The following is a 50,078-nucleotide window of genomic DNA, read 5'->3' on the forward strand; positions in this document are numbered from 1 at the left end:
GGGGAGGGGGCGGTGCGGGCAGGCTCGTTCTGCTGCGTCATCGCAGTGCTCCTGTTCGTCGTCTCGAGGCGCCGTTCGGCGTCCCCGGATCCCTTCCATGGTCGCACCGCACGGCCGTGGCCGAGAAGACCCGGGCGTCATGCCGAAGGAGATGTCGATCACGGAACCCCGGAGGCCCTGCGTGACGTCTCGGACTCCGAGAGCGATGGTGCGACCCCGCTGCCACCGGCCCGACGGGGCACGCGGGAGGGCCCGCCCCGGTGCCCGGGAGCGACACGGAGCGGACACCGCCGATGTGAGTCGGGGGCCCGTACTCGCCTATCGTTCCTGGGGCAATGACGTCACGGCCAGCGAGGGGGACAGATGGCACGCACCGAAACCTCCGCCGGAACGCCGGCGCCCGGTGCCGACGACCCGGAGCCGGCTGAGAGCAGAACACCCAAGTGGAGTGATTCCACGGGCCGCTGGCGGCGCGGTCTGATCCTCGCCGGGATCGCCCTGACGGCCGCCGCGGCCATGCTGCTGCACTCCAAGGTGCCCAACGCCATCGGCAACTTCGGGAGTCTGCTCCAGACCTTCCTGCCGTGGCTGGGTCTGGTGATCCCGGTGGTGGTCGGCTGCGCGCTGCTGCGCCGCTCGGTCTCCGCGCTCGCCGCGGCCCTGGTGACGGCGCTGGTCTGGCTGAACCTCTTCGGGGGGCTGCTGGTCGACAAGACCGGCGACGGCGGCTCGTTGATGGTCGTCAGCCACAACGTCGACGCGGAGAACTCCGACCCGGAGGCCACCGCCCGCAACCTGGCGGGCTCCGGAGCCGACCTGCTGGCGCTCCAGGAGATCCCGGAGGGTCAGGAGGAGGTCTACGACGGCCAGTTGGCACAGGAGTTCCCGTACCACAGCGTGCAGGGCACGGTGGGGCTGTGGAGCCGCTACCCGATGAGCCGGACCCAGGACATCGACATCGGCATGGGCTGGCCGCGCGCCATGCGCTCCACGGTCGCCACCCCGCAGGGTGAGGTCGCCGCCTATGTGGCGCACCTGCCCTCGGTCCGGGTGGAGTTCCGGTCCGGCTTCACCGCCGGCAAGCGGGACCGCGCCGCCGACACCCTGGCGGAGGCCATCGCGGCGGACAGCCAGGACCGGGTGGTCCTCCTGGGCGACCTCAACGGCACCATGAACGACCGGGCGCTGGCACCGCTCACCTCCCAGCTGCGCTCCACCCAGGGCGCGGCCGGGGCCGGGTTCGGCTTCAGCTTCCCGGCGGACTTCCCGGTGACCCGGATCGACCAGATCCTCGTGCGCGGCCTCGAACCGGTCTCGTCCTGGACGCTGCCCGCCACCGGCAGCGACCACCTGCCCGTCGCCGCCCGCCTGGACCTCTGAGGGGGCGCGGGGCTCCGCAATCCGTCACCCGTCACCCGCCATCCGCCATCCGTCATCCGTCACCCGGTCGTCCACGCGTCGCCGGAGCCCCGCGTCTCGGGGCGGCGGCCGGCGGCGCGGGGCCGCGTCACCCCCGGTCGCGCAGGGTGTGCGACAGTGGACACAGAGCCCCGACCGGCTCCCGGACGAGTGCGTCGTACCCGGACAGGACAAGACGACGCCCGGAGGGATCGTCGTGGCCTGGTTCTTTCTTGTCGTGTCCGGTGCGCTGGAGGCGGTCTGGGCGACCGCGCTGGGGAAGTCCGAGGGCTTCAGCCGGCTGGTGCCCAGCATCGTCTTCGGTGTCGCGCTGGTCCTCAGCATGGGCGGTCTGGCACTGGCCCTGCGCACCCTGCCCGTCGGTACGGCGTACGCGATCTGGGTGGGTATCGGCGCCGTCGGCACAGCCGGCTACGCGATGGCGTTCGGCGGCGAGCCCGCGACGCTGCTGAAGCTGCTGTTCCTCGCCGGCATCGTGGGCTGTGTGATCGGCCTCAAGCTGGTGCACTGACCGCGTCGGCGTCCGCGCTCCGGCGTGGCGGGCTGGCGGGCCCCCACCCCCGTGCGGGGCCCGCCACCGGCCGGTCGTTCGTGCGTCGGCCTGTCGCTCGTGCGCCGGGCGGTCGGCCGTACGCCGGGCGCCCGTTCGCGCGCCGGGCGCGTCAGCCCAGGCCCGCGCCCCCGGCCGCGCCTTCCGCGCCGGTCTCCCGCCAGCGGTTGGTGATCGGCAGACGCCGGTCCTTGCCGAATCCCTTGGGCGAGATCTTGGTGCCCGGCGGGTACTGGCGGCGCTTGTACTCGGCGGTGTCCACCAGCCGCAGCACCCGCGTCACCAGCTCGGCGTCGAAGCCCGCCGCGACGATCTCGGCGTGGCCCCGGTCGCGGTCGACGTACCGCTCCAGGATGGCGTCCAGCACCGGGTAGTCCGGCAGTGAGTCGGTGTCGACCTGGCCGGGGCGCAGCTCGGCGCTCGGCGGCTTGGTGATCGAGTTCTCGGGGATCGGCGGCGTCCCGCCCTGCCGGGCGGCGTCGTCGTTGCGCCAGCGGGCGAGCCGGAAGACGGTCGTCTTGTAGACGTCCTTGATCGGGCCGTAGGCGCCCACCGAGTCGCCGTACAGGGTCGAGTAGCCGCAGGCCAGCTCCGACTTGTTGCCCGGCGCCAGGACGATGTGGCCCTCCTGGTTGGAGAGCGCCATCAGCAGGGTGCCGCGCAGCCGGGACTGGAGGTTCTCCTCCGCGAGCCCGGTCAGCTCCGTCTGGCCCATGTAGGCGGCGAACATCGGCTCGATCTCCACCGTGCGGAACCGCAGCCCGGTGCGGCGTGCCAGCTCGGCGGCGTCGTCGCGGGAGTGGCCGGAGGAGTAGCGGGAGGGCATCGACACGCCGTGGACGTTCTCGGGGCCGAGCGCGTCGCAGGCGATCGCCGCGACGAGCGCCGAGTCGATCCCGCCGGACAGCCCGATCAGCACGGAGCGGAAGCCGTTCTTGTGCGCGTAGGCGCGCAGCCCCATCACCAGCGCGCCGTAGATCTCCTCCTCGTCGCAGGTGGACGGTGCCACCCGGCCGCCGTACACCGGCTCGTACCGGGGCAGCGGCTCGGCGGACAGTACCCGGTGGTCGATCCGCAGGCCGTCGTCCACCACCCCGGAGGGCGCCTCCCCGGCGGCGGGCAGCTCCAGGTCGAGCAGCAGCAGCTCCTCCGCGAACTGCGGCGCGCGGGCGATCACCTCGCCGTCCGCGCCGACCACGATCGAGTCGCCGTCGAAGACCAGCTCGTCCTGGCCACCGGTCATCGCCAGGTAGGCGGTGGTGCAGCCGGCCTCCTGAGCGCGCTTGCGCACCAGGTCCAGCCGGGTGTCGTCCTTGTCGCGCTCGTAGGGGGAGGCGTTGACGGACAGCAGCAGCCCGGCTCCCGCCGCGCGTGCCGCCGGTACCCGGCCGCCGTCCTGCCACAGGTCCTCGCAGATCGCGAGCGCCACGTCGACGCCCCGCACCCGCACCACCGGCAGCGTCTCGCCGGGCACGAAGTAGCGGAACTCGTCGAAGACGCCGTAGTTCGGGAGGTGGTGCTTGGCGAAGCTGAGCGCGACCTCGCCGCCGTACAGCACGGCGGCGGCGTTCTGCGGCGCGCCGGCGGGCTGGCCCAGCCGGGGGCGGGCGCCGGCCCGGTCGAGGTACCCGACCACGACGGGTGTCCCGCCCAGGGCCTCGCCCTCCAGCCGGGCGGCCAGGGCGCGCAGCGCGTCACGGCTGGCCTCCACGAAGGAGCCGCGCAGCGCGAGGTCCTCCACCGGGTAGCCGGTGAGCATCATCTCGGGGAAGGCGACCAGGTGGGCGCCGTCCGCCGCGGCCTGCCGGGTCCGGTGGACCACGGCGTCCGCGTTGCCGGAGAGGTCCCCGACGCAGGAGTCGATCTGGGCGAGAGCAAGACGTAGCTGAGGCACGAGGGCGAGTCTACGTGATTAATCGTCTAACTGACGAGATCTCTCGGGTGCGGCGCCGGTCACTCCGGCGGGCGCGAAGCGAAGGCGGGGACGGAACGGCGCATGACTGCCCGTGAACACCCCCGTGCCCGGCGTTCACGCCCTCTGCGAGCCCTGGGGCGCACGCCCCCACACGCCGCTGGCGCCGGGCCGTGACGCGGGTACGCAACGCCCGCGAAACGGTGTGGTGGAATGCTCATGTGCCCCCGGGCGGCCCGGGGTCTTCCCAGGGTCCGGTGCCCGGCGGCGTGACCAGCGAGGATGGGTGGAGATGGACAAGCAGCAGGAATTTGTGCTCCGTACGCTGGAGGAGCGCGACATCCGGTTCGTCCGACTGTGGTTCACCGACGTTCTCGGCTTCCTCAAGTCCGTCGCGGTGGCGCCCGCCGAACTGGAGCAGGCCTTCGACGAGGGCATCGGCTTCGACGGCTCCGCCATCGAGGGCTTCGCGCGCGTCCACGAGTCCGACATGATCGCCAAGCCCGCGCCCAGCACCTTCCAGATCCTGCCCTGGCGCGCCGAGTCCCCGGGCACCGCACGGATGTTCTGCGACATCCTGATGCCCGACGGCTCCCCGTCGTACGCCGACCCGCGCTACGTCCTCAAGCGCATCCTCTCCAAGACCTCCGACCTCGGGTTCACCTTCTACACCCACCCCGAGATCGAGTTCTTCCTGCTCAAGGACAAGCCCGTCGACGGCACCCGGCCCACCCCGGCCGACTCCTCCGGCTACTTCGACCACACCCCGCAGAACGTCGGCATGGACTTCCGCCGCCAGGCGATCTCCATGCTGGAGTCCATGGGCATCTCCGTGGAGTTCTCCCACCACGAGGGCGCGCCGGGCCAGCAGGAGATCGACCTCCGCTACGCCGACGCGCTGACCACCGCCGACAACATCATGACCTTCCGGCTAGTCATGAAGCAGGTGGCGCTCGAACAGGGAGTCCAGGCCACCTTCATGCCCAAGCCGTTCTCCGAGTACCCCGGCTCCGGGATGCACACCCACCTCTCGCTGTTCGAGGGCGACCGCAACGCCTTCCACGAGACCGGCGCCGAGTACCAGCTCTCCAAGGTCGGCCGCTCCTTCATCGCCGGACTGCTGCGCCACTCCGCGGAGATCTCCGCCATCACCAACCAGTGGGTCAACTCCTACAAGCGGATCTGGGGCGGCACCAACCGCCCGGCCGGCGCCGGCGGCGAGGCGCCCTCCTACATCTGCTGGGGCCACAACAACCGCTCGGCGCTGATCCGGGTCCCGATGTACAAGCCCGGCAAGACCGGTTCCACCCGCGTCGAGGTCCGCTCCCTGGACTCCGGCGCCAACCCCTACCTCGCCTACTCCGTGCTGCTCGCCGCTGGCCTCAAGGGCGTCGAGGAGGGGTACGAACTCCCCGCCGGGGCCGAGGACGACGTCTGGGCCCTCACCGACGCCGAACGCCGCGCCCTGGGCATCGACCCCCTCCCGCAGAACCTCGGCGAGGCGATCGATCTCATGCAGCGCAGCGAACTGGTCGCCGAGACCCTGGGCGAGCACGTCTTCGACTTCTTTCTCCGCAACAAGAAGCAGGAGTGGGAGGAGTACCGCTCCGAGGTCACCGCCTTCGAACTCCGCAAGAACCTCCCTGTGTTGTAGCGCCGTAGCGCCGGTCCGGCGGCGGGTGCGGTGCCCGTACGCCCGCTGTGCCGTGTCGGGGCCGGTCGGTAGTCTTTTGGCTGGTGGTGCCGCAACTCCGGTGGGTGCGGGGTCGCTTGGGCGCCGCGCTACGGGGCTGGCCGCGCCGGTCCGGCCCGGCACCAGGGGAGGGGCGTGCTCGGATGAGGCCGTTGGAGTCAGGGGACCCGGGCCGGGTGGGGCCGTACCGGCTGCTGGCGCGGCTGGGCGACGGCGGTATGGGCACGGTCTTCCTCGCGGAGAGCCTGGCCGGGGCGCGGGTCGCCCTGAAGTCGATCCGGAGCGGCGCCGCGCACGACGCCGGGTTCCGGGCCCGGTTCGCGCGGGAGATCCAGGCGGCCGGGATGGTGCGCTCGCCGTGGGTCGCCGCCGTTCTCGACGCCGAGCCCGGTGACGACGGCGGTGCGCCGTGGATCGCCACGGAGTACGTGCCCGGGCCGACACTCCACGAACTCATCACCCGCCACGGCCCGTTGCCGGGCCGCAGCGCGGGCGCGCTGGGGCTCGGGCTCGCCCGCGCCCTGGAGGCGGTACACGGCGCGGGGCTGGTGCACCGTGACGTCAAGCCGTCGAACGTCCTGGTCACCGTCGACGGCCCACGTCTGATCGACTTCGGGGTCGCCCGTCTGGTCGACGTGGCCGCCACCGGCGGTCTCACCCACACCGGGGCCTCCGTCGGCTCTCCCGGGTACATGTCCCCGGAGCAGGTGCTCGGCCGCCGGGTCACGCCCGCGGGCGACATCTTCTGTCTGGGTGGCGTGCTCGTCCACGCCACCACCGGACGGCTTCCTTTCCCCGTCGAGGAGGCGAGCAGTCCGCACGCGCTGATGTTCGCGGTCGTCCAGAACGAGCCGCGCCTCGACGACGTTCCGGAGGAACTGCGGGACCTGGTGGCCTCGTGCCTGGCCAAGACCCCGGAGGACCGGCCCGACGGCACCGCGCTGCTGGGAGCGCTGGACCGCTACCGCGCCGGGCTGGACGAGGACGCCACCGCTGACGGGGGCGACCCCTGGCTCCCCGGCCGTGCGCTCGCGGCGGTCGCGCGCATCTCCGTGCGGGGCATGGCCCGCGTCGACCTGCGGATCTCCGGCGGAGGCGGGGGCGAGAACCCGCTCCCGGGTGAGCCGCCCCCGGGCGAACCGCCACTTGACGGTGCGGCGTCCGCCGACGAGCCGGTATCCGCCGACGATCCGGGGCACGCGGGAGCACCGGAGGTCCCGGCGCCGGCCCCGGTCCCGGCCTCCGAGACCGTGCCGGTCCCCGCCTCGGCGGAAGAGGGCGGCACCGCGCCGCCGGTGCCGTGGGGCCCGCCGGAGACCTCGCCCGGCGTGGCCGCCGATCCGGCGACGGGCTCGGGCACCCCGGGCGGCGACTTCGCGCTGGACGACGACGATGACACCGGAGCCACCGCCAGTACCTCGGAGACCACGGACACCTCGGACACCACGGACTCAGCCGCCCCCGCCGCGCAGGACCCGGCCGCTGCCGACCTGCGCTGGTCGGTCCGGGGCAACGCCTCGGTCAGTGGCTCCGCCACGGCCGGAGCCACGGCCGGGCCCGGGGGCGGCACGGCGCGCGGTGGCCCGAGCGGACCGCCGCGCCCGTCCGGTCCACCGGCCGTCGCCCACTGGGATCGTTACCCGGGCCCCGCCCGGCTGGTTTCCCTGCGCAGCGTGGAGACCGCGCTCTACTGGCTGCTCGCCGTCTACGTCGGGTTCAAGCTGATCGCCGTCGTCTCCTACGCCGGCTTCATGGGCACCATCGACGAGTGGGAGGCGGCCAACTGGGCCGCGTGGGCCGACATCGACGTGATGACGGAGGACGTGAGCCTGCTCCTCGGTATCGAGGTGGTGCTGGGGGTGGCGCTCTTCGTCGTGGGGCTGATCTGGTTCTGGCGGGTCCGCAACAACGCCGAGGTGTTCTTCCCCGGTGAGGCGCGGTACACGACGGGCATGGCCGTGGGCGGCTGGTTCATCCCGCTCGCCTGGTGGGTGATCCCGGCTCAGGTCGCGCGCGACAGCTGGTACGCCTCGTTGCCCGACCACTCGCGGGGCCGTTCGGCCGGCGCGGAGGCCCGGCGCGCGCTCGACTGGCCGGGCCGGCACTTCCTCTCCTGGTGGTGGGTGGCGAACGTCGTCGCGTCGCTGGCCTACCTGGCTCTGTCGTTCACCATCCCGGCGATGACCGAGGTGCCCGACCGCCTCGCCGGGGTCGTGGACTTCGGGCAGATGTCGTCGCTCGCCGGCTGGACCATCGTCCTCCACCTGCTCTGCGTGCCCATGGCCCTGACCTGCGTCTTCCTGGTGCGGCTCCTCTCCGGGCACCAGCGCAGCCGCGCCTGGTACCACCTCGGCGGCCACTCCCGGCGCGCGCCGTTCCGCTTCTGAGCAGTCGGCCGCGGGGTGGTGGCGCCCGCCACGGCGGTGGGCGCCACCACGGCCGCCCGCTAGCCGACCAGGGCCCGCCAGGTCACCGGCCCGGCGAGGCCGTCGACCACCAGACGGTTGCCGCTCTGGTACGTGCGCAACGCCGACTCGGTGACGCCGCCGAAGTCACCGTCCACCGCGAGCCCCGCGCTCCGCTTGTTCAGCGCGGTCTGCAGCGCCCGGACATGGGAGCCTCCCGCGCCGCGCCGCAGCGAGTACACCAGCACCGGCCAGGTCTGCGGGCCCACCTGGCCGTCGGCCGCCAGCCCGTTGGCGGACTGGAAGGCCCGCATCGCCCCGCTGGAGACGGAACCGTAGACGCCGTCGACGAGCAGTCCGGCGCCGCGCCGCTGGTTGAGCAGATGCTGGATCGCCCGCACCCGCTGGCCCGACGCCCCGGGGTTGACCCGGGACCATCCGCCTCGCAGGTCGACACCGCGCGCGGCCATGAACGGCACCGGGTCGACCGGATTGCCGAGGCTGCCCGAGTGGGTCTCGAAGTGGACGTGGGGACCGGTGACGTTGCCGGTGGTGCCCATGTCGCCGATCCGCGCCCCGGCGGCGACCCGGGCGTTCAGTGCCACCCGGAAGGCGTCCAGATGCCCGTAGTAGGTGAACATGCCGCCCGCGTGCTGGATGACGATGCCGTTGCCGGTCCGGCCGCCGATCACCGCGACTCCGCGGCGGATCACCGTCCCGGCCGCCGCCGCGTACAGCGGAGTGCCGGAAGGGTTGGAGATGTCCTGTCCCAGATGCAGCCCGCCGCCGCGCGGGGCGTGGAAGCCGCCGCCGGAAGGGAAGCTGCCCTGCGCCGGGTTGCACCAGGCGCCGTTCATCGCGGTCGTGGCCGGTGCCGCCTGCGCGGTCCCGGGAAGGCCGGTCAGTGCCAGGCCGAAGCCGGTCCCGACACCGGCCAGCAGCCCGCGGCGGGAGATCCCGCCACGGGCGTCGTCATTGCCGGCGTCGTCACGGGTGTCCGGCCGTGCGTGGTCGTCGCACATGTCGTCGATCACTCTTCCTCGAAGTCATGGCACGGCCGGCGGTTCCGGCCGCGCCGCGGTGGGGGAACGGCGCTGTGACGACGCCGGCGGCGGTCCGGCGCTGCGAGGGCGTTACCCGCACCCACGCCGCCCCATGCGGCGGCCACCCCGGGACAGGGGTTCCGGAAACGGCGGACGGACGGCGAGGACGCCCGCGACGCGACGGCTCCCGGGGGCGCGACGGCCGGCCGGCGGCCGAAGCACGTCGCGTCGGACGCCGTCCGCGCGGGGAGTCGTTAGGCTCGACCCGCGGCCGCGTGCCGCGGACGTCACCGGCGTGACCTGCCCGGACCGGGCCGTACACGCCGGAGCGCGGCCCGGCGCGCCGGGGCGCGCACCCGGGCAGCAATGCAGGAAGGACACCACGTGTCGGTCGGCGGGCGGCGGGACAGCCGGTTCGGGCAGTTGATCAGGCGGGGGTTCAGCGACCCCGCCGCAGCGGTGAAACTGCTGGACTCCGCGCCGCTGCGGCCCCCCGGATCGGACGGCACCCTGCTCGACGGGCTCGGGGCGACCGCCGACCCCGACCTGGCGCTGCGCTCCCTGGTCCGCCTCGCCGAGAACCAGCCCGAGGAGGCCGACCGGACGCTGCTGCTGGAGACGCTCAACGCCAGCAAGCCGCTGCGCGACCGGCTGCTCGCCGTCCTCGGCGCCTCCGAGGCGCTGGGCGACCACCTGGCCGCCCACCCCGACGAGTGGCGCGTCCTCGCCGCCTTCGACACCGCCGACCTCTACCCCGGGCTGCCCGACTTCGAAGCAGCCCTCGCCGGAGCGGACGACCGCGACCGGCTGCGACTGGGCTACCGCCGCGCGCTGCTGATGATCGCCGCCCGTGACCTCAGCGGAAGCAGCGGATTCACCGAGACCGCCGCCGAACTCGCCGACCTCGCCACCGCCACGCTCCGCGCCGCCCTGCGCATCGCGTCCGCCGAGGAACCCGCCGACGCCGAACGCTGCCGCCTCGCCGTCATCGCCATGGGCAAGACCGGCGGCGGCGAACTCAACTACGTCTCCGACGTGGACGTCATCTTCGTGGCCGAACCGCCGGAGGGGGCCGAACCGGAGGCCGAGGGCCCCGCCCTCCAGGCGGCGACCCGCCTCGCCGCCCGGATGATGCGCATCTGCTCGGACACCACGGCCGAGGGCACCATCTGGCCGGTCGACGCCAACCTCCGCCCCGAGGGTCGCAACGGCCCGCTGGTCCGTACCCTCTCCAGCCACCTCGCCTACTACCACCGCTGGGCCAAGACCTGGGAGTTCCAGGCGCTCCTGAAGGCCCGGCCCGTCGCCGGGGACCGCGCGCTGGGGGAGGAGTACCACGCGGCCGTGTCCCCGCTGGTGTGGCAGGCGGCCGACCGCGACAACTTCGTGGTCGACGTGCAGCAGATGCGCCGCCGCGTCGAGGAGTCGATCCCCGCCGCGCACGCCGAACGCGAACTCAAGCTGGGCCCCGGCGGACTGCGCGACGTCGAGTTCGCGGTGCAGCTGCTGCAGCTCGTGCACGGCCGCAGCGACGCCGAACTCCGCAGCCCCACCACGCTCGCCGCCCTCGCCGCCCTGGCCGACGGCGGCTACGTCGGCCGGGCCGACGCCGCCCACTTCGACGCCTCTTACCGTTTCCTGCGCACCGTCGAACACCGCATCCAGCTCTACCGGTTGCGGCGCACCCACCTGATGCCCGACACCGAGGACGAACTGCGCCGCATCGGCCGCTCACTGGGCTTCCTCAAGGAACCGGTGCCCGAACTGACGCGGGCCTGGAAACGCCACACCTCGGTGGTGCGACGGCTCCACGAGAAGCTCTTCTACCGTCCGCTGCTGGAGTCCGTCGCCCAACTCGACGCGGGCGAGGCCCGGTTGTCGCTGGCCGCCGCGCAACAGCGGCTCGTCGCCCTCGGGTACGACGACCCCACCGCCGCGCTCCGCCACCTCAAGGCCCTCGCCTCCGGCGTCAGCCGCAAAGCCGCGATCCAGCGGACGCTGCTGCCGGTTCTCCTCGACAGGTTCGCCGACTCCGCCGACCCCGACGCCGGACTGCTCGGCTTCCGCAAGGTCTCCGACGCCCTCGGCGACACCCCCTGGTACCTGCGGCTGCTGCGCGACGAGGGGGCCGCCGCCGAGAACCTCGCCCGGGTCGTCGCCTCCGGCCGGTTCGCCACCGACCTGCTGCTGCGCGCACCCGAGGCCGTCTCCCTGCTCGGCGGCGAGGAAGGGCTGCGCCCGCGCGGCCGGGCCGCGCTGGAACAGGAGATCCTGGCCGCCGTCGGCAGGCACCCCGACTCCGAAGGCGCCATCGCCGCCGTCCGGGGCGTGCGGCGCCGCGAGCTGTTCCGCACGGCGGCGGCCGACGTCATCGAGGCGTACGCGGAACCCGGCGTCAACGCCGCGACCGTCGACCGCGTCGGGGACGCCGTCACCGCGCTCAACGCCGCCGCGCTCGCCGGCGCCCTGCGCACCGCCGCCCGCGCCCACAGCGGTGACACCCTCCCCGCCCGGTTCGCCATCATCGGCATGGGCCGGTTCGGCGGCCACGAACTCAACTACGGCTCCGACGCGGACGTCATGTTCGTCTACGAGCCGCGCGAGGGCGTCGAGGACGCCGAAGCCTCGCGGGCGGCCCACGCCGTCGCCAACGAACTGCGCCGCCTTCTCCAGATCCCGGCACCCGACCCGCCGCTGCTCATCGACGCCGACCTGCGCCCCGAGGGGAAGAGCGGCCCGCTGGTCCGCAGCCTCGTCTCCTACGAGGCGTACTACCGGCGGTGGAGCGTCGTCTGGGAGAGCCAGGCCCTGCTGCGCGCCCAGCCGATGGCCGGTGACCCCGGCCTCGGCGAGCGGTTCGTCGCCCTGATCGACCCCATCCGCTACCCCGAGGGCGGACCGGGCGAGGACGCCGAACGGGAGATCCGCCGCCTCAAGGCCAGGATGGAATCCGAGCGCCTCCCGCGCGGCGCCGACCCCACCCTCCACGCCAAGCTCGGCCGCGGCGGCCTCTCCGACGTGGAGTGGACCGTGCAGCTCCTCCAACTGCGCCACGGCTGGGACCACCCCGAACTGCGCACCCCCAGTACCCGCCCGGCGCTGGCCGCCGCCCGGGAGGCCGGACTGATCAGCGAGGACGACGCCCAGACCCTCGACGAGGCGTGGCTCCTCGCCAGCCGTGTGCGCAACGCGGTGCTGCTCGTACGCGGACGGCCGGGCGACACCTTCCCCAACGCCACCCGCGAACTGTCCGGCGTCTCCCGCTACCTCGGCTACGAGCCCGGCCACGCGGGAGAGATGCTGGAGGACTACCGCCGCACCACCCGTCGCGCCCGCGCCGTGGTGGACCGGATCTTCTACGAGTACGAGAGCTGATCCCCACCGATCGCGCCGGTGTTTTCACGGAAGGTTCACCCAGGTCACTCTTGAGCGGCGATGTCGCTCATCGTGTTCGTCTCGGTACCACTCGTCAGTGACATCGGCTACGTTCTCCGGTAGTAGACGACCGGGGGCGTCCGAACAGCCGTGCCCTCGGCCTGTATTGACGGACCGACAGGGGACGGACCTGATGACAGCCCGACGCCGTAACCCCGCCGCGCTCGGCGCGGCAGCCCTCACCGCGGCCCTGCTGCTGACCGCCTGCGGCAGCGACGGGGACGATGCCGCCGACGATGTGCCCGGGATGGGCCAGGGTGGCGACGCCGCACCGAGCCAGGAGCCGGAGAACGGCGAGGAGCCGGAGACGGACGAGGAGGACGCCGGCGACCCTGGCGAACCGACGTTCGACTTCCCGGACAACTTCGAGATCGTCATCGACGACGACACCACCGGCGACCCGGAGAAGGACGAACTCCTCCGCGACCACGGCTACGCGCTGATGGCGATGATGGAGAGCTACGTCCAGCAGAAGGGCACGGAGAACTTCTCCCGATACTGGACTGCGCCTGTGGACTCGGACTACCTCTACGACTTCGACTGGTACGCGGATGAGGGGTGGACCCTGGCGGGAGTGCACCGCGTCTACGACCGCGTCGTCTCAGACATCAGCGAGGCCGGTGCGAGCATCGCCTTCTGCGAGGACGTGGCCGAAGTCCGCACCGAGGACGTGGAGACGGGGGAGCGTGTTCCGGACGAGGCGGAGGGTGAGTACCACCACTTCCTCGAACACCGGATGCGGCTGGAACGGGCAGAGGGTGACAACTGGCAGGTGAGCGTTTCCTCGTGGGACAGGGGGTCGGAGAAGTGCGCCGATTCGGCCTGAGTATCGCTACGTGCGGGATGGTGGGGGTTGCCGCGTTCACCTTGGCATCGGTCGTTCCAGCGATGGCGATGCAACGGGGCGCCGGCCGTGAGGACGCCTCCGCCGGAAATGAGAGCGACGTCATCTGGTCCCAGGTCACCGTTTCCGGAACCGGGACGGGCGGCGCCGGCGGCGGCGCGCCGCTGACTTCCCGGGACACGACCTGGGTGCCGCCCGTGTGCTGGTTGCAGCCCCTCCACACGCCGGAGGAGTTCGCGGAGTTGATGGCGGACGAACGGGCGCACTCGGGGAGTGCGCAGTCGGACTGGCTGGCGGACATCCGGGCAGTCGACTACCACCAGGGTGAGGACGGCCACTGGTGGGGCACGGTCTTCAACCAGCACCTGCCCGAGGAGGAGGCACGCGGTGAGTGCGCGATCCTGCGGGGGAACGAGGTGTGGGTCGAAACCGGCGCGGACCCGCCCGCGGGCGAGGCCGTGGGGCCCGAGATGCTGGCCGAGGTGGCGTACGCCGCGACGCGGCTGCCGCCGCCGCAGGCGACTCTGAGGCCGCCGCCGGACGCGCAGCGCGTCAACCTCGACGTGCATGTGGCGCTGGCGGCCGACGCGCTGCCGGGCCGGGTCACCACCACGGCGAGCATGGATCATCTCGGTGTCCGGTTCGCCGCCACGGTGGTGGCGGTGCCGCGTGAGCTGCGGGTGGAGGCGGGGACGGAGTACGCCGATCCGGCCGTCTGTGAGTACCGGCTCGACGGCTCGGAGGTGGACACCGCGGGCGCCGACTGCAACGTCACCTACCGCAGGGCTTCGGACGAGGCCGGCTATCCGCTGCGGGTGGAGCTGACCTGGGACGTCCACTGGACGGCGTCCGCCGACCCCGACGGGGCGGTGGCGGAGGTGCTGCCCGACGGCTTCACCGCCAGCGAGCAGCTGGTGACCGTCCGGGAGATCCAGACCGTCGTCCGCTGACCGGCCGCCGGTGTCGTACCCGCGTGAGCGCCCCGAGTTCTCGGCTCAGCGGTGTGCCGAGGGTGCGTGGGCCTTCTCGGGCCGGTCCTGCTTCGGCAGGCGGCCCGGGTCGCCGACGGTGGTGCTGCCGCCGGGCGCGTCGTCCCCGACGTGGTCCTTCGTGCCGGTCCGCGCCTCGCCGTCGTCCGGCGTTCCGTCCGGCGTTCCCTCCGGCACGCCGGGCGGGGTTCCGGCCCCGCCGCCGCCGTCGTGGACGGGGCCGTCCGTCCCGTCGTGACGCGTGCGGGCGCCGTCGGGGCCGCCGTGTCCCGGCGCGCCGTCCGGCCGGTCCGGCTCCGGGCCGCCGCCTCCCGGGCCGCCGCCTCCCGGGCCGTCGGGGCCGCCGTCGGCCTCGCCCGGTCCCCGGCGGTCGCCGGAGGCCGGCCGGCGCGCGGGGACCGGAACCGGCACGGTCTCGGGCGGGACGACCTCACGCGGCAGGCGGTAGCACGGCCGCCCGTACCAGGCCCAGGAGACCGCGAAGCCGAAGGCCAGGCAGATCAGGCCGCCGACGGCGTCCAGCCAGAAGTGGTTGGCGGTGGCGACGATCACGAAGAGGGTCGCGACCGGGTACAGCGCGCCCAGCACCCGCAGCCACCTGGCGCGCGCCAGGACGGCGATGGTCAGTCCGCACCACACCGACCAGCCGATGTGCATTGATGGCATGGCCGCGTACTGGTTGGACACCGACTGCATCGACTCCGACGACAGCGAGCCCCAGGTCTGGTGGATCAGCCCGGTGTCGATGAAGTCCATGCCCTCCATCAGCCGCGGCGGGGCCAGGGGGTAGAGGTAGTAGCCGAGCAGGGCGACGCCGGTGGTGGCGAAGAGCACCAGGCGGGTCGCGCCGTAGCGTCCCGGGTGGCTGCGGAAGAGCCAGACGAGGACGGCGATGGTCACCACGAAGTGCAGGGTGGCGTAGAAGTAGTTCAGGGAGACGATCAGCCAGGTGATGTCGTTCACGGCGTGGTTGATCGCCAGTTCGACGGCGAGCCCCATGTCCTCCTGGAGCTCCCAGATCTGCTGTGCGTGCCGCTGGGCGACCTGGGCCTGCTCGGGGACCGCGTTGCGGATGTAGGAGTACACCGAGTAGCTGACCGCGATCAGCAGCAGCTCGAACCAGATGCGGGGGCGCCGCTGGCGGCGGAGCCGGCCGAAGGGTCTGCTCGGCGCGGACCGGTCGGTGGTCTCCTGTTCCACGGGTCCGTGTCCTGTGTTCACCCGGTGATCATCTTTCGGCCCGACGCTGCTGATTACCCCCATGGGCGGACAGTCTGCCAGAGACGAAAGTCGCGTCGATCATCCCTGGGTCGGGTCCTGGACGGGGCGGCTCCCCCGTATGGGGGAGGCGATCCCCGAGGCCGCGGCGGTCGATCCGCGCACGACGAGTTCGGGCAGGAAGACGAACTCGCTGTGGGGCGCGGGCGTCCCGCCGATCTCCTCCAGCAGGGCCCGCACGGCGGCCTGCCCCATGGCGGGGACCGGCTGCCGGATGGTGGTCAGCGGCGGGTCGGTGAAGGCGATCAGCGGCGAGTCGTCGAAGCCGATGACGGAGAACTCGCCGGGGACCGACAGCCCGCGCTGCCGGGCGGCGCGGATGGCGCCGAGCGCCATCATGTCGCTCGCGCAGATCGCGGCGGTGCAGCCCCGTCCGATGAGCGCGGTGGCCGCGGCCTGCCCGCCTTCGAGTGTGTAGAGGGAGTGCTCGACGAGTTCGGCCGCCTCCGCCTCGCCGGTGCCCAGCTCGTCCCGCAGGGCCCGCAGGAAGCCGGCGGTCTTGCGCTGCACGGGGACGAACCGCGCCGGGCCGAGTGCGAGGCCGATCCGCCGGTGGCCGAGCGAGACGAGGTGGGTGACGGCCAGCCGCATCGCGGCGCCGTCGTCGGGCGAGACGAACGGGGCGCGCACCTGGTCGGAGAAGCCGTTGATGAGGACGAACGGGACGCCGTGTCCGCGCAGCCGCTCGTACCGCTCCATGTCGGCGGTGGTGTCGGCGTGCAGGCCGGAGACGAAGATGATGCCGGAGACGCCGCGGTCGACCAGCATCCCGGTCAGTTCGTCCTCGGTGGAGCCGCCCGGGGTCTGGGTGGCCAGCACCGGGGTGTAGCCCTGGCGGGTCAGGGCCTGTCCGATGACCTGGGCGAACGCCGGGAAGATCGGGTTCTCCAGCTCGGGGGTGATCAGGCCGACCAGGCCGGCGCTGCGCCGGCGCAGCCGGGCGGGGCGTTCGTAGCCGAGGATGTCGAGCGCGGTCAGCACGGCTTCGCGGGTGGTCGCGGCGACACCGGGTTTGCCGTTGAGGACCCGGCTGACCGTCGCTTCGCTGACCCCCGCCTGGGCTGCGATGTCTGCTAGCCGCGCGGTCACAGAACCGGACTGTACCGGGCGCCCGGTGAGGTCGCACACACTCCGGGTGTTCTGTCCCGGATATCCCGTTCGGTGGACCGGAGGCCGTGTCGTCACCGGGCTGTGCGCGGGTCGTGGGCGGGCTGTGCGCGGGCGGCGCGCGGGCCGCGGTGCGCTCGTCGGCGGTCGCGTCGGGGCGCGTTGTCACGGCCGGGCATCGTCTTGCAGAAACTTGCCGCAAGGTCTTTCCAAAGTATTGCGCCGCTGTTACGTTCCTGCTCAGCCCGGCGCCGCAGTGGAGCGGTGCCCCCGGGTGCGGCCCCCCGCGCCCCCTACGGGCCACACCTGTTGAAGGAGTTCACATGCGGCGCAGCATAGGGACGACGGCTGCCATCGCTGCTCTGGCGCTTGCGGCAACGGCTTGCGGAAGTGACGACTCGGGCGGCGGCTCCGGCGAGGGCGGCAAGATCACCGTCACCTTCTGGGACACCTCGAACGAGACCGAGGCGAAGGTCTTCAAGGCGGTCGCCGAGGAGTTCTCCACCGTCCGTTCCGATGTCGAGGTCGACTACGTCAACATCGGCTGGGACGGCGCCCAGGACCGCTTCAAGAACGCCGCGCCCACCGGGGACGCGCCGCAGGTGATGCGTACCGAGGTGGCCTGGGTCTCCGACTTCGCCAGCCTGGACTACCTGGCGCCGCTCGACGGCACCCCGGCCGTCGAGAACCAGGACGACTACCTGGAGCAGGCCTGGGCCTCGACCCAGTACGACGGCACGACCTACGCCGTCCCGCAGGTGATCGACACCCTGGCGCTCTTCTACAACAAGGCGCTTCTCGACGAGGCGGACGTGGAGGTGCCGGAGTCGCTGGAGGACATCAAGGCGTCCGCCGACGCCTTCGAGGGCCTGGAGGCCCCGTTCTACCTGCGTGGTGACGATCCCTACTGGTTCTTCCCCTACATCTATGGTGAGGGCGGCGACCTGGTCGACGCCGACGCCGAGACCGTCACCATCGACGACGAGTCCGGTGTCGCCGCGTTCGAGGCGGTGCGGGACCTGCTGGACTCCGGCGCGGCGATCACCGACACCACCGACGGGTGGGAGTCGATGATGGGCGCCTTCGGCAACGGCGACGTGGCCATGATGATCAACGGCCCGTGGGCCATCAACGACGCGGCCGAGGCGATCGGCGCGGAGAACCTCGGTGTCGCCCCGGTCCCGGCCGGCTCCGTCACCCAGGGCTCGCCGCAGGGCGGCTGGAACTACGGCGTCTACGCCGGGCTGCCCGAGGACGAGATGGAGGCCGCGCAGGAGTTCGTCGCCTACATGAGCTCGGCCGACGTCCAGCAGCGCATCACCGAGGAGCTGAGCCTGCTCCCGACCCGCGCCTCCGTGTACGAGGTGGAGTCCGTCGCCACCAACGAGATGGTCGAGTTCTTCGCCCCGGCCGTCGAGGTCGCCAAGGAGCGCGCCTGGATCCCGGAGGGCAACTCGCTCTTCGACCCGCTGAAGGAGGAGGTCGAGGGGATGCTGCTCGGCCAGTCCACCCCCGAGGAGACCGCGTCGAAGACCGCCGACCGCTACCGGGACCTGCTCGGCTGGCAGTGAGACCCGCGGCCGGGCGGCGCGCACGCGCCGCCCGCCGCACAGCCGGGACAGGGCAGGACGCAGGAGAACGAGGAGCTGACCGGGCAGATGGCTGACGCGAGCGGCCCGCCGGCGGCCGTGGCCGGGGGCGGCGTGACCGCCCCCGGCCCGGACCGGGCGACGGACCGGAAGGACACGGCGCCGCGCGGCGCCGGGAACGGGACCCCCGGCGGGCCGGGCGTGGGGACGCGGCTGCGACGCGGCCTGTCCACCCACTGGTACGCCTGGGTGATGATCGCCCCGGTGGTCACGGTGATCGGTGTGATCGTCGGCTGGCCCCTGGTGCGGGGTCTGTACCTGACGTTCACCGACGCCAACGAGGGCAACGTCGAGCGGCGCATCGGTGTCAACACCATCGACGCCACCTACGACTTCGTCGGCCTCCAGAACTACGTGGACGTCCTCGCCGGCGGCCAGTTCTGGTCCAAGCTGACCTGGACCGTCATCTGGACGGTCTCGTGTGTGGCCATCACCTTCCTCGTCGGCCTGACCCTGGCCAACATGCTCAACCGGAAGGTCCGCGGCCGGGCGCTGTACCGGATGGCGCTGATCCTGCCGTGGGCCATCCCGGCCTTCGTCTCGATCTTCGCCTGGCGGATGCTGTTCAACGAGCGCAGCGGCATCCTCAACGCGGCGCTGGAGGGCGGCGGGCTCAGTGCGATGAGCTGGCTGACCGACCCGTTCTGGGCGAAGGTCTCCGTCATCGCGGTGAACGTCTGGCTCGGTGTCCCCTTCATGCTGATCGCGATGCTGGGCGCGCTCCAGTCGATCCCCTCCGAGCAGTACGAGGCGGCGGAGATGGACGGCGCCGGGCCGTGGCAGCGGTTCGTGAACATCACGCTGCCCGGGGTGCGTTCGGTCAGCGCCACGGTGGTGCTGCTGAGCTGCATCTGGACCTTCAACATGTTCCCGGTGATCTTCCTGCTCACCGGAGGCGGTCCCGTCGGGTCCACCGACATCCTGGTGACCGAGGCGTACAAGCTGGCGTTCCAGCGCAGTCCGCGTGACTTCGCCGGGTCCGCGACCTGGGGTGTGCTGATCCTGCTGCTCCTGGTCCTGTTCGCCCTGGCCTACCGCCGGGCGCTCCGCAAGCAAGGCGACAAAGAGGGGGTGTGGTGACGATGGCCACCCAGTCCACCCAGCCGGCCCAGCCGCTCCGGTCCGGCGCCGCCACCGAACCGGCCGCCACCGAACCGGCCGTCACCGGCACCGCCCCCGGCGGTCCGCCGCCCGGCCGGGCCGGGCGTGGGGAACGCCCGCCGCGGCGGCGTGGGGAACGCGGCCCGCTGGCCTCCTTCGGGCTGCACGCGGGACTGCTGGTCGGCGCGTTCATCGCGCTCTTCCCGCCGTTCTGGCTGCTGGTCACCTCGTTCAAGCCGCGCAGCGAGTCGTTCTCGCTGTCGCTGGTCTCGGAGTTCAGCCTCGACAACTACGACCACGTCATCAACAACACGGCGTTCCTGACCTGGTTCGGCAACTCGGTGCTGATCGTGGTCGTGACGACGTTCCTCGCCGTCTTCATCTCCTCCACCACCGGGTACGCGCTCAGCCGCTTCAGGTTCCCCGGCATGCGCTCGCTGATGTGGACCCTGCTGATCACGCAGATGTTCCCGATGGCGGTGCTGATCGTCCCGCTGTACAACCTGATGTCGCGCTACGGCCTGCTCAACCAGCCGGTCGGCCTGATCGTCACCTACCTCACCATCGCGGTGCCGTTCTGCGCCTGGATGATGAAGGGCTTCTTCGACACCATCCCGGTCGCGATCGACGAGTCCGGCCGGGTGGACGGGCTGACCCCGTTCGGCACCTACTGGCGGCTGGTGCTGCCCCTGGCCAAGCCCGGCCTCGCGGTCACGGCGTTCTACAGCTTCGTCACCGCCTGGGCCGAAGTCGCCTACGCCACCGCCTTCATGACCGGCGAGCAGAACCTCACCCTCGCCGGCGGCCTGCAGACCTTCGTCAACCAGCACACCCAGGACTGGCACACCATGACGGCCGCCGCCGTGCTGATCGCGGTCCCCGCGGCGCTGGTCTTCGGCTACGCGCAGAGACACCTGCAGGCCGGCCTGACCGCGGGAGCCACCAAGTCCTGACCGTCCCCCGCGGAACCCGCCGGCCACCCACCCCACCGCGGCCGACGGGCCGCGGCGGGCGGCCGGCGGGCCCGCCCTCTCCCCGTCCACTCCGACTGCGCAAGCGGCCCGACCGGCCGGTTCCGACCTCCGGCCCACGCGCCGGTGCCGCACCCTCCGGCCGAACCCGACGAACCCAGGGAAGACATGACCCACCACCTCGCCGACCGCACCCAGCCGGCCACCCCCGCCGCGGGGCAGGCAGCGCCCGCCGAGGCCCACTCCGCCCGTGAACTGACGCCCGACTGGTGGCGCGGAGCCGTCATCTACCAGGTCTACCCCCGCTCCTTCGCCGACGCCGACGGCGACGGCATGGGCGACCTCCCCGGCATCCGTGCCCGGCTGCCGCACCTGGCCGACCTCGGGGTGGACGCCGTGTGGCTGAGCCCCTTCTACGCCTCGCCGCAGGCCGACGCCGGCTACGACGTCTCCGACTACCGGGCCATCGACCCGATGTTCGGCACCCTCGACGACGCCACCGCCCTCATCGACGACGCCCATGGTCTCGGGCTGCGCGTCATCGTCGACCTGGTGCCCAACCACTCCTCGGACCAGCACGTCTGGTTCCGTCAGGCGCTGCGCGAGGGGCCGGGGTCGACCATGCGCTCGCGCTACCACTTCCGGCCCGGCAAGGGCGAGAGTGGCGAACTGCCCCCCAACGACTGGGAGTCGATCTTCGGCGGCCCCGCCTGGACCCGCACCACCGACCCCGACGGCACCCCCGGCGAGTGGTACCTCCACCTCTTCGCCCCGGAGCAGCCCGACTTCGACTGGAACAGCCCCGAGGTCCGGGAGGAGTTCCGCTCCGTGCTGCGCTTCTGGCTGGACCGGGGTGTCGACGGGTTCCGCATCGACGTCGCCCACGGCATGGTCAAGGCGGAGGGGCTGCCCGACATGGGCCGGGCCGGGCAGCTGAAGCTGCTGGGCAACCAGCAGCTGCCCTTCTTCGACCAGGACGGCGTCCACGAGATCTACCGCGACTGGCGCACCATCCTGGACGCCTACCCCGGTGAGCGCATCGGCGTCGCCGAGGCGTGGACACCGAGCGAGGACCGCACCGCGCTCTACCTGCGCCCCGACGAGCTGCACCAGGCGTTCAACTTCCACTACCTCAACACCGGGTGGAACGCCGCCGAGCTGCGCCGGGTCATCGACTCCTCGCTGGACGCCATGCGCCCGGTCGGCGCCCCCACCACCTGGGTCCTCTCCAACCACGACGTGGTGCGCCACCGCACGCGCCTCGGCGAGGTGCCCGGCCGTGACCGCGCCGCGTCGCTGCTGATGCTGGCGCTGCCCGGTTCCGCCTACGTCTACCAGGGCGAGGAACTGGGTCTGCCGGAGGTGACCGACCTCCCCGACGAGGTGCGCCAGGACCCGTCGTTCTTCAAGGACAACGGCCAGGACGGGCTGCGCGACGGCTGCCGGGTGCCGCTGCCGTGGACCCGCGAGGGGACCTCGCTCGGTTTCGGCACCGGCGGCAGCTGGCTGCCGCAGCCCGCCTCCTGGGGCGAGCTGTCCGTCGAGGCGCAGACCGGTGACCCGTCCTCCACGCTGGAGCTCTACCGCTCCGCGCTCGCGGTCCGCCGCGAGCACCCGGCGCTGGGCGCGGGCAGCGGGGTGGAGTGGCTGACCGCCCCCGAGGGGGTGCTGGCCTTCCGCCGCACCGCCGAGGGCGGCGCCGCCTTCGTCTGCGCCGTCAACACCAACGATGTCCCGGTGGAGTTGACCGCCGGTCTCGCCGAGGGCACCGTGCTGCTGAGCAGCGGGCCCTACGACGGTTCGGGTGTGCTCCCGGCCGACACCACTGTGTGGTGGACCGCGTGACCCAGGCTCCGGCCGGGCGCCTCACCCAGGCCCCGGCCGGGCCCGCGCGGCTGGCCGACATCGCCGGGCAGGCCGATGTCAGCGAGGCCACGGTCAGCAGGGTCCTCAACGGCAAGACCGGTGTGGCCGCCGCGACCCGGCAGAAGGTGCTGGCCGCGCTGGACGTGCTGGGCTACGAGCGGCCGGTGCGGCTGCGGCAGCGCAGCGCGGGGCTGATCGGGCTGGTCATCCCCGAGTTGACCAACCCGATCTTCCCCGCCTTCGCCCAGGTCATAGAGCAGGTCCTGGCCGGCCACGGCTACACCCCGGTGCTGTGCACCCAGACACCCGGCGGCGCCACCGAGGACGAGCTGGTCGACCAGCTCGTCGAACGCGGCGTCACCGGCATCGTCTTCATGTCGGGACTGCACGCCGACACCACCGCCGACCCGGCGCGCTACGTCCGGCTGGCCGGGCGCGGGGTGCCGTTCGTCCTCATCAACGGGTTCAACGACGCGATCTCCGCGCCGTTCGTCTCCCCGGACGACGCGGCGGCGACCCGGATCGCCGTAGGCCACCTGCGGAACCTCGGCCACCGGACGATCGGCCTGGCCGTCGGGCCGGGCCGGTTCGTACCGGTCCGCCGCAAGCTGGCCGGCTTTCTGGACGCTGTCGGGCTCGGGCCGGAACAGGCGGCCGCCCAGGGGCTGGTGCAGCACACCCTCTTCAGCGTCGAGGGCGGCCAGGCGGCGGCCGGTGCGCTGCTTGCGGCGGGATGCACGGGCATCGTCTGCGGCAGCGACATGATGGCGCTCGGCGCGATCCGCGCCGCGCGGCAGCGGGGGCTGCGCGTACCGGAGGACGTCTCGGTGGTCGGCTACGACGACTCCGACCTGTTCGCCTTCACCGACCCGCCGCTGACCACGCTGCGCCAGCCGGTGCGGGCGATGGCCAGCGCGGCGGTCGACTCGCTGCTGGAGGAGGTCGGCGGGAACATGGCGCACCACAACGAGTTCGTCTTCCAGCCGGAGCTGGTGGTGCGCGGCTCCACCGCGCCGCCCCCGCTCCCGGCCGCCGTCTGACGGAACGGACACGGGAGCCGGCGCGGTGCGTGACGGTGCGGTGGTCGTCGTGGCGCCGGGGTGGCGCGCGGGTGGGCGTCAGTGCGACGGGACGCCGTGCCAGGCCGGCGCCTCCGTGGCGTGGTGGGCCAGCGTGACGGTCGCCCCCTCCAGGGCGAACGCGCGCCAGACCATCGCCTCGGCGTGTGCCGTGACCGCCGCGACGGGCCGGCCGGCGAACGTGTACGGCTCCTCGCTCACGGGTGTCTGACGGGCGCTGTCCCCGAGGTGGAAGCCGAGGTCGCGCCGCAGGCACGCGGCGGGGCCGAGGTCGGGCTCGCCCGGTCCGGTGTGCCGCCAGGTGGTGAGACTCGCGGGGGAGTCGCCACCGGCGGTGTGCACCGCGAGTGTGCGCAGCACGCCGTGATCGGTGCTCGGGCCGGTGATCCAGCTCAGGGCGCCGACCGGCCGTCCGTCCGGGTCGCGGGGCACGGGGGGCGGTCCGAGTGGGTGGAGTTGCGGGTCGGTGGAGTGGGAGTAGACCGTCCACTCCGGTCGTGTGGCACGGGACATGGCACGACGTTACCCGGCGCGCGCGGCGCGTGTGCGCGTTCCGCCGGGACGGTACGACTGGGGGAGGGGCCGGTGGGCCCGGTCGGCCGGGCGCGTGAGGCCGCCGTGCGGCGGCCCCCGACCGACCGGGGTGCTGCCGAAGCTAGCAGTTCGCAATATCTTGCAACAGAGGTTGCGGCGGTGTCTCCCCTGTATTGCAAGGTTGTGTCAGAACTCTTGACCACTGGGTGAGCGCGCTCTACGGTCCTGCTTGCAAGGAGTTGCAGAAATTTCAGGCAGCTCCGGGCACGGCCATTTCCCCTCAACGGCCTCGCGGGCACGGCGCGTTGCCCCTCCAGGCTCTCCGGGCATCCCGACGCTGGGACGGCGGCGGGACGCCCCACCCCACGTCCACTGGAGGCGTTCATGTCCCCTACCGGGTCCAGATCCGGCACTCTGCGGAAGGCGCGCACCACCGCCGTCGCCGCCACAGCGGCGGCCCTCGCCGCCGTCACCCTCAGCGCCGCCCCCACCGCCCAGGCGGCGCCGCCCGGAGACAAGGACGTGACCGCCGTCCTCTTCTCCTGGAACTTCGACTCCATCGCCCGGGAGTGCACCGACCGCCTCGGGCCCGCCGGTTACGGCTATGTGCAGGTCTCCCCGCCGCAGGAGCACGTCCAGGGCTCGCAGTGGTGGACGCAGTACCAGCCGGTCAGCTACCGGATCGCCGGACGGCTCGGCAACGAGCAGCAGTTCCGGTCCATGGTGAACACCTGCAACGACGCCGGGGTCGGCGTCGTCGTCGACGCGGTCATCAACCACATGACCGCCGGCTCGGGCAGCGGCACCGGAGGCACCTCCTACAGCAAGTACAACTACCCAGGGGTGTACGGCTCCCAGGACTTCGGCTCCTGCCGTGAGGACATCCGTCCCGGCGACTACGGCGGGGACCGCTGGCGCGTCCAGAACTGCGAACTGGTCGGCCTGGCCGACCTGGACACCGGCAGCACCTACGTGCAGAACACCATCGCCGGCTACATGAACACCCTGCTGGACTGGGGAGTCGCCGGCTTCCGGGTGGACGCGGCCAAGCACATGCCCGCCTCCCACCTGGAGCAGATCAAGTCGCGGGTCAACGGAGGCGACGTCTACTGGAAGCAGGAGGCGATCTACGGCGCCGGCGAGGCGATCGACCCCGCCGAGTACCTGGGGGCCGGTGACGTCCAGGAGTTCCGCCACGCCTTCGACCTCAAGCGGATCTTCCGAGACGAACGGCTCGCCTACCTCAACGACTTCGGGCAGAGCTGGGGCTACATGCCCAGCGGCAGCTCCGCGGTGTTCGTCGACAACCACGACACCGAGCGCAACGGCTCGACCCTCACCTACCGCGACGGCTCCACCTACACCCTGGCCAACGTCTTCATGCTGGCCTGGCCCTACGGCAGCCCCGACATCCACTCCGGCTACGAGTTCACCGACTACGACGCCGGCCCGCCCAGCGGCGGCAACGTCCAGGCGTGCTACCAGAACAACTGGAAGTGCCAGCACGCCTGGACCGAGATCGCCTCGATGGTCGCCTTCCGCAACGCCACCGACGGCCAGCAGGTCACCAACTGGTGGGACAACGGCAACGACATCATCGCCTTCGGCCGCGGCAACCGCGGCTACGTGGTCATCAACCACGAGGGCTCCGCGGTCAACCGCACCTTCCAGAGCTCGCTGCCGGCCGGTGACTACTGCGACGTGCAGTCCGGCCGCACCGTGACCGTCAACGGCTCCGGCCAGTTCCAGGCGTCGGTGGCCGCCGGCACGGCGCTCGCCCTGCACGCCGGTGCCCGCGACTGCTCGGCAGGCGGCGGCAACCCCGCGCCCGGCCCGGACCAGGGCCGCGCCGCCTTCGGCGTCACCGCCACCACCCAGTGGGGCGAGACCCTCCACGTCGTGGGCTCGACCCCGGAACTGGGCAACTGGAACCCGGCCGCCGCGCTGCCGCTCAGCTCGGCCGACTACCCCGTCTGGAAGCGCGAGGTGGCGATGACCGCCGGGACGTCCTTCGAGTACAAGTACCTCCGCAAGCGCGAGGGCCAGTCACAGGTCACCTGGGAGTCCGGCGCCAACCGCTCCGCGACCGTCGGCGCGGGCGGCCTGGTCTCGCTCAACGACACCTGGCGCAACTGAGGTTCGCGCCAGCGGCTCCGCTCCCGCTCGTACCCGTACCCGTACCCGTACCTGTGCCTGTACCTGTACCGGTACCCGTACCCGTTCCCGGAGTGGACCACGGGCCGTCCGGCGACCTCGCCGGGCGGCCCGCCCCATCGTCGGCACCATCCGCACATCAGCACTCTCACCGCCGAGGAGCACCCACCGTGCTGCGATCCCGCTCCACCCGCCGGGGCCTGGCGGCCGCCGCCACGGCAGGCGTGCTGGCGACGCTGCTCCACGCGTCGCCGGCACCCGCCGCCGAGCCGCCGCCACCGCCGCCTCCCACCGACGCCGAACTGGCCGCCGAGCCCGACCGGCACCCGCTGACCGCCGAGCAGTTCTACTTCGTGCTGCCCGACCGGTTCGCCAACGGTGACGAGTCCAACGACACCGCCGGGATCGACGGCGGGCGGCTGGAGCACGGCCACGACCCGGCCGACGAGGGCTTCTACCACGGTGGCGACCTGCGCGGCCTGATCGACAACCTCGACTACGTCGAAGGACTGGGCACCACCGCGATCTGGATGGCGCCGGTCTTCAAGAACAAGCCGGTACAGGGCGAGGGCGACGACCTCTCGGCCGGCTACCACGGTTACTGGATCACCGACTTCACCCGGATCGACCCGCACTTCGGCACCAACGACGAACTGGCCGAACTGGTCGCCGCCGCCCACGACCGCGACATCAAGGTCTTCTTCGACGTCATCACCAACCACACCGCCGACGTCATCGGCTACGCCGAGAACAGCTACGACTACCTCTCCAAGGGCGCCTTCCCGTATCTCGACGCCGACGGACGTCCCTTCGACGACCTCGACCACGCCGACGGCGGGCCGTTCCCCGAGCTGAACGAGGACTCCTTCCCCTACACCCCGGCCGTCCCCGGGGCCGAGCGCGAGGTGAAGGTCCCCGCCTGGCTGAACGACCCGACGATGTACCACAACCGCGGTGACTCCACCTTCGCCGGCGAGAACAGCGTCTACGGCGACTTCTTCGGCCTGGACGACCTGTTCACCGCCCGTCCCGAGGTCGTCGAGGGCATGGCGGAGATCTACCGCACCTGGGTCGGCGAGTTCGACATCGACGGCTTCCGCATCGACACCGTCAAGCACGTCAACACCGGCTTCTGGACCCAGTGGGCCACCGCGATGAACGAGTACGCGGCCTCGCAGGGCAAGGACGACTTCTTCATGTTCGGCGAGGTCTACTCCTCGGACGTCGCCGAGAAGGCCCGCTACGTCACCGAGGGACGGCTCGACGCCACCCTTGACTTCGGGTTCCAGGAGGCGGCCCGCTCCTACGTCTCGCAGGGCGGCTCCGCGCAGCGGCTCGCCGGTCTGTTCGCCGAGGACCACCGCTACGGCACCGCCTGGTCCAACGCCTACCAGTCGGTGACCTTCCTCGGAAACCACGACATGGGCCGCGTCGGCCACTTCCTGCGCGAGGACAACCCCGACGCCGATGACGCCGAGCTGCTCCGACGGGCGCGGCTGGCCAACGAGTTGATGTTCCTCTCGCGCGGCAACCCCGTCGTCTACTACGGCGACGAACAGGGCTTCACCGGCTCCGGTGGCGACAAGGCCGCCCGTGCCCCGCTCTTCGCCACGCAGACCCCGCTCTACCTGGCGGACACCAGGATCGGTACCGACGCCGGCCACGACGCCGACGCGTACGACACCACCCACCCGCTCTACCGCGCCATCGCCACGCTCTCCGAACTGACCACCGAACACCCGGCGTTGCGCGACGGCACCCAGACCGTCCGGTACGCGGAGGACGGCGCGGGCGTCTACGCCCACACCCGCACCGACCGCGCCGAGGGCACCGAGTACCTGGTGGCCGTCAACAACGCGACCGAGGACCGCACGGTGACCGTGCCGGTCGGGGCCCCGGCCGCCGACTACCACGCGGTCTACGGGACGGACGGGGACACCACCGTCACCAGCTCCGCCGAGGCGACCGTCGAACTGACCGTCCCCGCCCTGGGCAGTCTGGTCCTGGCCGGCGCCGAGCCGCTGCCCGCACCCGGCTCCGCGCCCACCGTGGAACTCACGCCGCCCGACGCCGGTTCCCACGGCACCGTCACCCTGGGCGCGGAGGTCACCGGCGGAGCACTCAACCGGGTCGTCTTCGCCGCGCAGACGGGCGACGGGCCGTGGGAGGTGCTGGGCAGCTCCGACCAGCCGCCCCACCGCGTCACCCACACCGTCCCGGCGGCCACCGCGGAGGGAACCGCGCTGCGCTACAAGGCCGTCGCCGTGGACTCCTCCGGAGCCACCGGATCGGCCGTCGCCGAGACCACCGCGGGCGCCGCGCCCGCCGAGGAGCCGCCGAGCGCCACCGCCCGTGACTGGGCGGTCGTCCACTACCACCGCCCCGACGGCGACTACGACGACTGGTCGCTGTGGGCGTGGGGCGACATCCACGAGGACGAGGAGGGCGCCGAGTGGCCGCAGGGCCGCCCGTTCACCGGCCGTGACGCCTACGGCGCCTTCGCCTGGATCCGGCTGGCCCCCGGCGCGAGCGAGCTGAACTACCTGATCGTCGACGGCGACGGCAACAAGGACACCGACGCCGACCGCCACATCGACCTGGCGGCCACCGGCGAGATCTGGGTCGAGTCCGGCGAGCCGGAGGCGCTGACCGAACGCCCCGAGGACGTCTACCCGCCCGCGGACGAGTCCGTCGCCCGCGTCCACTACCACCGCCCCGGCGGTGACTACGACGGCTGGGGCCTCCACGTCTGGACCGGCGCCGCCGAGGAGACCGACTGGAGCCGTCCGCTGGAGCCGGTGGAGAGCGACGCGTTCGGCGTCACCTTCGAGGTTCCGCTGGCCGACGGTGCCGCTTCCCTCAACTACATCCTCCACAAGGGGGACGAGAAGGACCTGCCCGGTGACCAGTCACTGGACCTGAGGGCCACCGGTCACGAGGTCTGGCTGCTCTCCGGCCACCAGCGTCCCCTGCTCCCCGCCGGCGGCGCGGCCGCCGTCCTCGACCCGACGCAGGCCCGCGCCCACTGGATCGACGAGGAGACCGTCGTCTGGCCGGTGACACCGCAGGCCGGCGGCAGCGAGCAGCTCGTCCACCATCCGGACGGCGCGATCGGCGTCGAGAACGGCGCCCTGACCGACGAGGGCCAGTGGCTGCGGCTGAGCCGCACCGAGCTGACCGACGCCCAGCGCGCCCGCTTCCCGCACCTCGCCGACCAGCAGGCGTTCGCCGTCGACCCCCGCGACGCCCACCGGGCGCAGGAGGCGCTGCGCGGGCAGCTGATCGCCACCCAGCGCGCCGCCAACGGCGCGCTCACGCAGGCGACCGGGGTCCAGATCCCCGGTGTGCTCGACGACCTCTACGCGGAGGCCGCCGTCGACGCCGAGCTCGGGCCCGTCTTCCACCACGGCGACGGGACGAAGCCCGGAAAGGGCAAGGAGAAGGAGAAGGGCAAGGGCAAGCCGAAGAAGTACACCCCCGGCACGCCGGTGCTCTCCCTCTGGGCACCCACCGCCCAGGAGGTCACGCTCGAACTCGACGGCGAGCAGCACGCCATGACCCGTGACGACGCCAGCGGCGTCTGGTCCGTGGAGGGCGAGACCGGCTGGCACGGCAAGCCCTACCGCTACCACGTCACGGTCTGGGCCCCCGAGGCGCAGGCGATCGTCACCAACAAGGTGACCGACCCCTACTCCACGGCGCTCACCACCGACTCCGCCCGCAGTCTCGTCACCGACCTCGGCGACCCGAAGCTCGCACCGCGCGGCTGGGACAAGGCCCGCAAGCCCGCTCCCGTCCCGCTGGCCGAGGCGGCCATCCAGGAACTGCACGTCCGGGACTTCTCCATCGGTGACGACACCTCCCGGCACCCCGGCACCTATCTGGCGTTCACCGAGAAGAAGAGCGACGGCGCACGGCAGCTGAAGGCCCTCTCCAAGGCCGGCACCACCCACGCCCATCTGCTCCCGACCAACGACACCGGCTCGGTGCCCGAGGAGCCGGCCGACCGCCGCGAACCCGACTGCGACCTCCCCTCCTTCGCGCCGGACTCTCCCGGGCAGCAGGCGTGCGTGGCGGAGGTACGCGACCAGGACGGCTACAACTGGGGTTACGACCCGGTGCACTTCAACGTCCCCGAGGGCTCCTACGCCACCGACCCGGACGGCACCGCGCGCACCCTGGAGTTCCGCGAGATGGTGCGCTCCCTCAACGACAACGACCTGCGGGTCGTGGTAGACGTCGTCTACAACCACACCTTCGCCGCCGGACAGGACGAGAAGTCGATCCTGGACCGCGTCGTCCCCGGCTACTACCACCGGCTGCTGGAGGACGGCACGATCGCCGACTCCACCTGCTGTCCCAACACCGCCCCCGAGCACGCCATGATGGGCAAGCTGACGGTGGACTCCGTGGTGCTCTGGGCCCAGCACTACCGCGTCGACGGCTTCCGCTTCGACCTCATGGGACACCACCCCAAGCAGAACCTGTTGGACGTCCGCGCGGCCCTCGACGAACTCACCGTCGAGGAACACGGGGTGGACGGCAGCGCGGTGGTGGTCTACGGCGAGGGCTGGAACTTCGGAGAGGTCGCCGACGACGCCCGGTTCGAGCAGGCCACGCAGGAGAACATGGCGGGCACCGGCATCGCCACCTTCTCCGACCGGGCCCGCGACGCGGTGCGCGGTGGCGGTCCCTTCGACGAGGACCCCGGGGTCCAGGGCTTCGCCACGGGCCTCTACACCGACCCCAACGACTCCCCGGCCAACGGCGACCAGGACGAGCAGCGCGCCCGGCTGATGGCCTACCAGGACATCATCAAGGTCGGACTCACCGGCAACCTCGCCGACTTCGAGTTCACCGCGTCCGACGGCCGCCGGGTCACCGGCGCCGATGTCGACTACAACGGCTCCCCGGCGGGTTACACCGCGGCGCCGGGAGAGGCCGTCGCCTACGTCGACAAGCACGACAACGAGGCGCTGTACGACGCGCTGGCCTACAAGCTGCCCGCGCGCACCTCGGCCACCGACCGTGCCCGGATGCAGGTGCTGGCCATGTCCACCGCACTCTTCTCCCAGGGCCCGGCCTTCGGCCAGGCGGGCAGCGAACTGCTGCGCTCGAAGTCGCTGGACCGCAACAGCTACAACTCCGGTGACTGGTTCAACGCCATCCACTGGAACTGCTCGGCCGGCAACGGCTTCGGCCGGGGGCTCCCACCTGCCTGGGACAACGAGGACAAGTGGCCCTACGCCGAGCCGCTGTTGAGCAACCCCAACCTGACGGTCGGCTGTGACGAGATCCGCGCCACCGACCGCGCCTACCGGGACCTGCTGACCATCCGGTCGGGCGAGGACGCCTTCGGACTGGCCACCCTTGGCGAGGTGCAGGAGCAGGTCTCCTTCCCGCTGTCGGGCACCGACCGGGAGACCCCCGGCGTGATCGTCATGCGCGCCGGTGACCTCGCGGTGGTCTTCAACGCCACTCCGCACCGCCAGTACCAGCACCACCCGTCGCTGGTGGGTGAGGAGTTCACGCTCCACCGGGTGCAGGCCAGGGGCGCGGACCGCACGGTGCGGTCTGCCACCTTCGACGCCGCGCAGGGCACGTTCGACGTCCCGGCCCGCACGGTCGCGGTCTTCACCGTGAACTGAGACGGGGCCCGGTCCACGGGGCACCGACGGTCTGCACCGGGACCGCCGGTGCCCCGCTCGTGTTGCGGGGCGTTGCCGGGCGTTGCCGGATGCGGCCGGACACACGGCAGCGCCCCGGTGCCGGGGCGTGGAACCCGGCACCGGGGCGCTGTGGTCACTGGTCAGCCGAAGGTGGCGTTCCAGGTGTCCGGTCCGACGACGCCGTCCACGACCAGACCGGCGCGGCTCTGCAGGGTGCGGCACGCGCTGTCCGAGGCGGGGCCGTAGCTGGAGTCCACGGCGAGGCTGAAGCCGTGGGCGCTGTTCATCCGCGACTGCCAGCTGCCCACGCTGGCGTGGTTCATCACCGGGGGCTGCCGGAAGTAGACGCCCGGCCATGCCGGTGCGCCACCGCCGCCGCCGGGGTTGAGCGTCCCGTCCTGCACCAGCGGGTACAGGTTGCCCGGGCAGGTCGTGGCGACGTGGTCGCGGTGGCCGTTGACGGCGTTGGCCGCCCCGCCCGAGGACCGCAGCCGGGATATCGCCATGTGGAAGGCGTCGATCAGCTCGGGCGTGATGGGGTCGTAGTTGCTCGCGCTGCCGCCGGTCAGACCGCACACGGCGTACCAGTTCTGGTTGCCGGGGTTGGTGCCGTTGGCGGCGGTGCGCTGACCCTCGCCGCGTCCCTCGAAGACGTAGCCGTGGACGCAGACCAGGTGGCTGTAGGCCACGTCGGTCCAGCCGTTGGTGTCCATGTGGTGGTTCTGGATGCCGCGCACCTGGCCGGCGCAGTCGGCGTGGTTGGTGCGGGCGACGCGGACGCCGTCCACATGGTGCACCGACACCCCTCCGCCGGCCGGGGTGATGTTGGTGTTGCTGGAGCGCCGGGCGCGTGCGCCCCACTGGGCGCGGGTCACGAAGGTAGCCATGTCAGCCGGCCCTCCCGTGCAGTCCGCAGTCGACGCTGGCGTTCAGCGGCTCGGTGAACTCTGACTGGGCCGTCCCCGGCGCGTACTGGGCGTGGGGGTGGTTCGGCCGGTTGACCACGGCGAGTTCGCCGGAGTCGGCGGCGAGCGCCGGGCTGGCGCAGATGACGGGAAGTGCAACCGCGCCCCCAGCGGCTGCGGCGACGGCGGTCAGAAACCCGCGTCGCGACGTGCGTCCGGACAATGCTCCTCCAAAGAGCTGGTCGGTACCGGTGGCGGGCGTTCCCTTTGGGCCCTGTCTGCCCTCACGCCGCCACGCGCGGTTCGGCTGTACCGCGCGTGCCGGTGAGCGAGGGAAGCGGAACGTCCCACCACCACAGGTGTCGGGACGCTCGTTCCCGCAGTGGCACCGGACATGACAATTTTGGAGTGCAGGTCGGGCGGAGCCATCTTCACCGAATCTTTCCGGCCACTTCCCTTGCCTCTGGCCGTAACTGACTGCCTGCCACTCGGCGCGGAAGCGGGGGCCTGTCATTCACGCTCCGTCTCGGTGGTGGCCGGTCCGCCCGGCCCGGCCGTCCGGGGGCGGGGCGCCGGTATCAGCGTCGTCGCGGCGACCACGTTCAACGCCGCTATGAACAGTAGAAGTTGTTCCGGCGCCAGCCGTCCGGCCAGGAGTGCCGCCAGTGCGGTGCCCGCGGCGGCGGCCGTGATCTTCAATCCGGCGCCGAGCGTGAAGACCTGCGCCCGGGCACTCGGCGGTGCGTGGTCCGCCCGAATCCGCAGGGTCGCGCTCAGCACCGGGCCCTCACCCGCTCCCGCCAGTGCGAAGCACAGCGCGCACACCCAGCTGTTCCTCGCGCGCACGGGTGGCCGCGCACCGGCGACGGTCCGCGCTCGCGCGCCCCGCCCCGCAGACGGCAGCCGAGGTTGCCCTGTCCCCGCGTACGCGGCTGGTCCTGCCCGAACGGCGCGACGGGCGGCCGGTTGGCGAGGATCGTTGATCTCCCGTCCACCGACCGCCCGTCGGGCGTCGTCGGGCTCGCGCGGTGTGAGCGACCCGGGTCAGCCCGCCGCGCTGATGGTGGTGCCGTCGGTGAGTTGGGCGGTGAGTTCGGCGTCCGCCCCCTCCGCCGCCGGAAGGGTCAGCGTCCGGGACGGGGAACTGCCCGACAGGTCGCCCTCCGCTGTGATCGAGGTGACCCCGGCGCTGCCCGCCGCCAGCAGGAACCACTCCTGCGCGTCCGACTTCCACAGCACGCCGCTGACCACCTCCGGGCTGCGGTCACCGCACGTCGCCGTGGACTCGGCGCGGGTCACCACGATGCCCGGCGCCTCTGCCGCCGCGCGTTCGGCCTGCGGGCTCTGGAACTGGGTCATCACCCGGGCGCCGTCGCCCCGCCAGGTCTCCGCGCGGGTGCAGACCCAGCTGGCGTCGCCTGCCCCGCCGGGCAGGCTCTGCGCCGCGAACTCGAAGCTGTTGACCGTGCGCACCCCCTCGCCGTTGACGGACTGGAGATGGCAGGCGGTGCGCGCCCACTGCTCGGCCGCGGCGGCCGACAGCGGGCTGCCGGGTGCCGAACCCGGCGCACCGTAGGTGAGTTGCGCGGGCAGCAGCTCGCCGAGGTCGGCGAGGACGGTCGGCGCGGGGGCCGTCGGGACAGCGCCGGACGCACCCGCTTCGCCGTCCCCGGCGGCGGAGGTGAACCGGACCACCGGGTAGGTCACGCAGTCCTCGCGCCCGAAGGTGTTGGGCACCGGACCGGTCACCCCGTCCTCGTCCAGTTCCAGCTCCTGGGCATCGTCGCCCGGCACCAGCAGGTCGTGCAGACCTGCCCCGGCCACCCAGGGCGCGGTGAGGTAGCGGGTGGCATCCGCGTCGCGGTTGAGGACCACCGCCGACGTGCCGCCGTCGGCACCGTCGGTGCGCGCGAAGTCCAGTACCGAACCGGCGCCTTCCAGCGGCTCGCCGTAACGGACCAGGCGGAGCCCGTCGTGCATGATGACCAGCCGGGCGTCGCCCACCTCACCCGCGTACAGCAGCTGCGGCGGACCGGCCGCCGGGCCGACGGCCGTCCCCGGAGTGGCGGATACCCGGACCGAGTTGTCCGGTTCGGCCCACACCGCCAGGGCCCGGCGCAGCAGTTCGGTGTCCTTGGTCGCCGAACCGCGCGGCGGCCACGAGGCGAAGTCCAGCCGGGACGCGTCCTGCCAGGAGCCGGCCTGGGCCCGCACCATCAGCGAGGGGTCCAGGGCCTGACGGGAGGCCGGGTTGCCGGAGGCGCCGCCGTCACCGGGCAGCAGCGTCAGCAGACCCGCGCCGACCGCGACCGCCGCCGCGATCCCCAGCGCCGCGCGGCGCCGCCGGCGCCGGCGAAGCAGATCGGTGGGGTGCGCCTGGAGGGTGCACGGGTCGTCGAGAGCCGGCGGCGCCGCCGCGGGACCGGCCAGCTCGGCCTCCTCGGCGCCGGGCAGCCGCGCGGCGGAGGTCACGGCGCCACGTGCGTGCGACTCACTGACGCCCGCCGCCTGCAGCAGCGTCCGGACCTCCTCGCGGCTCAGCCCTTCCATCCGGCCCAGCGCGAAAGCCGCCCTGGTCCCCGAGGAGACCTCCGACAGCGCCTGTTCCAGAGCCAGTTCGTCGGCGCCACCGGAGCGCGGACGCAGCATGAGGCCGAAGACCCTCGGCAGCAGGGCGGGCGGCCGGGGGAGCCAGCCGACCTCGCGTCCGGCGATGCGCGGCGACCTGCCCGCGTCCAGCGCGGCGCGCAGCACCCGGAGCCGCACCAGCGCGTATCCCGGGTCGGTGCCCGGACCCGTCCGGGTGCGCTGGCGGGGGACTGCCGCGGCCTCCTCGGCCACCGACTTGGCGGCGGGCAGCGCCCGCTGGGCGATGGAATGCGCCGTGACGACACGCTGATGGCGCCCGAGCGAGGTCGGCAGCACCACGTAGGCCAGGCGCACCAGTCGGCGGTAGTGCTCGACGAGAGCCGCCTCCGCCTGTTCCAGCCCGAGCGGGCCGGAATCCCTGGCGCCGCCGTCCTGGGGTCGCGCGGTCACCGTCGCGGTCGCGCCGCGGTGGGTGTGGCCGTCAGGGCGAGATGGGATCGGAGTGGAAGACACACTCCGCTGAACGAGTGACCGGCGTGGCGGTTACTCACCGGCACGGGTGGTGGACGGTTGCGCGGGCGGCCGCGTCGGGCGCACGCCGGGAACGCGCGCTGCTCCGCGCGTGTGACGACCGGGCCGCCGCGCCGCGTCCGGCCCGGGCTACGCGCCGCCCTCCAGCAGCGCCAGCACCGCCATCACCCGGCGGTTGTCGTCCTCCGACTGCTCCAGCCCGAGCTTGAGGAAGATGTTGGAGGTGTGCTTGGTGACGGCACGTTCCGTCACCACCAGTCGGCCCGCGATGGCCGCGTTGGACCGGCCCTGCGCCATCAGCTCCAGCACCTCCCGTTCGCGTGGCGTCAGCCGCTCCAGCGGCGACCGGTTGCTGCTGCGCGCCAGCAACTGCCGGATCACCTGCGGGTCCATCGCCGTGCCGCCACCGGCCACCCGGCGCACCGCGTCCACGAACTGCTCGGCGTCGAAGACGCGGTCCTTGAGCAGGTAGCCGACCCCGCCGGTGCCGTCCGCCATCAACTCCCGCGCGTAGAGCTGTTCCACATGCTGCGAGAGCACCAGCACCGGGGTGCCCGGCCGCTCCCTGCGCGCGGCGAGCGCGCACTGCAACCCCTCGTCGGTGAACGACGGCGGCAGCCGCACGTCCACCACCGCCACGTCGGGGCGGTGTTCGGCGAACGCGCGGGTCAGCTCCGGGCCGCTCTCCACGGCCGCGACCACCTCGCACCCGTACGCCTCCAGCAGCCGGACGAGGCCGTCCCGCAACAGGAAGAGGTCTTCCGCGACGAGGACGCGCAGACGCCGCTCCTCGGCAGGGGCGGCGGGCGTGTCGGGCATGCACCCAGCCTATCGGCGGCCCGATGCCGGGAGCCGCTCCCGATAGTCGGTGGGGCCAGTATGTACTAGCATAGGTACATGTCGATGAAGCGCACCAATGTCTACGCGGACCCCGCCGACCTGGAGATCATCAAGCGGGCCGCCCAGCGCCGCGGGGTGAGCGAGGCGGAGATCATCCGTGAGGGCATTCACCTTGCGGCCCTCGCCAGCCAGAGCTGGGATGAGCCGCTCTTTTCGCGTACCTACGCCGGATCGGGGCGTTCCCCTTCCCAACAGGAGGTGCGGGAGGCAGTGGCGGACGCGAGTCTCCGTGGTGTGGAGCCAGATGCCGCATGATCGTCGTCATCGCTGACACCTCCGGATTGCTGGCGGCGCTGGATCACACGCACCCAGATCACGGCGCCGCGAACGAGGCGATTAGAGCGGCCGGGTTGCTCGTCATGTCGCCTCTGCTACTCGCAGAGCTCGATCACGTGGCAACCAGGGAATTGGGCAGGGAGGCGGCGCACACTGCCGTTGACGACATCCGGCGCTGGATGTCGCTCGGCCGGATCGTCTGCCCACCGATCACAGAACAGCACCTCTCTGCTGCCCAGTTCCTTCGGGTGCGGTATTCCGGGCTCGCCCTTGATCTCGCGGACGCTGTCAATGTGGCGCTGGCCGCCGACTACGGCACAGACGCGATCCTGACCCTTGATCGCCGTGACTTCCGCGCGGTCCGCCCGCTGGGGCCGCACAAGGCGTTCCGTCTGTTCCCGGACGACCTGCCGATCTGACGCGACGCGCCGCCGTGCTGTGCCGGCGTCGACGCCGATGCCGACGTGGAATCGTGTACCGAGTGACCGGCTCCGACTTCCTCCATCTCGACCCGGGCGACGCGCCGCCCCGTGGTCGGACGGCGTGGCTCGTCCAGGAGCTCCGGGAGGCGATCGCCGGTGGCGCGCTGGCGCCCGGCACACGACTGCCGGCCAGCCGGGTGCTGGCCGGTGACCTCTCCGTGGCGCGGGGAACCGTGGTCGAGGCCTATCGCCGCCTGGCCGAAGAGGGCCTCCTCATCACCAATCGCGGTGGCGGCACCGAGGTTGCCCGGTTCGCCTCGGCTCCGGCCGCACGGGAAGCACTGGAAGCGGAGCCGCCGCCCAGGGCGCTGTTGAACATCTCGGCCGGCGTTCCCGATCTCAGCGCGTTCCCGCGTGCCGCCTGGCTGCGCGCCGAACGCCGCGTACTTTCCACGGCGACCTCTCACGACCTGGGGTACACCGACCCGCAAGGCGTTCCGCAACTGCGCGCCGCGCTGGCCCGCTGGCTGGCACGCAGCCGAGGCGTCACCGCCGCGCCAGAGCGGATCATCGTCACCGCTGGTGTCACCGGAGCGCTGAGCCTGCTCGCCCAGGTGCTACGCGACCGGGGCGTCGCCGAATGCGCCACCGAAGACCCCGGCGCGGAGGGCAACCGCCGCATCCTCGGCTACTGGCTCGACGCGCTCCATCCCATCCCCGTGGGCCAGGACGGGATGGACGTCGCCGCACTCGCCCGCACCGGCGCCCGCGCCGTCCTGGTCACTCCGGCGCACCAGTTCCCGACCGGTGTGGTGCTCTCCCCTGCCCGCCGCCGGGAGCTCATCGCCTGGGCGGAGCGGCGGAACGGGATCGTGATCGAGGACGACTACGACTCCGAGTACCGCTACGACCGCGCTCCGGTGCGCGCCCTGCACGCCGCCGCTCCCGAGCGGATCGTCCACGTCTCGAGCCTCTCGAAGGTGCTCGCCCCGGGGCTGCGGGCCGGCTGGATGATCGCCCCCGCCTGTCTGCACGAGGAGCTCGTCCGCAAGCGCTGGGCGACCGATCAGGGGTCGCCCGCTCTGCCGCAACTCGCCCTCGCCGAGCTCATCGACACCGGTGTCCTGGAACGGCACCTGCGCGGTCTCCGCCTGCGGCACCGGGAACGCCGCGACGCCGCTGTCGCCGCGATCCGCCACCACCTTCCCGGCTGTCGGGTCGAAGGCATCGCAGCCGGGCTGCACCTTCTGGTCTGGCTCCCCGGCCACGTCGACGACACCGCTGTCGCCGCGCGGGCAGAAGAGGCTGGCATCGCCGTCCAGCCGCTCTCCGCACACCGCCACGCTCCGGGGCCGCCGGGCCTGATCATCGGCTATGGCCCGCATCCCGCAGCCCGCCTCGATGCGGCGATCCAGACCATCGGAAGCCGCTCCGGGCTCTCCTCCGCATGACGGCGGCTTCTGCGGCTATCGCCGGGAGAAGGCGAGCATCACGGCCAGGACCAGGAACGAGGCGGCGAACAGGCGGCCGATTCGGCGCATCACGATCGGGCGACCGATCACGTACCGCCGCATCCATGCCGCGCACGCACCGTAGACGGCGAAGATCAGCAATGTGATCACCATGAACAGCGCGCCGAGACCGGCCATTCGGATTGCGGCGCCATCGACGGAGGTGTCGACGAAGATCGGCAGGAACACGAAGAAGAACACCGTCAACTTCGGATTCAGCAGGTTCACCAGCACCGCGCCGCCGACCACCCTCGCCGTCGAGACGTCTCCTCCCGGCGCCTCCTTCTCGCCGAGCGGAGCAAGGACGCCGGTCTGACGCCAGCTGCCCCACGCCATGTACACCAGATAGACGACGCCCAGCCACTTGATCGCCTCGAACGCCACCGGACTCGCCGCCAGCGTCGCCGCCGCGCCCGTCACCGCCAGTGCCATGTGCGGCACGACCCCCAGTGTGGACCCCGCCGCGGCCACCAGCCCCGCCCGCACGCCACGGCCCAGGCCCGCAGCGATCGTGAACAGCGCACCCGTGCCCGGCGTAGCCGTCACGACGATCGATGTCACCCAGAACTCAACAGTCATCCAGGCAGACTGCCGCGCGAAATGGTCCATGGCACAGTGCCAAATCCATACTGATTCAATGGTCCAAATCGTCCGCGCTCCTGACCGCGCCCAGTTGCCCCCGGTGGCTAGGTGCCGTCGGTGGTGGTCACCCGGCTGGGGATCTCCATGCTGATCCGGGTGGGCCCGCCCACCGGGCTGGAGACGGCGAGCACCCCGTCGAACGCGGCCAGCCGCCGTTCGACGCCGCGCAGCCCGGTCCCGGCGGAGAGGTCGGCGCCGCCCCGTCCGTCATCCCCGGCGGCGATCAGCAGCATGTCCCGGGCGCCGTCGTGGGAGAGGTCGACCCATGCCCGCTCGGCGTCCGCGTGCTTGGCCGTGTTGGTGAGCACCTCGCTGACCGCGAAGTACGCCGCCGACTCCACCGGTTCCTCCAGCCGGCCGGGCAGGTCCACCGTCACCTCCACCGGGAGATGGCCGCGCAGCGCCAGGGCGCGGACCGCGTCGCCGAGGCCGCGTTCGGCGAGGACCGGCGGGTGGATGCCGCGGACCAGGTCCCGCAGCTCCTCCAGGGTCTCCGCCGAGCTCCGCCGCGCCTGCGCCAGCAGCTGGCGCGCCTGCTCGGGGTCCTTCTCCATCAGTGCCTCGACCGCGCCCAGGCTCATGCCCATGGCCACCAGCCGGGCCTGCGCGCCGTCGTGGAGGTCCCGCTCGATCCGGCGCAGTTCGGCGGCGGAGGAGTCCAGCGCCTCGTTGCGGGTCTCGGCCAGGGTCTCCACCCGGCGGGTGAGCACCTGCTTCTCGCTCATGGCCAGCGGCCGGCAGACACGCCAGTGTGTGCGGAGGATCGCCGGGCCGAAGGCGATCCCGACCACGGCCAGCACCAGGCCGAGGACCCCCGCGAGGGTGGCGGTGGTGGTGCCGGAGACCGGGATGAAGGTGTACCAGTGGGTGCCGGAGGCCGAGACGATCGGCTCCCAGAGCCCGGCCGCCAGCACCAGCCCGTGCAGCCCCTGGAAGACCAGCGCGGGAGCCAGCAGCGCCGTGGCGAAACCGGCCACCGCGTCGGCGAGCAGCCACCGCACATCCCGCCAGGTCGCCGGATCGCGCAGCAGCCAGAGGGTGCGCTCCGCCTGCCCGAGCGCCCCCGGCCGCGGCTCGGCGGGGAACGGCAGGTAGGCGGAGGGCAGTTCGACGCCGCCCCACTCGCGCGCCAGCCGCCGGCGCAGCTGCGCCTGGTTGCGGACCTGTTCCAGCACGGCCGGGGTGGTCAGCAGCCCGACGCCCAGCATGACGAAGGAGATCGACAGCACCGCCGCGATGAAGAGGCCCAGCGACACCCCGATGGACAGCGCGCTGAGCGCCAGTCCGCGCACACTCGCCTGCAACCCGTCGCGCAACCTGTTCCCGGTAGCCGTCCCCGCCATGTCAGCCTGCCCTCGATCCCCGCCCCGGGCTGTCCGGGCGCAGCCTCAGTCTGCCGCCCCGCGACGGGCCCGGCACACGGCTCAGACACCGTAGCGGGGGTGTACTTTCCTCCACCCCTCCTCCACCCTCACAGCGCCCGGCGCATGCCCCCGACCGGTCGCCCGGCGGGTGGCTGACCGTGACGGCCGCGCGGCGTGCCGTGGCCGGAGGCGGCCGGTGGTTCTGCCACGGTGAGGCGCGGCATCCGGGGAGATGAGCGGGCCCTGAGCCCCCGCGGCAGGGCGTCCGGAGCCCGTCCGCCGGAGCGCCCCGGCGATGCCCGACCCGAAGGAGTCACGGTCATGACCACGGTGGAATCGGTGTCCCTGGACGACGCGCGGCGCGTGATCGCGGCAGGGGAACGGGCGGCGCACGACGCCGGCCAGCCCTGCAACATCGCGGTCGTGGACGCGGGCGGCAACCTTGTCGCCCACATCCGGATGGACGGGGCCTGGCTGGGCAGCGTCGACATCTCGATCAACAAGGCGTTCACCGCCAGGGCGTTCGACCTCAGCACCGCCGACCTCGCCGGGAACGCCCAGCCCGGCGCCCAGTTCTACGGCATCCACGCCTCCAACGGCGGCCGGGTGATGATCTTCGCCGGGGGCCTGCCACTGCGGCGCTCGGGCGCCGTGGTGGGCGCGGTGGGGGTCAGCGGTGGCAGCGGGGACCAGGACCAGGCGGTCGCAGAGGCCGCCGCCGACGCCCTCTGAGCGGTCTCGCCGCCGGCACGGCCCCGCGCCTGACGGCTCCCTCCCGCCGGGCAGGGCGGGCAGGGGCCGACACGCGCCGACGGCCGTCCCCCACCGCCCGGGGAGGCGGTACGGGGACGGCCGCCGGCGCACCGGCGCCGTGGACGGGCAGCCGGAAGAACGCGGGGACGGTGCCGGGTGTCAGGCCAGGCCGGCCGACTCCAGCTCCGCGCAGCAGGTGTCCACCAGCAGGCGGGTCACCACATACGGGTCGACGTTGGCGTTGGGGCGGCGGTCCTCGATGTAGCCCTTCTTGTCCCGCTCTACCTGCCACGGGATGCGGACCGAGGCGCCGCGGTTGGAGACGCCGTAGCTGTACTGGTCCCACGGGGCGGTCTCGTGTGCGCCCGTCAGCCGGTCCTCGACGCCCACGCCGTACTGCTTGACGTGCTCCAGCGGCTTGCCGTCCTTGCCCAGGGCCTCGCACGCGGTGATGATCGCGTCGTAGCCCTCCCGCATGGCGCGGGTGGAGAAGTTGGTGTGCGCGCCGGCGCCGTTCCAGTCGCCCTTGGCGGGCTTGGGGTCCAGGGTCGCGGAGATGCCGAAGTCCTCGGCGGTGCGGTAGAGCAGCCAGCGCGCCACCCACAGCTGGTCGGCGACCTCCAGCGGGGAGAGCGGGCCGACCTGGAACTCCCACTGGCCGGGCATGACCTCGGCGTTGATCCCGGAGATGCCCAGCCCCGCCTTGAGGCAGTTCTCCAGGTGGGCCTCGACCACGTCGCGGCCGTAGATCTCGTCCGCGCCGACGCCGCAGTAGTAGCCGCCCTGCGGTGCGGGGAAGCCGCCCTCGGGGAAGCCGAGGGGGCGGGTGCCCTGGAAGAAGGTGTACTCCTGCTCGATGCCGAACAGCGGCTCCTGCGCGCCGAACCGCTCGGCGACCGGGCGCAGCAGGGCGCGGGAGTTCGACTCGTGGGCGGTGCCGTCGGTGTCGAATACCTCGCACAGCACCAGCTTGTCGTCACCGCCGCGGATCGGGTCCGGGTAGACGGCGACCGGGGTGAGCACGCAGTCCGACGCGTGGCCCTCGGCCTGGTTGGTGCTGGACCCGTCGAAGCCCCACTCCGACGGCTCGGCGCCGTCCGCGATGATCTTGGTCTTGGAGCGCAGCTTCGCCGTCGGCGCCGTGCCGTCGATCCAGATGTACTCGGCCTTGTAGCTCACGTTGGGTGCTCCTTGGGGGCCTGGCGGGGCAGTGCGGTGCGGATACGCTGCGGCCACGATCCAGCCGCCGGTTTTCCCGGCCGTTGCCCGGCTGTTAAACAGAGGTAACCGTCGCCCCGGCCATCGGGGTCACGCTCGACAGGAGAGTGCTCGTATGCGATTCGGTCTGCTCGGTACCGGCCCCTGGGCGCAGCGCACACACGGTCCGGCCCTCGCCGGACACCCCGACGCCGAGCTGGCCGGCGTCTGGGGGCGCCGCCCGGAGGCCGCCCGTGAACTGGCGGACGGCCTCGGCTGCCGTGCCCACGAGGAGCTGGACACGCTGCTCGCCGACTGCGACGCGGTGGCCATCGCGCTGCCCCCGGACGTCCAGGCCCCGCTGGCGATACGCGCCGCCCGCGCAGGCAAGCACCTGCTGCTGGACAAGCCCGTCGCCACCACCGTGGCCGGCGCGCGTGAACTCGCCGACGAGGTCGCCTCGGCCGGGGTCGCCTCCGTCGTCTACTTCACGCTGCGGTTCACCAGCGCCCCGGCCGCCTGGGTGGAGGAGCAGCGCGCCGCCGGCGGCTGGCTGACCGGCAGCGCGCAGTGGCTGTCGTCGATCTACGCGGGAGCGGACAGCGACTTCGCCGCCTCGCCGTGGCGGCAGGAGCGGGGCGCGCTGTGGGACGTCGGCCCGCACGCCCTGTCCATGCTGATGCCGGTCCTCGGTGACATCGCCGACCTCGCGGAGGTCCGGGCGCTGGACGGCCCCGGCGACACTGTGGAGCTGCTGCTGCGCCACACCTCCGGCGCGGTGAGCACGGTGACCACCAGCCACACCGTGCCCGAGCCCGCCGCCACCGTGGCCGCGGAGGTGCGCGGCGCGAACGGGGTCTCCCGGATGCCCGAGTGGAACGGTGACGAGCCGCTGGCGCCCTTCGGGCGGGCGGTGGACGCGCTGCTGCGCGCTGTGGACGGTGAACCGCACCCGTGTGACGTGCGGTTCGGCGTACGGGTCACCGAGATCCTCGCCGCCGCCGAGGCGTCGCTGCCCCGCAGGGGCGAGGCGGGCTGACCCGCGCCCTCTCGCGGCGCCCCACGGAAAGCCGGTGTTCCGGACCGCTCCGGCCCGTCGCTTCGCCCGTTCGGCTCCGGCCCGTCGTGGCCGGAGCCGAACGGCGGCGGGCTGATCGGGTTGGGGCGCCGCGCGGGCCGGTGTCGCCGGGCGGTGGGCCGGCTTCGCCATGAGATCAGTGGAGGGTGACAAGCGACTCATCGGATAAGACCCCGTTCGGTCGCCGGGTCGTCCTCGGCGCCGCCGCGTGTGCCGGACTCGTCGGCCTGAACCGGCTGCTGACCTCCGCCGACCGCCGGGCCGCCGGTGATACCTTCGCCGCCATGTCCCCCACGGGAGACCCCTCCGCCGAGGACCCCGCCGGGGCGCCGGGACGGCGTCCGGTCGAGGTCCGCACCGCCGCGGACCGCACCCTCGACGTCCCCGGCCGCCGGATCGCCCTCACCTTCGACGACGGCCCCCATCCCGAGCACACCCCGCAGGTTCTGCGGGTGCTGCGACAGCACGGGGTGACCGCCACCTTCTTCGTCATCGGCGAGAACGCCGAGCGCCACCCCGACCTGCTGCGCGCCGTCGCCGACGAGGGCCACCTGGTCGCCAACCACTCCTGGACCCACCCGCAGCTCACCCGGCTGTCACGGACCGCGGTCCGTGAGGAACTGGGCCGCACCAGCGACCTGCTGGCGTCCGCGCTCGGCGCCGCCCCACGATGGGCCCGCGCGCCCTACGGGGCGTGGGACCGCGCGTCGCTGGGGATCTGCGCCGACCTGGGCATGGTCCCCCTCGGCTGGTCGATCGACACCAACGACTGGGCCGCGCCCGGAGTCGGGGCCATCTCCACCGCCGTGCTCGACGGCGCGCACTCCGGCGCGGTCGTGCTCGTCCACGACGGCGGCGGGGACCGCTCGCAGACGGTGTCCGCCCTCGGGCACTACCTGCCCCGGCTGATCGACCGCGGCTACCAGCTCGTGCAGCCGGTCTGACGGGGACGGAAGCGCCGGACCGGGCTGGTGGACGGGCAACCGGGCGGGTGGACGGGCCCAGGCTCAGCGACGCCGGGACGCGTCCAGCACCGCCTCGTCGGTGCGGGCGACCACGGCGCTGCCGTCGTCGGCGGTGATGATCGGCCGCTGGATCAGCCGCGGATGGGCCGCCAGCGCCGCGATCCACCGGTCACGGGCAGCGGCCTCCTTCGGCCAGGACGCGACACCCAGCTCCTTCGCCTCGGGCTCCTGGGTCCGCGTGATGTCCCACGGCTCCAGCGCCAGCCGGCCGAGCACCGCCCGGATCTCCTCCTCCGAGGGCACATCCTCCAGATAGCGCCGGACGGTGTACGAGGCGCCCTCCGCCTCCAGCAGTCTCACGGCACTGCGGCACTTCGAGCACTTCGGGTTGACCCAGATCTCCATGGCGCACACGCTACGCGGCGAGCCGGGGTCCCGGCGGACACCGTCCAGGGCGGAGGACCGAGGGCGGAGGCCCGAGGGCGGAGCACGGAGGGCGGACGCGGGCGGCGGTGGCCCCAGCGCCCGAGGGCGCACCCGCGGTGGAGCCGGGAAGCTCAGCACCCCACCCCCGCAAGGGAGTTGAGGACCCGAACCGGAGTGCGCCGGGTATGTGATGTGCGCCCCAAAGAAGCCGAATCCGGTTTCCCTGCCGCTGGATACGGGCAGCGGCTCACTGTGGCCGCCGTCGCTGCCGGCCCGTCAGCCCGTCGAGGCGTCCCGGCCGCGTGACGCGAAGGGCAGGCCCGCGAGGGCCGCCGCGCTCCGCCCGGTGACCGCTGACGAGTTGCTCGCACTTTTCTGGTTCCTGACGCGAAAGGCACTATGCCTGTGAAGCACTCCCGCTCTCTCGCCCAGCCCACCGCCGCCGTCTCCGGCGCCGCCGCCGCAACCGCCGCTGTCAGTGCCGCCGACGACACCGGCGCGTTCGGGCACTTCCTTGAGCAGGTCCGCTACGAGGGCGCCTATCCCACCCGTGAGCGGGCCGAAGAGGCCGTTCGGCACGTCCTGGCCGCGCTCGGCGGGCAGATCGGCGGCGCCGAGCGCGCCGACCTCGCCGCCTGCCTGCCCGGACCGGCCGCCCGCCTGCTGACCCGTGCCCGCCCGGCGGCCCAGCCGCTCTCCGGCTGGGAGTTCGTCCAGGAGCTGACCGCCCGTACCGGCGGCAGCCCGGCCACCACGCGCTGGGAGGTCGGCGCCGTGCTGCACGTCGTCGCCCGGGGCGCGGGCCGGGAGCTGCTGGACCGTGTCCTCCGTTCCCTGCCCACCGGTTACGCGCTGCTGTTCGGCCGCTCCGAGCTGGTCGGCCGCGACGACCTCGCCTCCGCCGCCTGACCGTCCGGTCCTGATCCCCGGCCGCGCCGGGGAGCACGGTGTGCCACCGCCGCCCGCGGTGGCCGCGCCGTCCTCCCCGGCGCGGCCGTTTCGTGTGCCGGCTGCGTGTGCGCTCTCGCGTGCCGTTCCCGGGTCCGCTCCCGCGCCGCCCGGCGTCGCGGGGGCTCAGCGCGAGGTGCGGGGTGCGCGGGTGGAGCCACGCGGTATGAGCGTGGGCGTGGCGGTCAACGTCACCGGCGGGCCGGTGTCATCGCCCCGGTCCAGCAGCAGCCGCAGCGCTCCCTGCGCCACCTGGTCGAAGGGGACCCGGACGGTGGTCAGCGGCACCGGGAGGCGGCTCGCCACCGGGATGTCGTTGTAGCCGACCACCGAGAGGTCCTCGGGAACGCGCAGTCCGAGATGGTGCGCGGCGGCGAGCACGCCGATCGCGGTGTTGTCGTTGACGGCGAACACGGCGGTCGGCCGGTCGGAGCGGCTCAGCAGCCGGCGTCCGGCGCCCTCGCCGGCCTCCATGGAGAAGGAGTCCCCCTCGACCAGTCCCGGTTCGTAGGGAACGCCCAGCTCCGCCAGTGCGTCGCGGTAGCCCTCGTGGCGGCGTACGGCGCTGGAGGCGTAGACCGGGCCGCCGACGAGGCCGATCCTGCGGTGCCCGAGGTCGAGCAGATGCCGGGTGGCGAGGCGGGCCCCGAGCCGGTCGTCCCCGACGGAGGCCGGGCCGCGCCCGTCGGTGCGCAGCGCCAGCACGCGGGGCACCGCGCGACCGGGGCCCGGCGGTTCGGGCTCGGGGGCGTCCAGTCGTGCGGTGGTCAGGATCAGGCCGTCCACCCGGCGCCGGAGGAGGGACTGGGCGGCGCGCTGCTCCGCCTCGGGGTCGTCCTCGGTCCCGGCGACCACGGAGAAGATCCCGCGCGCGGCGCCGGCGGCGGCGATCTCCTCGTAGAGCATCGCCATCACGGTGTCCGTCAGCCTCGGGACGATCACGCCGATGGTGCTGGTGCCCGCCCGCCGCAGCCCGGAGGCCAACGGGTCGCGCACATAGCCGAGTTCGGCGGCGAGTCGGCGTACGCGCTCCGCCGTGGCGCTGGAGGAGCGGGGAAGCCGCTCGTCCAGGACGCGCGAGACCGTCGACGTGCTGACTCCCGCGGCCTTCGCCACGTCCCGGATCGTCACCATGCGGCGAGCCTACCGTCACCGGTGATCGTCCGGCTCCGACCTCTTGACCGGGAAGAACCGTGGAGTTCATAGTGTGGAAACGTTCCTGCAAACGTTCCCATGAAGGGGTTACCCATGACTGAGATCGACCTCCGTGGCCTCGTCCCCGCTCCGGTCACGCCGTTCACCGCGGACGGCGCCGTCGACCACGAGGCGCTCGCCTCCTACGGGCGCTGGCTCGCCGGCTTCGACGGCGTCAAGGGCCTGGTCTGCCTCGGGCACGCGGGCGAGGGCACCTTCCTCACCCAGGACGAGCAGGTGGCCGTCATCCGCACCCTGGTGGAGGCGGTCGGCGGCAAGACGCCGATCATCGCCGGCATCACCGGAGAGGGCACCGCCGTCGCGGCGGCCGAGGCCCGCCGGGCCGTGGACGCGGGCGCCGCCGCCGGACTGCTCTACCCCTCGCACGGCTGGCTGCGGTTCGGCTTCCAGAAGGGCGCGCCGCAGGACCGCTACCGCGTGGTGCACGAGGAGTCCGGCCTGCCCCTGATCCTCTTCCAGTACCCCGACGTCACCAAGGCCAGCTACGACCTGGAGACCCAGCTGGAGATCGCCGCCCAGCCCGGAGTCTTCGCCACCAAGAACGGCGTCCGCAACATGCGCCGCTGGGACACCGAGATCCCGGTGCTGCGCGCCGAGCACCCCGAGCTGCAGATCCTGACCTGCCACGACGAGTACCTGCTGCACACCATGTTCGACGTCGACGGCGCCCTGGTCGGCTACGGCGGCCTCGCCCCCGAACCGCTCATCGAGCTGATCGAGGCAGGCAAGGCCCGCGACTACGCCGCCGCCCGCGCCCTCCACGACCGGCTGCTCCCGGTCACCAAGGCCGTGTACCACCGCGGTTCCCACATGGAGGGCACCGTCGCCCTCAAGCTGGGACTGAAGGCCCGTGGCATCCTGCCCTCCGCGGCGGTACGGTCGCCGCTGATCGACCTCACACCTGCCGCCGAGCAGGAGATCCACCTCGCGCTGAAGTCCGCCGAGCTGGTCTGAGCCACACCGGTGCCCCGGGGCCGGGCGCCGTCGCGCCGACACCGCCCGCCCCGGGCACCGCACGGACGAAGGGACACAGGCGGCCCCGGCCCGCCCGCCTCAGGGCGCGCCGCCGCCGTCGCCACCACCGGCCCTGCCCCGGGCAGCGGCCCCCTTCCGACGCGCGCCGCACCTCCCGCGGCGCCACCCCTCCATCGAACGACCGCCGCGCGCTGCCTCCCGGCCGGCGCCCCGGTCCGTGGACAACGCCGTCTCGACCGACCAAACCCACCCCGGCCGTGGAGAGCGAGGAACGATCACCGTGTCCGAGCGCACGCATCATCCGGACGTCACGAACGTACCGAGAGACACCCCGACCACCACCGACGCAGCGACCACCACCGGCACCCCGCCTCCGTCCGGGGCCGGTCCCGGTGCCGGTGACACCGCACCGGACGCGCCGGACGCACCGGACGCACCGGCTCCGCCGTCCGGCCGGCTGGCGCGCGGCGTCCGCCTGCTGGCCATGATCGGCCCGGCCTTCGTCGTCGGCTCCTGGCAGTTCGGCCCCGGCGCGCTCACCGCCGCCGTACAGGCGGGCAGCGGCTACGGCTACGCCCTGATCTGGGTGGTCGTCCTGTGCAACCTGCTGATGCTGGCCTTCGCCGACATGAGCATCCGCGTCGGCATCATGTCCGGCACCAGCCTGATCGCCACCATCAAGCAGTACTGCGGCGCCCTGGTCGCCAAGCTCTCCGGCGTCGGCCTGTTCGTCATCACCCTGATGTTCTCCGTCGGCAACGCGGTCGGCTCCGGTCTCGGGCTCTCCCTGCTCTTCGGCGGCTCCGTCATCTGGTGGTCGCTCGCCTGCACCGCGCTGGTCGCCTGCGTGCTCCTGGCGCGACGGCTCTACCGGGCGATCGAGAAGGCGCTGCTGGCCGTGGTCGCCACCATGGCCCTCTCCTTCGTCGTCACGGCGTTCCTCTCCGGGCCCGAGTGGAGCGCCGCCGGTGAGGGGTTCATCCCCTCGCTCCCGGCGGGCGCCGGGCTGCTCATCGTCGCGATGGTCGGCACCAACTTCTCGATGAACGCCGCGTTCTTCGCCTCCTACGCCAGCCGGGAACGTGGCCTCAAGCGCGAGCAGTACCGGCAGACCACCATCGTCGACACCATCCCCGGCATCGTGGCGCCCGGCATCATGACGGTCCTGGTGCTGATCACCGCCGCCACCGTCCTCGGCGGCAACGGCGAGGAGGCGAGCTTCGGCGACCTCGCCGGGGTGCTGGAGCCCGTCGCCGGTGAGGCCGGCCGGATCATCTTCGCCCTGGGCTTCTTCGGCGCCGCGTTCTCGTCGATGCTGGCCAACGCGACGGCCGGCTCGACCGTCCTAGCCGACGCCTTCGGCTGGGCCCGGGAGGTCTCCGCGCTGCCGGTGCGGCTGGGAATCCTCGGCATCCTGGCCTTCGGCGCGGCCGTGACCGTCATCGCCGGTTCTTCACCGGTTCAGCTGATCATCATCGCCCAGGCGCTGACCGTGCTGGTCAAGCCGCTGCTCGGAGTGGTGCTCCTGGTCCTGGCCAACAACCGCACGCTGATGGGCCCGCTCGGCAACGCGTGGTGGCAGAACGTCTGCGGTGCGGCCGGAGTGCTCCTGGTCGTCGGCACCTCGATCCATCTGGCGCTCAACCTCTACTGACGCCGGGCCGCCGCACGCGCCCCCGCCCC

37 protein-coding genes, 1 pseudogene and 1 riboswitch are annotated in these 50,078 nt (G+C 72.7%); of the genes and pseudogenes, 23 read left to right on the forward strand and 15 right to left on the reverse strand.

Annotated elements, in window-relative coordinates; genetic code table 11:
• Positions 1–363: 363 nt before the first annotated feature.
• A complete protein-coding gene (locus tag E0D90_RS00730; protein ID WP_130796226.1) occupies positions 364–1,380 on the forward strand; it encodes an endonuclease/exonuclease/phosphatase family protein in 1,017 nt (338 codons plus the stop codon).
• Between the two features lie 162 nt (positions 1,381–1,542).
• Positions 1,543–1,604: riboswitch (guanidine-III (ykkC-III) riboswitch) on the forward strand.
• Positions 1,605–1,615: 11 nt separating this feature from the next.
• A complete protein-coding gene (locus E0D90_RS00735) occupies positions 1,616–1,930 on the forward strand; it encodes a DMT family transporter (protein ID WP_130796252.1) in 315 nt (104 codons plus the stop codon).
• A gap of 151 nt (positions 1,931–2,081) precedes the next feature.
• Here E0D90_RS00735 and E0D90_RS00740 read toward each other — a convergent pair whose 3' ends face one another.
• Complete coding sequence (locus tag E0D90_RS00740) at positions 2,082–3,863, reverse strand: NAD+ synthase (RefSeq protein ID WP_130796227.1); 1,782 nt, start codon at positions 3,861–3,863, stop codon at positions 2,082–2,084.
• A 310-nt stretch (positions 3,864–4,173) separates the two neighbouring features.
• Between E0D90_RS00740 and glnA2 the strand changes: the two genes are divergently transcribed.
• The gene (gene glnA2, locus E0D90_RS00745; RefSeq protein WP_103500964.1) at positions 4,174–5,535 is read left to right on the forward strand and encodes a gamma-glutamylpolyamine synthetase GlnA2; all 1,362 of its coding nucleotides are present in this window, start codon (positions 4,174–4,176) and stop codon (positions 5,533–5,535) included.
• Positions 5,536–5,726: 191 nt separating this feature from the next.
• Positions 5,727–7,961, forward strand: a complete 2,235-nt coding sequence (locus E0D90_RS00750; RefSeq protein ID WP_170214905.1) for a protein kinase domain-containing protein — start codon at positions 5,727–5,729, stop codon at positions 7,959–7,961.
• A 59-nt stretch (positions 7,962–8,020) separates the two neighbouring features.
• Here E0D90_RS00750 and E0D90_RS00755 read toward each other — a convergent pair whose 3' ends face one another.
• Positions 8,021–8,890: a peptidoglycan-binding protein gene (locus E0D90_RS00755; protein ID WP_227869894.1), complete on the reverse strand. Its 870-nt coding sequence runs from the start codon at positions 8,888–8,890 to the stop codon at positions 8,021–8,023.
• A 498-nt stretch (positions 8,891–9,388) separates the two neighbouring features.
• Here E0D90_RS00755 and E0D90_RS00760 point away from each other — a divergent pair, with 498 nt between their 5' ends.
• The 3 genes from E0D90_RS00760 to E0D90_RS00770 all read left to right on the forward strand — a co-directional run bounded on the left by E0D90_RS00760 (position 9,389) and on the right by E0D90_RS00770 (position 14,251).
• Positions 9,389–12,397 carry a bifunctional [glutamine synthetase] adenylyltransferase/[glutamine synthetase]-adenylyl-L-tyrosine phosphorylase gene (locus tag E0D90_RS00760; RefSeq protein WP_130796229.1) on the forward strand — a complete coding sequence of 1,003 codons (3,009 nt, stop codon included), beginning with the start codon at positions 9,389–9,391 and terminating at the stop codon, positions 12,395–12,397.
• A gap of 193 nt (positions 12,398–12,590) precedes the next feature.
• Complete coding sequence (locus E0D90_RS00765; protein ID WP_130796230.1) at positions 12,591–13,283, forward strand: hypothetical protein; 693 nt, start codon at positions 12,591–12,593, stop codon at positions 13,281–13,283.
• Between the two features lie 62 nt (positions 13,284–13,345).
• Entirely contained in the window at positions 13,346–14,251 is a 906-nt protein-coding gene (locus E0D90_RS00770) for a hypothetical protein (protein ID WP_130796231.1), read from the forward strand.
• A gap of 330 nt (positions 14,252–14,581) precedes the next feature.
• Here E0D90_RS00770 and E0D90_RS27560 read toward each other — a convergent pair.
• Positions 14,582–15,553 (reverse strand): annotated as a pseudogene (locus E0D90_RS27560) (phosphatase PAP2 family protein); the annotation flags it as partial.
• A 36-nt stretch (positions 15,554–15,589) separates the two neighbouring features.
• Complete coding sequence (locus E0D90_RS00780; protein WP_130796232.1) at positions 15,590–16,657, reverse strand: LacI family DNA-binding transcriptional regulator; 1,068 nt, start codon at positions 16,655–16,657, stop codon at positions 15,590–15,592.
• Positions 16,658–16,998: 341 nt separating this feature from the next.
• Here E0D90_RS00780 and E0D90_RS00785 point away from each other — a divergent pair, with 341 nt between their 5' ends.
• The 5 genes from E0D90_RS00785 to E0D90_RS00805 all read left to right on the forward strand — a co-directional run bounded on the left by E0D90_RS00785 (position 16,999) and on the right by E0D90_RS00805 (position 23,302).
• Positions 16,999–18,246: an extracellular solute-binding protein gene (locus E0D90_RS00785; protein ID WP_130796233.1), complete on the forward strand. Its 1,248-nt coding sequence runs from the start codon at positions 16,999–17,001 to the stop codon at positions 18,244–18,246.
• Positions 18,247–18,333: 87 nt separating this feature from the next.
• Positions 18,334–19,404, forward strand: coding sequence for a carbohydrate ABC transporter permease (locus E0D90_RS00790; protein ID WP_130796234.1), 1,071 nt, complete (start codon positions 18,334–18,336; stop codon positions 19,402–19,404).
• A 2-nt stretch (positions 19,405–19,406) separates the two neighbouring features.
• Complete coding sequence (locus E0D90_RS00795; protein WP_130796254.1) at positions 19,407–20,378, forward strand: sugar ABC transporter permease; 972 nt, start codon at positions 19,407–19,409, stop codon at positions 20,376–20,378.
• Positions 20,379–20,564: 186 nt separating this feature from the next.
• Entirely contained in the window at positions 20,565–22,241 is a 1,677-nt protein-coding gene (locus tag E0D90_RS00800) for a glycoside hydrolase family 13 protein (RefSeq protein WP_130796235.1), read from the forward strand.
• Complete coding sequence (locus tag E0D90_RS00805) at positions 22,226–23,302, forward strand: LacI family DNA-binding transcriptional regulator (protein ID WP_130796236.1); 1,077 nt, start codon at positions 22,226–22,228, stop codon at positions 23,300–23,302. The genes E0D90_RS00800 and E0D90_RS00805 overlap by 16 nt, the downstream gene beginning before the upstream one ends.
• Positions 23,303–23,380: 78 nt before the next feature.
• On the opposite strand, the gene E0D90_RS00810 is transcribed toward E0D90_RS00805, so the two are convergent.
• Positions 23,381–23,854: a hypothetical protein gene (locus E0D90_RS00810; protein WP_130796237.1), complete on the reverse strand. Its 474-nt coding sequence runs from the start codon at positions 23,852–23,854 to the stop codon at positions 23,381–23,383.
• A 405-nt stretch (positions 23,855–24,259) separates the two neighbouring features.
• On the opposite strand from E0D90_RS00810, the gene E0D90_RS00815 reads away from it, so the two are divergent.
• Together E0D90_RS00815 and pulA are read left to right on the forward strand one after the other, a co-directional pair.
• The gene (locus tag E0D90_RS00815) at positions 24,260–26,011 is read left to right on the forward strand and encodes a carbohydrate-binding module family 20 domain-containing protein (protein WP_130796238.1); all 1,752 of its coding nucleotides are present in this window, start codon (positions 24,260–24,262) and stop codon (positions 26,009–26,011) included.
• Positions 26,012–26,199: 188 nt separating this feature from the next.
• Complete coding sequence (pulA, locus tag E0D90_RS00820; RefSeq protein WP_130796239.1) at positions 26,200–31,677, forward strand: pullulanase-type alpha-1,6-glucosidase; 5,478 nt, start codon at positions 26,200–26,202, stop codon at positions 31,675–31,677.
• 161 nt (positions 31,678–31,838) lie between these two features.
• Here the strand turns inward: pulA and E0D90_RS00825 are convergent, their stop codons facing one another.
• The 5 genes from E0D90_RS00825 to E0D90_RS00845 all read right to left on the reverse strand — a co-directional run bounded on the left by E0D90_RS00825 (position 31,839) and on the right by E0D90_RS00845 (position 36,503).
• The gene (locus E0D90_RS00825; protein ID WP_103500952.1) at positions 31,839–32,585 is read right to left on the reverse strand and encodes a peptidoglycan recognition protein family protein; all 747 of its coding nucleotides are present in this window, start codon (positions 32,583–32,585) and stop codon (positions 31,839–31,841) included.
• 1 nt (position 32,586) lies between these two features.
• On the reverse strand, positions 32,587–32,826 hold the full coding sequence (locus E0D90_RS27330; protein WP_157996792.1) for a twin-arginine translocation signal domain-containing protein: 240 nt from the start codon (positions 32,824–32,826) through the stop codon (positions 32,587–32,589).
• A 287-nt stretch (positions 32,827–33,113) separates the two neighbouring features.
• Positions 33,114–33,449, reverse strand: coding sequence for a hypothetical protein (locus E0D90_RS27565; protein WP_438827357.1), 336 nt, complete (start codon positions 33,447–33,449; stop codon positions 33,114–33,116).
• 198 nt (positions 33,450–33,647) lie between these two features.
• Positions 33,648–35,642: a hypothetical protein gene (locus E0D90_RS00840; protein ID WP_130796241.1), complete on the reverse strand. Its 1,995-nt coding sequence runs from the start codon at positions 35,640–35,642 to the stop codon at positions 33,648–33,650.
• A 210-nt stretch (positions 35,643–35,852) separates the two neighbouring features.
• Positions 35,853–36,503 carry a response regulator transcription factor gene (locus tag E0D90_RS00845; RefSeq protein WP_130796255.1) on the reverse strand — a complete coding sequence of 217 codons (651 nt, stop codon included), beginning with the start codon at positions 36,501–36,503 and terminating at the stop codon, positions 35,853–35,855.
• Positions 36,504–36,620: 117 nt separating this feature from the next.
• Here E0D90_RS00845 and E0D90_RS00850 point away from each other — a divergent pair, with 117 nt between their 5' ends.
• The 3 genes from E0D90_RS00850 (at position 36,621) to pdxR (ending at position 38,772) form a co-directional block, all read left to right on the forward strand.
• A complete protein-coding gene (locus E0D90_RS00850; RefSeq protein WP_130796242.1) occupies positions 36,621–36,878 on the forward strand; it encodes a ribbon-helix-helix domain-containing protein in 258 nt (85 codons plus the stop codon).
• A complete protein-coding gene (locus tag E0D90_RS00855) occupies positions 36,875–37,318 on the forward strand; it encodes a PIN domain-containing protein (RefSeq protein WP_130796243.1) in 444 nt (147 codons plus the stop codon). Before E0D90_RS00850 ends, E0D90_RS00855 begins: the two co-directional genes overlap by 4 nt.
• Positions 37,319–37,380: 62 nt before the next feature.
• Positions 37,381–38,772, forward strand: coding sequence for a MocR-like pyridoxine biosynthesis transcription factor PdxR (gene pdxR / locus E0D90_RS00860; RefSeq protein ID WP_130796244.1), 1,392 nt, complete (start codon positions 37,381–37,383; stop codon positions 38,770–38,772).
• Positions 38,773–38,787: 15 nt separating this feature from the next.
• Here pdxR and E0D90_RS00865 read toward each other — a convergent pair whose 3' ends face one another.
• Entirely contained in the window at positions 38,788–39,411 is a 624-nt protein-coding gene (locus E0D90_RS00865; RefSeq protein WP_130796245.1) for a LysE family translocator, read from the reverse strand.
• A 107-nt stretch (positions 39,412–39,518) separates the two neighbouring features.
• On the reverse strand, positions 39,519–40,817 hold the full coding sequence (locus E0D90_RS00870; protein WP_130796246.1) for a sensor histidine kinase: 1,299 nt from the start codon (positions 40,815–40,817) through the stop codon (positions 39,519–39,521).
• 342 nt (positions 40,818–41,159) lie between these two features.
• On the opposite strand from E0D90_RS00870, the gene E0D90_RS00875 reads away from it, so the two are divergent.
• The gene (locus E0D90_RS00875; protein ID WP_130796247.1) at positions 41,160–41,570 is read left to right on the forward strand and encodes a GlcG/HbpS family heme-binding protein; all 411 of its coding nucleotides are present in this window, start codon (positions 41,160–41,162) and stop codon (positions 41,568–41,570) included.
• A 180-nt stretch (positions 41,571–41,750) separates the two neighbouring features.
• Here the strand turns inward: E0D90_RS00875 and glnII are convergent, their stop codons facing one another.
• Entirely contained in the window at positions 41,751–42,770 is a 1,020-nt protein-coding gene (glnII, locus tag E0D90_RS00880; protein ID WP_103502004.1) for a glutamine synthetase, read from the reverse strand.
• A 154-nt stretch (positions 42,771–42,924) separates the two neighbouring features.
• Between glnII and E0D90_RS00885 the strand changes: the two genes are divergently transcribed.
• Together E0D90_RS00885 and E0D90_RS00890 are read left to right on the forward strand one after the other, a co-directional pair.
• Positions 42,925–43,827, forward strand: a complete 903-nt coding sequence (locus E0D90_RS00885; protein WP_130796248.1) for a Gfo/Idh/MocA family protein — start codon at positions 42,925–42,927, stop codon at positions 43,825–43,827.
• 185 nt (positions 43,828–44,012) lie between these two features.
• Positions 44,013–44,810, forward strand: a complete 798-nt coding sequence (locus E0D90_RS00890) for a polysaccharide deacetylase family protein (RefSeq protein WP_227869892.1) — start codon at positions 44,013–44,015, stop codon at positions 44,808–44,810.
• A 63-nt stretch (positions 44,811–44,873) separates the two neighbouring features.
• Here the strand turns inward: E0D90_RS00890 and E0D90_RS00895 are convergent, their stop codons facing one another.
• A complete protein-coding gene (locus E0D90_RS00895; protein ID WP_130796249.1) occupies positions 44,874–45,236 on the reverse strand; it encodes an arsenate reductase family protein in 363 nt (120 codons plus the stop codon).
• 420 nt (positions 45,237–45,656) lie between these two features.
• On the opposite strand from E0D90_RS00895, the gene E0D90_RS00900 reads away from it, so the two are divergent.
• On the forward strand, positions 45,657–46,166 hold the full coding sequence (locus E0D90_RS00900; protein WP_130796250.1) for a DUF2267 domain-containing protein: 510 nt from the start codon (positions 45,657–45,659) through the stop codon (positions 46,164–46,166).
• A gap of 165 nt (positions 46,167–46,331) precedes the next feature.
• Here E0D90_RS00900 and E0D90_RS00905 read toward each other — a convergent pair whose 3' ends face one another.
• The gene (locus E0D90_RS00905) at positions 46,332–47,339 is read right to left on the reverse strand and encodes a LacI family DNA-binding transcriptional regulator (protein WP_130796251.1); all 1,008 of its coding nucleotides are present in this window, start codon (positions 47,337–47,339) and stop codon (positions 46,332–46,334) included.
• A gap of 114 nt (positions 47,340–47,453) precedes the next feature.
• On the opposite strand from E0D90_RS00905, the gene E0D90_RS00910 reads away from it, so the two are divergent.
• Entirely contained in the window at positions 47,454–48,374 is a 921-nt protein-coding gene (locus tag E0D90_RS00910) for a dihydrodipicolinate synthase family protein (protein WP_103501999.1), read from the forward strand.
• Between the two features lie 301 nt (positions 48,375–48,675).
• The gene (locus E0D90_RS00915) at positions 48,676–50,049 is read left to right on the forward strand and encodes an Nramp family divalent metal transporter (RefSeq protein WP_227869893.1); all 1,374 of its coding nucleotides are present in this window, start codon (positions 48,676–48,678) and stop codon (positions 50,047–50,049) included.
• Positions 50,050–50,078: the final 29 nt, after the last annotated feature.

This window comes from Streptomyces otsuchiensis, assembly GCF_004305975.1.
In the GTDB taxonomy this organism is placed as follows: domain Bacteria; phylum Actinomycetota; class Actinomycetes; order Streptomycetales; family Streptomycetaceae; genus Streptomyces; species Streptomyces otsuchiensis.

What these genes read in the sequence shown, in the direction of transcription:
- E0D90_RS00730 (WP_130796226.1), top strand. Translation starts at nt 364, where the DNA reads ATGGCACGCACCGAAACCTCCGCCGGAACGCCGGCGCCCGGTGCCGAC.
- glnA2 (WP_103500964.1), top strand. Translation starts at nt 4,174, where the DNA reads ATGGACAAGCAGCAGGAATTTGTGCTCCGTACGCTGGAGGAGCGCGAC.
- E0D90_RS00760 (WP_130796229.1), top strand. Translation starts at nt 9,389, where the DNA reads ATGCAGGAAGGACACCACGTGTCGGTCGGCGGGCGGCGGGACAGCCGG.
- E0D90_RS00765 (WP_130796230.1), top strand. Translation starts at nt 12,591, where the DNA reads ATGACAGCCCGACGCCGTAACCCCGCCGCGCTCGGCGCGGCAGCCCTC.
- E0D90_RS00770 (WP_130796231.1), top strand. Translation starts at nt 13,346, where the DNA reads ATGGCGATGCAACGGGGCGCCGGCCGTGAGGACGCCTCCGCCGGAAAT.
- E0D90_RS00785 (WP_130796233.1), top strand. Translation starts at nt 16,999, where the DNA reads ATGCGGCGCAGCATAGGGACGACGGCTGCCATCGCTGCTCTGGCGCTT.
- E0D90_RS00790 (WP_130796234.1), top strand. Translation starts at nt 18,334, where the DNA reads ATGGCTGACGCGAGCGGCCCGCCGGCGGCCGTGGCCGGGGGCGGCGTG.
- E0D90_RS00795 (WP_130796254.1), top strand. Translation starts at nt 19,407, where the DNA reads ATGGCCACCCAGTCCACCCAGCCGGCCCAGCCGCTCCGGTCCGGCGCC.
- E0D90_RS00800 (WP_130796235.1), top strand. Translation starts at nt 20,565, where the DNA reads ATGACCCACCACCTCGCCGACCGCACCCAGCCGGCCACCCCCGCCGCG.
- E0D90_RS00810 (WP_130796237.1), bottom strand. Translation starts at nt 23,854, where the DNA reads ATGTCCCGTGCCACACGACCGGAGTGGACGGTCTACTCCCACTCCACC.
- E0D90_RS00815 (WP_130796238.1), top strand. Translation starts at nt 24,260, where the DNA reads ATGTCCCCTACCGGGTCCAGATCCGGCACTCTGCGGAAGGCGCGCACC.
- E0D90_RS00825 (WP_103500952.1), bottom strand. Translation starts at nt 32,585, where the DNA reads ATGGCTACCTTCGTGACCCGCGCCCAGTGGGGCGCACGCGCCCGGCGC.
- E0D90_RS00850 (WP_130796242.1), top strand. Translation starts at nt 36,621, where the DNA reads ATGTCGATGAAGCGCACCAATGTCTACGCGGACCCCGCCGACCTGGAG.
- E0D90_RS00855 (WP_130796243.1), top strand. Translation starts at nt 36,875, where the DNA reads ATGATCGTCGTCATCGCTGACACCTCCGGATTGCTGGCGGCGCTGGAT.
- E0D90_RS00865 (WP_130796245.1), bottom strand. Translation starts at nt 39,411, where the DNA reads ATGACTGTTGAGTTCTGGGTGACATCGATCGTCGTGACGGCTACGCCG.
- E0D90_RS00870 (WP_130796246.1), bottom strand. Translation starts at nt 40,817, where the DNA reads ATGGCGGGGACGGCTACCGGGAACAGGTTGCGCGACGGGTTGCAGGCG.
- E0D90_RS00875 (WP_130796247.1), top strand. Translation starts at nt 41,160, where the DNA reads ATGACCACGGTGGAATCGGTGTCCCTGGACGACGCGCGGCGCGTGATC.
- E0D90_RS00885 (WP_130796248.1), top strand. Translation starts at nt 42,925, where the DNA reads ATGCGATTCGGTCTGCTCGGTACCGGCCCCTGGGCGCAGCGCACACAC.
- E0D90_RS00895 (WP_130796249.1), bottom strand. Translation starts at nt 45,236, where the DNA reads ATGGAGATCTGGGTCAACCCGAAGTGCTCGAAGTGCCGCAGTGCCGTG.
- E0D90_RS00900 (WP_130796250.1), top strand. Translation starts at nt 45,657, where the DNA reads ATGCCTGTGAAGCACTCCCGCTCTCTCGCCCAGCCCACCGCCGCCGTC.
- E0D90_RS00905 (WP_130796251.1), bottom strand. Translation starts at nt 47,339, where the DNA reads ATGGTGACGATCCGGGACGTGGCGAAGGCCGCGGGAGTCAGCACGTCG.
- E0D90_RS00910 (WP_103501999.1), top strand. Translation starts at nt 47,454, where the DNA reads ATGACTGAGATCGACCTCCGTGGCCTCGTCCCCGCTCCGGTCACGCCG.